The sequence below is a fragment of the Enterococcus silesiacus genome, assembly GCF_001886225.1.
Classification (GTDB): domain Bacteria; phylum Bacillota; class Bacilli; order Lactobacillales; family Enterococcaceae; genus Enterococcus_L; species Enterococcus_L silesiacus.
Window position 1 is genome coordinate 115343 of record NZ_JXLC01000004.1, and the last position, 57671, is coordinate 173013.

Here is a 57671-nt window from a genome sequence, read left to right on the forward strand (position 1 = left end):
CTCAAATGAGTTAACGCAGAAGGGAGGAATTTAAATGAAAAGCTCACACAAAACAATCAAAGATCGACGAGATAAATTGCTTGAACTATTAAAGAGTGAAACGAGTTTATTAGTAAAAGAGATCAGTCATGAACTAACGGTTTCAGAAATAACCGTCCGACGTGATCTGGTCGCATTAGAAAAAATGGGTTTAGTTCAACGAACGCATGGAAAAGCGCAAATCGTCCAAAAAATTGGAACAGAAGATTACAATGAAGAGATTGAAGTTTTGAAAAATGCGATTGCTAAAAAGGCCGCAGAATTTGTCAAAGATGGAAATACGTTATTTATTAACACTGGTTCAACAGCCCTATCTTCTTTAAAAAACTTAGAAGATAAGCGTGTTACGATCGTTACTAATAATGTAAAAGTTGCCAATCTTGATCATAATCCTAATTCTACGGTTATTTTATCTGGCGGTGAAATTCGTTTTCCAAAAGAAGCTTTAGTTGGTGATATTGCAATTGATTCATTCTCAAAAATGTCTTCGGATATTTCTATTATCGGTTGCTCTGGTCTAAGCATTGAAAATGGTATTACAACACCTGTCTTACATGAATCTAAAATCAATTCACTGATCATCGAACGAACCAATGGTTTAGTGATCGTCGTCGCAGATTACCGTAAAATCGGTTTTTCATCTAATTTTACAAGCGGAAATATTAAAGATATCAATTACTTGATTACTGATACATTCGCTTCACCAGAAGTGATTCGAGAAATCGAAAAACAAGGCGTACAGGTAATCCAAGTCGAAATCTAATCGTTGTATCTCAATAATTCGACGATAGAATTTAAGTCTCAAAAAAACGTTACTTCTTAACTAAAAAATTTAGAGTATACTATGGAGAACAATCCACGTTTTCCATAGTATTTTTATTTAAGCAAAAAAAAGATATGTGCTATACTTCAGTTAGAAATAATTGACTAACGTTAAAAAGATACATTAAGCATGAGGTAATAAAGGCTTCACCACTAATTTCCCTATTTTTCTGTTGAGACTAAGCGAGCCTTTTGCTCTTTTACTTTGAAGCCCTATGAATGAAATGAACAAACGTTGCTACCATATCTTATCTAGCTTCACGGGCTAATCTCTCGGAAAAAAGATGAAAATTAAATGTGATAAAGAACATCACAGTTAATTTCCCCTATTTTTCTGTCGAGACTAAGCGAGCCCGTTACGCTTTTAATAGTAAGGAGGATTTTATTATGCAGATCAAACAGCTGGATTATATCGTAAAAATTGTTGAATTTGGTTCTATCAATGTTGCAGCAAAACATCTTTTTATTACTCAGCCAAGTCTCTCAAATGCAGTTAAAGAACTCGAGCAAGAAATGGGTATTAAGATTTTTCGGCGAACTCAAAAAGGCATGGTTTTAACGACTGAAGGGACGGAATTTTTATCCTATGCCCGCCAGATTTTAGAGCAGGTCGATTTAATGGCTGAAAAATACAAAGGCGTCCAAACTCGTCGGAGGTTGTTTTCTGTTTCTGCACAGCATTATGCTTTTGCGGTCCATGCCTTTGTTCAATTGATTAAATCTTACGAACAAAATGAATATGAATTTACCTTTCGTGAAACCCAAACAAACAATATTATTGAAGATGTCAGTACATTTCAAAGTGAGTTAGGAATTTTATATTTGAACACATTTAATGAAAAAGTAATTCGTAAATTACTAAAAGAAAAACAACTCGTTTTCCACCCCTTATTTACAGCGCAACCACATGTTTTTGTCAGTAAAAAAAACCCTTTAGTTGGGAAAACATCCGTAACACTAGCAGATTTAGAAAACTTTCCTTATCTATCATTTGAACAAGGTCAATTTAATTCCTTTCACTTTTCAGAAGAGATATTAAGTACTCTATATCATAAAAAAAGTATTCGTGTCAGTGATCGAGCAACGTTATTCAATTTTTTGATCGGTCTTGACGGTTATACGATCAGTTCTGGCGTTTTAAGTCGTGAACTGAATGACGAGAACATTGTAGCTTTACCTTTAGAGGTGGATGAAACTATGGAGCTAGGCTGGATTCATCCTAGTCAAATGTCTCTATCTCCGATGGGTGAAGAGTACTTACGTTATTTAAAGGAACATATCGTTGATTATGGATTTACGATTTATACAGAATAACAACTGGAAAAGAAGAACAGTGAATGAAATGACTCCTAAAATTTAGACCTCTTCGAAGAGGTTAGGGAAGAAGTATTTAACTCCAAGAACTAAGTAGGTACTATTCTACATCAGTTCGTACCTAGCTGTGTTTCACACCAATTTCAGCTTACTTCCGAATCCTTCAACTCTTAGTACTTTAGCACTTAGAATTTGAAGTGATCTAAGCGCAAGTGTAGTTGTTATTTCTGCTCCCACCGTTTATTCAGATTCATTGAGACTTAGATGTGACTCATAGAGTTGTATCTAAGCTTTTTTTGTTCTAAAAAGCAAAGCAACGAAGTAACTTTTTTGCTATTGTCTCTTCTTTCAACCTGATTAAATGGCCAAAGACACTAAAAATTCCTTACTATATGCATTATATTTACTGATATCCAGGACTTATTTTCTATCCTTCTGTTACAATTTCAAAAAAGCATTGCAATAATTCAGACTTTTTGATACATTTATACAAAAGATTAAACTAAATTCATCAAATTATCACTTAATACAAATCTAATAACAATCTAAATCACATCGTTTTTAAGGAGCGTGCTGGAAAAATGCGTAAAATAACAAACTATTTCCCATGGATAACGTTGGTAATTTTGTGTATATATGGTGTTGGGATCAATTCCTTAAGAAATTCTTTTCAATTTTTTTTACCATACCTAGCTAAAGATTTTAATGGAACTGTCACTTCTATTGCTCTATCTTCTGGTATTTTTATGGTATCTTCTGGAATTGGTGGCGTAATCTCCGGATGGTTGATTGACCGAATCAGTATACGAAAATCACTACTTTTAGGCAACATCATTATATTGCTTGCTGCAATTACTTTATTCCAATTGGTTACAGCTCCATCTTTTGTAATTGTTTATGGATTAATTGGTGGATTGGGCTATGGAATGTCTTGGGGGGTCCCCACACAGTACTATATTTCTCAATGGTTTGAAAAAAGTAAAGGATTAGCTTTAGCACTTTTAAATAACTGTAACTCTTTAGGCTTAGCGGTTTTAGCTCCTATTTGGTCCCGTCTATCAAAAAATCAGCCTTGGCAAACAACTTACAGAAGTCTTGCCATCTGCTTACTTATTATTATCCCTATTGTGTTAATTACATTGAGAAATCCCAATCAACAAAAAACTGCAAAAACTAATAACACTCCTAGTACTTGGAAGACAACTATAAAAACTGCCTATTACAGTAAATCAATTAAATATGCTTTTAGTGCCGTATTTGTTTGTGGATTCTCAATGGGCATCATTGACACTCAACTAGTTTCAATGATGATAAATAATCAAATAAGTACTGATAAAACAGGGATTTTGATGTCTTTATTTGGGATTATTGTTATTATTGGAGGCTTATTTTCAGGAATTATTTCTGATAAACAAAAAAAAAGAATAGCTGTTTTACAGTGGCTATTCCTTGGCCGCACAATTAGCTTTTTACTCTTATTATTACCAGTTATATCAATTATAAAATATTCACTATTTGTGTTACTTTTCGGTCTCACATACTCTGGTGTTGTCATGCTGGCTGTCTTGCTAATTGTAGAAAGTAAAACGGCTGTGACTGGAAAATTATTATCCATAAATATGTTAATCCATCAGTTTAGTGGCTTGCTTGGCGTATATTTGAGTAGTAAACTACTTGATATTTTTGCAAACTACTTTGCAATATCCTTGATTGCTCTAAGCTTATCTTTGTTTGTATTACTATATGGTATAAAAATAAATGATTTCAAATCAAAAGGAGAAGTTTTATGACAGAAACGAATGAATTTAACTATGTATCTTACTCTACCCCACGATTAACCTCTGATATTCAGCCACTAATAGACAGCACTTTTACCTGGCAACCAATTAAAGCAGAAGTTATATCTGAATTTGATTTTAGCACCTGGTCGTCTCAGCAAAGAGAACAACATCATTTTTTAGATTTCCCATTTCCAAAAGATACGGCAGAATTAGCCAAAACTATTTTTGATATCCTAAATTTAGACATTTATCGAAATGGTCCAAATGACAACTTGAAAGAAAACATAAATGAAATACTTGATACGATTGAACAAAATATCATTGCCAATAAAGCAATTCCGATTATCTTACCAGCATATCCTGGTAGAGCATTAAATTTGTTACAACGAACAAGACCAGAACCTGACTTGGGTGAAGTGGCTTCCTTTACTAGATTTGCTCTCCTTACTGAACATGTCGAGAAATACTATGATAACGGATTAAAGTTCATCATTATTCTTGATGGTAGGGCGTACTCTCCATTCTATGGATATACCCCTGAATCTGTTCGCCTGTATCCAAGAGATTTAAAAAAAATCGCAAAAAAATTAGATATGGAAACAAAAATCGAATTTGTCGATATTCAAGATTTAGTAGACGAACGCATAGATGAATACAATTTAATCTATTCAGAAGCCGAAAAAGAAATTGAATCTAAATGGAACGATCCAACTTATACGTTTAAAGAAGAACTTATTCACTCAATGAAAATGGGAAGCAATGTTGCCCCTATCAATGCAGCTGCAATGAAATTCACAAAATACTATAATAGCGATGATGATACCCTCGCTCAAGTTGATCAAATGAGACAAGCTGTTACTGCACGCTCAGAGTATACTGCTTTCAAATACATGGTATTTCTAGTGACTATTACAAAAATGACTCTCCTTAAATCAAAATTTTCTAATGCAATCAGAGGTACCGTTCATCCTAAAAAAGGCCAATATTCGCCTCATTTAGTCAATCAATTTACTAGCATTGTGCCATGGCATGGTATTGCTGTTTTACGAAATAACGGTCGAGTAGACTCAATCTATGAAAGTTTTATACTGGAACAGCCACATAAGTACACTGCTGTTTATCTTGAAAATGAGTATACACCATTCTATTATAGAGAGAATGACTAATTTTATGAATAACAACGAGCTTTTATTTAAAAATATTTTTGATACTGAAGATATATATAATCCTAGAGTCTCTTTTGATGACTATGGATACTTACCAAAAGATACTCAAATTTTCGACATCATCACTGGTAGAGAGTTTGCTATAATGCCTAACCTGCCTATAATTTGTAGTAAAAATGTCAATCAAAAAGATGCTCTTGAGCTCTTACAATCTACTGGACTTTCAATTCCCAAAAAAATCTATAGATATAACAACAAAAAAGATTACCATCGCTTATTAAATAAATGTGCTTCAATGAAAAAAACGATCATAATGCAGTATCCTCATAAACAAGAACGGTTAAACTCACTCTCATACAATGTTCCTCCCAACGTTACACTTGATCTATCAAACAAAGCGACTATAACTAAATTAGTTAATAGTAGCAATGTTGTTCCTAGAACAATTATTGATTATAATACTTTAAAATCAATGTCTTTTAAAAATCCTATCGTTATAAAAAATGGTGATGGATCGCCTACGGCTGGGGGATACGGCGTTTATATTTGCATGAATGAAGAGGATTTATCCAAAGCAATTCCTTTTTTTGCCGAATCACATCAAGTCATCCTTGAAACATATATTCATCCTGAAGAAAATCTATGTATCCAATTCTCTTGTAATAAGTCAGGTCACATACGCTTTTTAGGTGCAACAAAACAACTTATTTCAGCTGGAATTCATAAAGGAAACGTTATTGGAAATAGTGTTCAAGTAGATTCTGCTATAGTAACAGAAGGAACTAGTATCATGCAAAAAGCCCATAAACAAGGCTTCTATGGAATTGCTGGTTTTGACGTGATCATCGCTAAAGATCAGTTCTACTTTATTGATCTCAATTTTAGACTAAATGCGTCAACTGCACCATTACTCTTGATGCCTTTTCTTTCTAAAAAATACTCAAAAGAAAATGGTCAATTAGGAACTTTTTGTTTTGAGTTCACTTATGAAAAAATGCTAGATTCCCTTTATAAACTAATGCATGCTAATGTTTTTTTTCCGTTAAGTATTTGGAATCCTAAAGATTATTGTATAAAAACTCCCCCTTCAGTAATAGGTCTCACCTTTTTTAATACCGACTCAGAATTGTTGACAAATTTAACTGAAATGTCTCGATTGGGTTTTAAAAAACTATAACACCTTTCAATTCAAAATGCCCTTTTGAAGAAATAAATTATACTTACGATTCACTAAAGATGCTGAAAAAACTCTGTCTCGAAGTGGTAAATCAAATAGATTTAAAAGGAGAGTCAAAGCGAATGTTTCGCCTTGGCTCTCCTACCCTGTTCTTATTCTCTAGCGTGTTTTCTCAGCTTTTTTGATTTGCTTACTTCTCAATTGTCCACAAGCTGCATCGATATCTGTGCCGTATTCTTTTCTAATCACACAGTTAACACCATTTTTTTTCAAAATATCATAAAATTTCAATACATCTGCTTTTTCGCTACGACTATACTGATCATGCTCACTAACTGGATTGTAAGGAATCAAGTTGACAAAGGTTAATTTCTTCTTGTCTTTCAATAAATCCGCCAATTGTTGGGCATGTTCAGGGCGGTCGTTCACATGACTCAACATGATATATTCAAACGTGATTCGACGATTCGTTTTTTCCAAATACTCATCGACCGCATCCATCAGCTTTTCAATTGGAAAACTGCGATTGATTCTCATGATTGAAGTCCGAACGTCATTATTTGGTGCATGTAAAGAAATCGCTAAATTGACTTGCAAACCATTGTTCGCAAATTCTTTGATTTTAGGTACTAAACCACTTGTTGAAACAGTAATATGACGTGCCCCAATAGCCAAACCTTTAGGATCGTTGATCGTATGTAGGAAATTCATTAAGTTATCGTAATTATCAAACGGTTCACCGATCCCCATCACAACAATATGACTTACTCGTTCACCTTGACCACGTTCATCAAAATAATGTTGAACAAGCATGATTTGAGCAACAATTTCTCCTGCAGTTAAATCACGTTGTTTTTTAAGTAAACCACTTGCACAGAAGGTACAGCCAATATTACAGCCAACTTGTGTTGTTACACAAACAGACATCCCATATTCTTGACGCATCAAGACCGTTTCGATCATATTCTTATCTGGCAACTCAAAAAGATATTTGACGGTACCATCTTTTGCTTCTTGAACGATCACTTGGCGCAATGGATTGATAATAAAGTTTTCTTCCAATAATTCAATGACATCTTTTGATAGATTTGTCATGTCACTAAAGGCCATGACACGTTTGATATACAGCCACTCCCAAACTTGAGTAGCACGGAACTTTCTTTCGTCATGTTCGATGAACCATGCGATCAGTTCGTCTTTTGTTAAACCGTAAATGGATGCTTTTTCCACTAGTTTTCTTCCTCATTTCTTCTAAACATTCGCTTCATACTATAACTTATTGTACACGATTTGTCCATATGTTATCTAGGTTAGTTGATAGAATTAGACATTTCTCATCGCCTTTATTTTACTTGCAACAGCTTTAACTCCTATTGTTTGTTTTCCCTTATTTTCGTTGCTATAATTAAGAGTAAGAAAAGAGGTTTTTTTTATGAAAACTGACGTATATTTTTTTGCGACGCCAATCAATGAAAATGCTAGCAATTTTAAAGGTCACGATAGTTTGATTTTTGGTTATATTCAAGATACTTTTATTGAAAATCAACTAGGCTTTGAGTTGGTAAAAGTTGATCTGGGTACAGATCAGCATCAAACAAGCCAAGACATTCATGCTTCTTTAGACAAAGCCAGTTTGGTTATTCTTGATTTGTCTAGTCATGATCCGAATATCTATTATGAATTAGGTTACGCTAAAGCTCTCAAAAAGAATATTATCCAACTTCAAAACAAAAATTTTGATTCGCTTCCCTTTGATTTAGGTCATGTAACGGTTTCATATGACACAACAACGAACGAGGGAATCGATCAGTTCAAAAAAGACGTACTGAAAGCTGTAAAATCTCCTGAAACGTTCGATACACCTTTGTCATTTTATGCTGAACATGATGTCGAAATCTCAGGACGGATCGATGATCAAGGAATCGTAGAACCTTAATGAATAAAAGAAGGACCGATACATTTTTTGTATCAGCCCTTCTTTTTATTATACTTGCACTAAACGATACACTTTTTTGAAATAAAAGACACGCGCAATCACGTAGTAAACAATTTGAATCAGGATAAACACCCCTAGCACTTGCCATCCTGCAAGTTGCATTCCTTGATTGAACATATGATACATCGCAGTCAATGCTACAGCTCCATGAATCACCGAAACAATGATTGGTGTAAAGAATAAGATTCCAACTTGTTGATAAACCATTTTCTTCAATTCTTTTTTTGCTAAACCCATTTTATAAATCATCTTAAACTTCTCAACATCGACATCCATATCACTATATAATCTGAAATATAAAAAGCTTCCAGCTGAAACAAAGAAGACGATTCCGATAAAGATTCCCACGAATAAAATTGGCGCATATTCATCTGTAATCGTTTGTTGTGAATAGCTTTTAGCCATCAAAGACATATTCTTATCTTGAAATTTACCAACAGAAACTAACTTCTCATAGCTAGCATTTTTAGGCTGCCAAACAGTTGTTGTGGTACTTTCCAAATTTTGCAAATTAGTAGCATCTGGTACAACAAAGGTTGTTCCATAAGCGGAAACAACATTGGTTTTTTCTGTTTTGGCGACTGGTAAAACAGCTTCATCTGGTAATTTCACTTCATTGATCGTTACCTCTTTCATCCCCATAATGCTACTTGGTAACAAGTGAACGGCCTGTCCTTGTGTTTGAATCGTTGGGTTTTCAACTAATTTTGCGAGACGATTGTACTCAGACTCTTTAATAAAGTTCACTTGATCGGCATTTGTATACGTCGTTAGTTCTCCTTCATCTACTTGAATGCCTTTATCTGCTAACAATTGCGTGAAGTCTTGTCTTATAGAGGCTGTTTCTTCAGCGGTTCCTGTAACTTGAAACTCATAAGGGATTTGATTCATCCCATCTAAAATCATATTTTGAAACCCATATAATGTACCAATCGCAGCAAAGGCTACGGTTGAAATGATCGATACTAAGAAAAACGAGCGAGCATTATCTTTCATTCTAAAAGCTAAATCAGAAAACACAACCATATTCGTTTTTTTCCAAAATATTGATTGTTTCCTTTTCAAACGCTCAATTACTGAAACACTTAGTTGATTAAATAAAAAACGCGTACCTACAACAACTAAGAAGATCACAGGAATCATAACCAGCGGTACTAGCATCCCTTTAACTAACAATGCAATGGCATAACCTGCCCCGATCAATACAATCGCTAAAATAGTTTTAACATAGGAACTTTTGATCGTACCTTTGCCTAGATCTCCTGCTTTCAGCAATTCCTGTAAGCTTAACTTCGGCAAACGAAACTGGATAAAAAACGAAATTGCTAAAAATAGTACTGCAAAGGAAATGACTGTTAATACAAGTGCTTGTGCTGGAAAATAAAAACCAAAATTCACGTGTATCAATTTATTGCTCAACCATAAAATCACTTGCGAAAAACCAATTCCAGCAATGCTTCCAATAATCGTAGCAAAAAAACCAATCACTAAGTTTTCAATAAAAACCATTTTTTTCAATTGCTTAGGACTCATCCCTTGAATCATCAACAATCCAAATTCTTTTTTCCTAGACTGGATAAAAACATCCATTGAATAAAGAACAAAGAAAAAAGCAAATCCATAGATAATAATGGCTGATGCCAACATACCAATTTGCGCATTTTTATTTAATCCATCCGCTAATGCTGGATGAAATGCAAACACTGTAAAAGTAAAAAATACCATGACAGAAAATAATGTACTTAAAAAATAAGCCATATAAAGATGCTTATTTCTTAAGGTATTACGAATAACAAATTGACTAAAACTCATTATCGACACCTTCAATCTCAGATAGCTTCACCATGATTTCATCGTAAAACCTCTTTTGATTTCCATTGTGATGAATCTCGTCAATCAATTCACCATCTTTGATAAATACGATTCTCTTGCAATAACTTGCAGCTAGTGGATCGTGAGTAACCATTAAGATCGTTGCTTTTTCTTCTTCGTTTAGTTGTTTTAATAATTGCATGACATCTTTCGATGATTTTGTATCTAAGTTTCCTGTCGGTTCGTCCGCCAATAATAGTTGGGGTTGATGGATCATCGCACGAGCTACTGCTACACGTTGAGCTTGGCCACCAGAAATTTCTGCAATCCGTTTTTTTAGCAAACTAGCAATTCCTAAACGATCAGCTAGAGTGTTCAATTGTTTTTTCATCACAGAAATTTTTTCACCGTCTAAGGTTAAAGGTAAAACAATATTCTCTTCTACGGTTAAGGTTGGCATCAAATTGAAACTTTGAAAAATAAAACCTAGTTCTCTTCTTCTAAATTTTGCGATTTCTTCTTGATTTAACTGATTCGGGTCTGTTCCATTCATTAAGATGTGTCCAGATGTTGGTTGATCAATCGTTGCTATAAGATTTAAAAAAGTACTTTTTCCACTTCCAGAAGGCCCCATGATACCAATAAATTCACTATCATCAACCGTTAAGTTTAAACCTTTTAATGCTTCATATTTAATTTCTTCTCCATATATTTTAGATACATTTTCGACTTGTAACATTCATATCGCTCCTTTTCTCTACTTTCTTAGTCTAAACCAATAACAGCTAACCCACCATAGAAAAAAATAACAGATTGCTTACACTTTTGTAAGCAACCTGTTATTTTTTTTAAGCTTCGTATTCAATGACATAGGGGTAAAGAGCTGTATTGTAAATTGCTTCTGAAAACTCAACGATTTTTCCAGAAAGACCCATTGATTTGCGAATTCTTTTTAGCCCATTTTTTTCTGAAGTAGCTAGGATTTCTTGTTGTTCAGAGGTTAGTTCAATCGTTTGGAAACTATCTTCAAACTTCACGATTTCGATGCCATGTTGATCCATTATGCGATATAAAGATTCCTGTTCGAAATCTTCTAATGGAACACCCACCAAAGTAGTTGGTAGATAATAATTAAAATAGATATAAGGCTGTTCATCTAACGTGTACAGGCGTGATACTTTGACCGCTGTTGCTCCAAGACATGAATAAATAGGAGAATCAGGCATTAGCGTAACTGTTTCTAACTTTAAAATCTTCTTTGCAACTTTTTGTCCTGAATCGTTCAAATATTCTGTAAAGGTACCTGCTTTGGACAATTTATTGTAAGGTCGGTTACTTAGAACCGTAGTTCCTTTACCACTTTTTTTCTCCACTAATTCTTCTGAAGATAATAGCTCGATTGCCCGGCGGACAGTAATTTTACTGACTTCAAACAATCGTTCCAGTTCTGCTTCTGTTGGTAATAATGAACCCACAGGATATGTACCATTCATGATATCTGCTTTGATTTGTTCTGCAACATCTAGATATAATACGCTTTTTCTTCTCATATTATCCATCCTTATATTTTTAATTTAGTTTATCATTTCATTTCAATTTATTCGTTATCGGTTTAGATTACTCTAATTCTAATCGTATTTATGATTTAATTCAACTTTTCATCTATCTATTCAATAGTATTTCATACATTATACCAAATTTTCCATTTGTGGAAAACCTCTTTAGGTAAGTCGTATCAACAAAATTTACTTTTATATAAATGAAAATTTGCCAAATCGATAATAAAAAATGGAGCCAGCACTCAAGCTAACTCCATTATATTTCTTACTCAAGCCCATGATCCATTGGTTCAGATTCTGTTGCAGGTTCAAGAAATACTTTTCTTGGTTTACTGCCTTCTGATGGCCCAATCACACCATGAGCTTCTAATTCATCAACCAAACGGGCCGCTCGGTTATAACCGATTCTAAACCGTCTTTGCAGTAAGGATATACTTGCTGTCTGCATTTCTACAACCAAAGCTTTGGCTTCTTCATACAGTTCATCTTGGGAAGCTTCACTACCACCACCAGCTGTTTCTTCTTCTGTTGGCATCATACTTTCCTGATAATCTGCTTCTTGTTGTTCCGTTACAAAAGCAACGATTCGTTCAACCTCATGGTCAGAAATAAACGCACCTTGCACACGGATCGGTTTGTTCTCACCCATTGGCAAGAACAACATGTCGCCACGTCCTAAAAGTTTCTCCGCTCCATTACTGTCAATAATCGTTCGTGAATCAGTTCCGCTTGAAACAGCAAAAGCCATTCTTGAAGGTACGTTTGCTTTGATGATCCCTGTAATAACATCCACACTAGGACGTTGTGTCGCTAAAATCATATGGATACCAGCTGCTCGAGCCATTTGTGCCAAGCGGATGATTGCATCCTCTACTTCGTTACTAGCAACCATCATCAAGTCGGCTAACTCGTCAACGATCACCACAATAAACGGCAAGATTGGACGGTTTTCGCCATCTTCCAGGTTCTTTTGAATCACTAATTCATTGTAGCCAGAAATATTCCGAACCCCAGTAGCTGCAAATTTTTCATAACGAAATTCCATTTCCTGCACCACTTTTTGCAAAGCTTGTGCGGCTTTCCTTGGATTGGTCACGACTGGTGTCAACAGATGGGGAATCCCATTATAGACATTTAGTTCGACCATTTTTGGATCAATCATCATCAGTTTTACTTCATGAGGTTTTGCTCTCATTAAGAGACTTGAGATAATGCCATTGATTGCAACAGACTTCCCACTACCAGTTGATCCGGCAATCAGTAAATGAGGCATTTTGGCTAAATCAGCGGATTGAACCATCCCTGAAATATCTCGTCCAAGCGGTACTTCCAATAATTTATCTGGATGACTTGGTTGTGCCTCAATAATGTCTCTAAATGAGACGGTACTTACAGTGCTGTTTGGTACTTCGATCCCAATCAGTGATTTCCCTGGGATCGGCGCTTCCATCCGTACGTCTTTAGCAGCAAGTGCTAAGGCGATATCATCAGTCAAGCTAACGATTTTACTCACTTTAACACCCACAGCTGGTTGAATTTCAAACTTCGTTACAGCAGGTCCGAGACTTGCTTTTACAACTTTTGCATCGACACCAAAGCTTTTGAACGTTTGCTCCAGCACACCAATATTTTTTTCGATTTTTTGGTATTCTCCACTTTGATCAGCCGATGGAATCGAGTCTAATAAGGTTGAAGGTGGCAGCTCATAATCACGATCTTCCGCTTCTTCTGAAATCTCAAAATCCAATTCGCCGCCTTCATCCATTTCTGGTTCGGCAACTACTTTTTGCTGTACAGCAGGTTGCGCTTCAGCTTGGCTTTGGAAACTATCGATTGGAACCAGTGTTAACTGTTCTGGTTCCTGCATGTCTTTCTCTTCTTGTTCTCGTGCTTCTTGAGCTAATTTTTCACCGGGTGTTAATTCCCGTACATCATTTTTCAGACGTTCTTGAGCCATTTGTTCCATTTTGGCTTGTTTAGCTGCACGTTTTTCTGCTCGCTTAGCTTCTTTTTCGGCCTGACGTTCTTCACTTTTAGCCGTTAAACCACTAAGTTTTTCCCGAATGAGTTGTAAGCCATTTATCACTTGCTGAAAATCAAGCATACTGATTAAAAATACACCGATTGCAACTAGCAATCCAGCAATCAAATAGCTACCAAATTGAGCGACTAAAAAGAATGTCAAACTGTATAGTGCGGCACCAATCATTCCACCGCCGACATTTTGCACGACAGTACTTGCCTTTAGATCCATTCTAAGAAATTCCCACGTAGTTCCAAGGATATCTGGTGTTTGCGTGCCAACATTGCGAAACATGTACGCTTGCAAAAATAGCAACACACCTAAGTAAACGAAGACGCCGCCAATGATCGGTCGACTCTTTTTAATAGGAAATTCTTTTCCGAAAATAACTAAAGAAAGGCCATAAAGCATCAATAAAATTGCTGCTACTGAAAATGTATTTCCTATCACTACACGTAACCCATTGGCAATTAAAGTGCCAAGAAATCCTAATTTTAATAGTCCAAATAATCCAAAGAAGATAAAAAAGATACCGAGAAAAATGAAATTAAGATGTTCTTGCTGCTGTTGTTGTTTTTTTGTTTTTTTCTTTTTTGCACTTTTCCGTTTTTGTGCCATGTAACATCCCTCTTTTCAATCAGTATCCATTATACCTAAAAATCGAGCCGAACAAAAGTACCCCCATTGTTTCTCTTAAAATTTTAATGATTTTAAATAGAATTCTCTATTTTAATTGTTTATTTCACTGGATGATTGTCTGTTGATACCAATGCCAGTTATTCCTGAAAGGATCGATAATATCGGACACAATAGGATAAAGAAACTAAAGGGTGCATACTCCAAGGTAGAAACTTGTAAGGTGCTCGCCATAAACACACCACTCACCCCCCATGGAATCAATGAATTTAAAACAGTTCCAGAATCTTCCAAAGCTCTTGAAAGGACTTCTGGCGCAAGGTCTGCTTGATCATAGCTTTCTTTAAATGCTCGACCTGGAAGAATGATTGATAGATACTGCTCACCAATCATCACATTGGCCAGAGCTCCACTAAACACCGTTGCTGCAACCAAACTACCAGTTGACTTCAATTTATGAGCAAGGGGGGCCATTAATACTGTGATTACATCCATTTTCATTAACAGTCCGCCTAGTGACAATGTCAGTAGAATCAATGAAACTGACCACATCATACTTTGAATACCACCTCTAGTCAACAAAGCATCGATTTGCTCCATTCCAGTTTCTGAAACAAAACCATTTTCTAAAATTGTGCTTAATTGTTTCAAATCAACGTTTTTTGTTTGAAACATGTACATAACACTAGAAACCAAAATTGTTACTAACAATGAAGCGATCGCCGGCACCCGTTTGATTGAACATACCACAAGTAATAAAATCGGTAAGACCGCCCACCAGCTAATGGCAAAATTAGCTTGCAACACTTCTAAAAACTGTTTTGTTTCTAAATCAGTCTGTCCAATTTTCGTTTGAAATCCAAGTATTGCGTATAAAATAAACGAAATAACAAAAGCTGGGACCGTCGTCCACATCATATTTTTAATGTGTTTAAATAAATCTGCTCCAGCAACAGCCGAAGCTAAATTCGTCGTATCAGAAAGTGGCGACATTTTATCGCCAAAAACAGCACCTGAAATAATTGCTCCGGCTAGTATAGCAGAGTTAAAGCCCATTGAAATACCCATCCCCATCAAAGCCAAACCAATTGTTGAAACGGTGGTAAAGGCACTTCCAATCGAAATCCCGACAACTGCACAACTAACAAAGGCAGAAGGTAAGAAGATTTTGGTACTGATAACTGAAAAACCGGCATACATCATTGTTGGAATGACACCACTTGCAATCCAGACTGCAATCAAAGCACCAATCAAAATAAAGATGACCATCGGCACGATCCCTGTTTTGACCCCTTCGACGATTCCTTCATGGATTTTATCCCAAGAAGCCCCACGCCACTTACTCCAGGCAATCAACAATCCTAATGCACATAGAACTGGAAAAATCGGACTCATCCCGACGCCAATCACACAAATACTGATAATTAATAATAATGACAAAAATACAAGTAATGCTTCTTTAACACTTAATTTTTTTTTCATTTACGTTCCTCATTCTTCTTATAAATTTAATTGTTGCATAAAAAAATCCCTGACAATCTGAAAAAGACTGTCAGGGACGAATAAATGTTGGAAACAAAAAAATAGTTTGTCTCGTACGCACAAATACACGCGGTACCACCCATAGTTGAAATTAAAAATAATCTCCACTCAAAAGACGCTAACGGATCTTACCCGAATAAACTATTTCGCTCCAGATTTGTAATTCAAGTTGTTATTTTGGTCAACTTCCATCTGCCGTTGACTTTCTGTCATTTCAAAACAACACTCTACTGTGAATCTTTCATAGCTCTTACTTGTATTTATATTTTTTAACGATAAAAATCAAAGCGACCTTTAGCCAACATTTCTTTGATTCCACCTGTTTCAAATAACGAACGATCCATAATCGCCTTTTTGATCACAGAAGCTGGATAGCCCTTAACTTCGATTTTTCCGACTTCACCAAAGGCATGGCTATTGCCGATTGAAGCAACAGAACCTAATGATTTAAAGGTAAATTCTTTAGTAGCCTCACCTTTTAATTGCGCTTTGATATTTTTACCTGCATGCTCACCCATTTTAAGTGAAATTTGTGCAGTTGTTGGATAAGGACGATTTGATTCTTTATCCATTACAGCAGAACAGTCACCAATAATATAAACGTTGTTGTGATCTGCATCTGTTAAATCAGGGTTAACCATCACACGCCCACGTTTCGCTGCAAAACCAGAATCACCAACAACATGACTTCCGCTAACACCAGTTGTCCAGATGATTGTTTTAGCTTGCAACTCATTTAATTCATTTGTTTCTGCATTGTCCAAATAAACAACAGTATCTTGTTTAATTTCTTTAATTGGTTTTCCAACTAAGAAATTAACACCCCATTTTTTCAAATGATCGATGCCGTAACCACCAAGCTTTTCACTAAACATTGGCAATAAACGAGTTACCGCTTCAACACAGTATAATTGGATTTTTTCAGGTTCAACACCAGCGATTTCAGCTAGTTTTTTCTTACCTTCATGTAATGAACCTAATAATTCGATTCCGGTAAAACCAGCACCACAGACAACGATTTTCAGACAATTTTCGTCTTTGGTTTCTTTATAAGCTTTCATTTGTTCTGTTAGATGTTGATACACTTTTTCTGATGTCGGAATGTCGACCATTTTTAATGAAAATTCTTCAACACCAGGTATGCCGAATGATTCTGATTCGTATCCTAATGCTACGATCAAATAATCATAAGAAATCGCTTCTTGATCTTTCAAATGAACCAGTTGGTTTTCACTATCGATTTTTTCCACTCTACCTTGTACAAACGTTGTACATGCTGATTTTACAACATCTTTGATTGGATATGTGATTCTTTCCGATGTTTGAATCCCCGCTGCAACTTCATGGATATCTGTTGCTTCAAAGTGATAATCATTTTGATCGACCAATGTGATTTTCAATTCACTGTTGCCTTTTTGTAACTCATGGAGCGCTCTTAAACCGGCATAGCCAGCGCCCAAAATAACGACGTGCTTACTCATTTAAATCCCCTCTTAACCTTTTTATTTTATTATTTAAGCCACAATCCTATGGCAAAAAATACAACTTGTGCAAGTGCTCCGACTGCTAAAATTCTTATGGCGCAAATAAATGTCTTTGTTTTGACCTGTTCGTTTAGAAATAGCTTTGTTTGTTTCCAAATAAATGGCAGAACAAGCAATGTCAATAACATCGTAATCGGCGTTAAACCTAAAACAACACTCAACACGATCGATGCAAATGCAATCACGATCAATCCGACAAACAGACCAATCGATACTTTCTTCCCTAAATAATGAACTAAGGTAAACCGATGATTCATTTCGTCTTCTTCTAAATCACAAATATTATTGGCCAACATTAAATTAGCGATCAAACAGGTATTAGGCAATGACACCAAAAAGATACTGCCGATATTACTCACTGTCCACTGAAAAGAATCAAATGTATTGATATAGACACAAATCAACATGATCATAAAGCCCATCGTAAATCCTGAAAAGAATTCACCTAAAGGCAAGCTTGATAATGGTTTAGGTCCAGAAGAATAAAAGATTCCAATCAAGTAGCAATAAAGTCCTAGCCATAACAACGGCCAACCGACAATCATCGACAGACCAATACCCATCAATGCGGAAATGGCCACCATCCAAATGATCCAGCGGCGAATCATCGACAAGGATAGATTTTCCCGTCCAATAATATTCGTCTTCTCTTTATAATCATGCCCTTCTTTGGCATGATGGTAATCATTATAGTTATCTAAAATATCAACAGCCATATTGAAAATAAACATCGCAATAAAATAAATAAGAACATACCCTAAATGTAAACTTCCATAATGGTACCAACTAAAACAAATGCCTAAAAGAAAAGGTAAAACACTGGCTGTTTTTGCTTTTAGTTCAACTAATTCAAAAAAAACTTCTCTATTCAAATTATACTCTTCTCTCCTTATAATATTTAGTTTTATGCTCACAGAATAATTTGCTTGTATTTCTTTACCAACATCGTATACAATCAATAGTATTGAATTACTGAAAGGAATATTGGTTATGAATGATTTTTGGAAAGAATTTCCTATTATCCAACAACAATTAAATGAAACTTGTGAACTGATCAAACATCAAGTTAAAATACGAAACAAAGAAATTGAAGCAGCTTTGATCGAACTAACCTATTCAGGCGGAAAATTACTGCGCCCTGCTTTCTTTTTTTTATTTGCTCAAATCGGCGATGAGCAAAAACAAGATCATAAACAATTGATCAAAATCGCTGCTTCGATCGAAATTCTGCATATGGCGACATTAATTCACGATGATATCATCGATGACTCACCACTGCGTAGAGGAGCCGTTACGCTTCAATCCCGCTATGGTAAAGATATTGCTGTTTACACAGGAGATTTATTGTTTACTGAATTTTTTGAATTACTTGCTGAAACGATGAATGGCTCTGATTTTCTACATACAAACGCTTCTGCGATGAAACGATTACTACTTGGTGAATTAGATCAAATGCATACACGCTACAAAAAAGACATGACTATTTCCGACTACTTACGCAGCATCAATGGAAAAACAGCTGAATTATTCTCTTTAAGCTGTCTGGAAGGCGCTCATTTTGGCCATGCTTGTGCAGAAGTACAGCGCTTAGCAAAGCGAATTGGTCGCCATATCGGCATTGCTTTTCAAGTCTATGATGACATCTTAGACTATACAGCAGATGTAAAAACCTTGAAAAAACCTGTTTTAGAAGATTTAGCACAAGGAGTCTACACGTTGCCTTTGATTTTTGCCATGCAAAAAGCGCCAGAACGCTTCGCTGTTTATTTAGAAAAAGGTGCTACTATCACAGACGTACAAGCCGCTGAAACAGCCAAACTCGTTCACGAGCTAGACGGAGTCAACGACGCCAAAACATTTGCAAAACGTGTCACTGAAAAAGCATTGGACGATATCAAAAAATTACCTGAGTGTTTAGGAAAAGAACAACTAACTTTACTGACAGAAATGTTACTACAGCGTTCATACTAATTCATTACTCAGCTTTTAAAAGCTTGAGGCAAAGCTCATAGAGTTTTGCCTCATCTTTTTTATGTTAAAAAACTTTCGTCAACCAATCAATTCTTGTTCATGCCTCGATCGATTGCATACAATTGTTGATAATGAAGATTCGTCGCTAACAATTCTTGCGGTGAACCACTCATTTCTAGTTGACCATCTTCAATGAAGATCACTCGATCCATCATATGAACACCTTGAAGATGATGGGTGATCCAAATAATCGTTTTATCCTTTAACGTATCAAAAAATGTATCTAATAATTGTTGTTCTGTAATTGGATCCAGACCAGTCGTTGGTTCATCTAATAATACAACGGGTGTGTCTTGAAGTAAAATACGAGCCAATGCCAACCGATGACGTTCACCACCAGAAAAACGCAAACCTGCTTCGTCCACCATTGTCAGTAATCCTTCAGGCAATCCTTCGATCATTTCCTTTAACCCAACCTTATCCAACACTTGCCAAACGTCTTCTTCTGAAGCTTCTTCTCGCCCAATTCGGACGTTATTCAAGATTGTTGTTCTGAAAAGATAAGGCGCTTGGTGAATCACACCAATTGATTTCGTGATTTGATCACCAAACTCAGCCGTTTTAATTCCACCTAAAGTAATCGTTCCTTTATCAGGCTCTAAATCGCCACGGATCAACGTTGCCAAGGTACTTTTTCCTGAACCACTACGTCCCAAAATCGCTAATTTCTCTTTTGAGTGAATCGTCAAATTCAGGTCTGCTAAAACTCGTTTAGATGTTCCTTCATAAGAAAATGATACATCACTGATTTTGATTTCTGTATCTGTGATCGTCACATCTTGTGGCACAACATTTACTTCTTCTGGTTCAGGTAAATCGTTCAAGCGTTTGATCGAATCTTTATAGATATTTGTTTCTTGCGCTGCATCAGGCAGCGGGGCAAAAGCATCAATCAATGGGAATACCGTCAATGTAAATGCTGCGATCCAGTTAGCTGCTCCACCATGATTGCCAGGAAAACGAACACTCGTCCAAGCTAAAATTGCGACAGTAATGACACCAAAGGCAACCTGCAACACAAAATCACGAAAACGATTAAAACGTTTGATTTTTTCATCTAACTGACGTAACTTCGCTTCATCTTTTTCATAGGAGTGAACAAATTCCTGTCCACGCTGACTAAATACCCAATCAGAAACACCTAAGATATTATCTGTCAGTGTTTTGTATAATTCATTTTTAGACACTTTTTGTTTTTCCTGTCTAGCGCCATTCACTAAAACTGAAATCAAAGGTAGTAGAAAAATCACCACACCTAACATCAATAACATGCATAACCCAAACCACCATGAAAACAAACCTAGTCCAATAATGATGAAGATATATAACAACCAAGCGATCACTGTTGGGAAAATCGTACGCAAATATAAATTCTGCAAGTGATTGATATCTTCTGATAACAAACCTAAAATATCACCCGTTTGGTATTTTGATTTAAAGAAAATTGCATCTTTCTCTAAAACCAGGTAAAGCTTCAAACGCAAGTCAGACGTCATTTTCAACACCCAGTTATGACTGACTAAACGCTCGATATAACGAAAAACTGGACGACTGATCCCAAAGGCACGTGTTAATACGATTGGAATATAAATCATCAAAATATTTTCTGGAAGTGACGCTGCTCGGCTAATTAAATAACCCGAGTTAAACATCAAAGCACCTGCACTAAAAAAGGTTAAAAAGCCTAAAATCAAGGCTAGATACAACAAGCCTTTATACTTTTTCAAGAAAGGCTTGACCCATTGATCTTTTTCGTATAATTCTTTATTTGTTGGGGTATTTTTCATTATTCTGTCCCCCTCATTTGGTTGACTAATTTAACATAGTAACCATTTTTCTCAGTCAATTCAGCCAATGTTCCGGCTTCAACCAATTGCCCTTTGTCCATCACTAAAATATAATCCATTTCCGCCATCCAATGTAATCTGTGCGTGGCAAAAAAGACAAGATGCTCCTCCATCAATGGCAACATTCTTTCTTTTAATTCCACTTCTGTTTCAATATCTAAGTGAGCAGTTGGCTCATCAAATAATAGAATTCGACGCGTTTTGTCTAAAAAGGCTCTAGCAAGCGCCACACGCTGTGCTTGTCCGCCACTTAACATTCTCCCGCTCTCACCGATCACAGTGTTTAAACCGTCTGCAAGCTCTATTACAAGCGGTTCTAATCCCACTAACTGAATTGCTGCTAATACTTGCTCATCTGTCGCATCTGGCGTGTAAAAACGGACATTGTTCGCTAAGGTATCTTGGAAAATATAAGGCGATTGCGGAATATAAAGTACTTGCTTCTGCCATTCTTTTTGCAAAAAATGTGGAATCGTTTGTCCATCTACTTCGATTTTTGTCGTTTCAGCATTTGGCTCTAAAAATCCGCTCAACACGTTGATCAAGGTTGATTTACCAGAACCGCTAGCGCCGATGATCCCGATTTTTTGATACCCTTTTGCTGCAAAATCTAAGCCTTTTAACGCCGGTTGCGTTGCTTCTTCATATTGGAACGTCAATTGTTCAGCTGATAATTCACTCAAGGCTGTCCAATCCCCTAAAGTAAGACGATCCGTTTCAGACATTTCCGGTAAATCCAAGACAGCTTGAATAGCTTGGAATGAATTTTTCCCATCTAAGGTCGCATGATAGTCACTGGCAAAATCACGAACAGGTAAGAAGAACTCTGGCGCTAGAATCAATGTCGTCAACGCTGGAAATAGTAAAATTCCACCTTCTAATAAACTCAACCCTAAAAATACCGCCACAACAGCTACAGATAATGTGGTGAAAAAGTCCAAAGCAAACGTTGATAGAATCGCGATCTTCAGTGTACTCATCGTCGCTTCTCTAAACCGTTCACTCGTATTATAAATACTACCTGCATATTTTTTACTCAAGCCAAACAACTTCAACGTATCTAATCCTCGTAATGAATCTATAAAGTGATTAGACAAGATCTGAAAAGCTTTGTATTGTTTATCCGCTTTACTTTGCGCTGCATAGCCTAAAATGATCATAAAAATAATGATCATAGGAAACACAACTAGTAGAACGATACCTGAACGAATATCTAAGGTAAATACAAAAATCAAAATGATCCACGGAATGATCATCATATTCATGATTTTCATCAAGATCAAATGCAGATAATTTTCCGCCTGACTGATTCCTTCAAGCGCCATTGTGATCATATTTCCCGTACCATTTTTTTGAACCACAGTTGGTCCAAGTCGAAATACTTTTTGTAACAAGGCTTCTCTTAATTCACGAGAACGATCATAACTAAAGGTATCCAACATTTTCTCACGAAGATACGTCACCACATGTCTGCCAGAATAAAACAAAAAGAACACCAAAATATTCAACAGCTGGTCGTTTAATTGACCACCTTCCCATAACCCAACAACGGCTTTAGATAAATAAAATGCTTGTCCTATAATAAATACTGCTTGCAGGAAAGAAAAACCTGCAAGCAAGATCATAATATTTTTGATTTTCGGCATTTTTAAGATGGCTTTATCAATCATCCTTCATACCCCACAGCAGCAATTGCTGGGTGTTTGATACGTTTTCTAAAGACATAATAAGACCAACCTGTATATGCTAATACAAATGGTAAAATCGTTAATGATAACCATGTCATTGTTTTCAATGTGTAAGGAGAACTTGAAGCATCTTTGATCAAGATATCATAGTAACCCTCACTACCGATCATCACGCGTGGGAATAAACCACTAAACAATAAAGCAACTAAAAGAATCAAGGTTAAGCCGCTGGCAAGAAACGCCAACATTTCTTTTTTCTTAAAGACACTTACATTAGCAACCACTGTCAGGACTACAATTCCTAAAACTAATAATAACGTTACAACGAAATGATTATCAAAGAAATCTGTTTTGAAGTACAACAATGCTGCAAACACAACTAAGCCAACATATAAAACCCAATAGAAGAATGACGCGTAATTACGTGCACGCTCTCTGACTGGCCCTTCTGTTTTAAGCGTAATATAGTTCAAACCGTGTAAGTAGCACAATAACGACAACGCCACACCACCTACTACAGAAAATACATTAATGTAATCTGTAAACGAAGCCATCATATTACCATCTTTATCAAGCGGCATTCCTTGTACCATGCTGATAAATAACACACCAAAGAAAAATGGAACGATAAAACTACCGATCGATAATGTCCAGTTCCACATTCTGCGTCGTTTACCATCCGGCATACGGTGACGGAATTCAAATGACACTCCACGAATGATCAAACCAACTAAAATAATAAACAAAATCAAGTAAAATCCGCTAAATAATGAAGCATACCAGTATGGAAAAGAAGCAAACATTGCCCCACCTGCTGTTAATAACCATACCTCATTACCATCCCAAACCGGTCCAATTGTTTGGATGATTTGTTCTTTTTCCTCTTCGTCGTGCGCTAATGTTTGAACTGACATCCCCACACCAAAGTCAAAGCCTTCTAGGAAGAAGAAGCCTGAGAATAAAATACCAATTAGGACAAACCAAAGTAATTGCAACGTACTCATTCGCCAAAGACCTCCTTATCAAATGGATCTACATCAGTAGAGTTTGCCTCTGCTAATTTCTTTTCTTCATAATCTGGGCCTTTTTTAAGTTCTACAGTAATCAAGTAAACCATGACTGAACCTAGACCTGCAAAAAGAATAAAGTAAATAATGTTTGAAGTTAATAGTGAAGCCACTGATACATTTGGTGAAACACTATCTTCGATCGTAAATAAGCCATAAACGGTCCAAGGATAACGACCAAGCTCAGTGATCAACCAACCTGTTGTATTTGCTAAGAATGGTGCGAATGTGCATAGTGCCACGATCCAAACCATCCAGCGCTTTTCATAAAGTGAAGGTTTTTTCTTCCGACTAAGGAATAATCCTAACGCTGAAACTAAAAGCATTAATGCACCAAATCCAGCCATGATTCTAAAGCTCCAGAATAATGTGTTGACTGGTGGATAATAATTTTTATCGTCACCATATTGTTCTTTCAAACGCTCATTGACAGTTTCCATTCCATCAACAGAGCCCGATAAACTATTATAAGAAAGAATACTTAGCATATAAGGAATTTGAATCCCAAATACTTGTTTATGCTGCGCTTCATCGGCCCAAGCAATCAATGTCCAAGCAGCTGGATCACCAGAATCTTCATAATCGCCTTCCATTGCCGCAAATTTCATTGGTTGATCATTAATCAAAGCTTTCATTTGCAAGTCACCTGTGAATAAAACAGATAGTGAACCAAACAAAGCGATCCATAAACCAATACGCATAGATGTTTTGTGGAAATTAAGATCACGTTTTTTCAAAATTTGGAACGCTGCTAACCCTGCAACGATCATTCCACCCATTACAATCGCACCAGATAGAACGTGTGTAAATTCATACCACACTTTGGGATTGCCAATTACGGCCCCAAAATCAATTAATTCAGCACGACCATTGTTTAAAGTATAGCCCACTGGATGTTGCATAAAGCTGTTTGCAGCTAAAATCCAAAAAGCTGACATCATTGACCCAAATACAACCAACCAAATAAATGTTAAATGTAGTTTAGGACTTACTTTATCCCAAGTAAAAATCCATAAACCTAAGAATGTTGATTCTAAAAAGAATGCAAGTAACGCTTCAATTGCTAGTGGAGCCCCAAAAATATCTCCAACAAAGCGTGAATAATCTGACCAGTTCATCCCGAACTGGAATTCTTGAATAATTCCTGTTACAACTCCTACTGCAAAACTTAATAGAAAAATGTTGCCCCAAAACTTCGCCATTTTGCGATAACGCTCATCTTTTTTCACAACATACATCGTTTCCATGACTGCAACTACAAGTGCTAATCCTATTGAAAACGGTACGAAGAAGTAATGAAAGACGGTCGTCATACCAAATTGGAATCTTGCCAATGTTACAATATCAAACATCAATAATCCCCCTTGTTTTTATTGTCTCCACAAAAAGAATAAGCTGATTTCATTCAAAATAATTATTCATTTGCACAGTTGGTTGGCGCTGTCAAAATGAATCAAAACCTAGAATAAAATAAACCTAAAAACAATATGTGTGTGGAAACTCTTTTTATTAAATTTAGAATGATTCCAATTTAGAGTATACTCCTTTTATTGTAAATTACAAATGTTTCTGCCCTTTTTTCATTAAAATATTCCTTTATTCTGAGGGAAAAATAAGAAAAGTGGGTTTAGGGGATGAAATATGGAAAAACACTTTGAGTAACGTTCTTTTTCATATTATAGAAATTATGTTCCGGTCATAGCTAAAACAATGAATTCTTTTCAAAACTAGCTTTTGCTTTAGTCAATAATTTGCAGATAAACTCCTCGGTAAAAAATTCTAAATAACGGACCTTTCTTGCCTTATAATCAATGGAAAATAGAATGATAACTATCTCAAACTCCGGAAGTCACGATTTCCCAAGACTTCCAAAATTTATCTTTTTTCAATAGCCATATCCAACCTTTATGATTAGAGCCTGGCATAAAACCAGAATTTTGATTATCTTTTAATCCAACCTCGAAATCAGAATACAATACAATGCAGTCATTTTTATCTGTATAGTTTAGCTTCTGATCCTCTTCATTATTTCTAAAATAATTCTCGAGTTCCTTATTCGACCTTTCTTCATCATAATAAAGTTTGGTCATCTCACAATTAGTAAACCCTTTAAATTCTTTCTTTACTTTGTCAATCGCTGAGTTAATTTCAGTATCCTTAAACTTTTGGGATTCTCCAATAATGATCACTGCATTTTCTATTTTCCCTTTTTTACCGCTTATTGAAACACTGTAACCAATCACAAGAATCAATAATACAGTAATCCACACCTTCTTTTCCAACCACGCACCCCCAACGCATTCATTGCAATATAACTTTTTTTAAGCCCTATACTTATTATCATTTTTAGCTAAAAATTTATTCTAACAGCCCTTTTTTCACAGAATAATCCATATATTTATAAACTTTCTCAATCTTATCCTGCTTTACTTGGTCTATTTTTGCTTGAGTAAAGCTCTCTATAATTCCTTGCTTCTGCAATTCTTCCATCATCGCAGTCAATTGATAAAATTCTGTCAGTATTTGTTCTTCATTCGTTTCATCTGCTCTGGATGGATGATGATCGTCAAAACCAAATCTGATTGCTTTTGACAATGCTTGTTGGATTTCTGCACACTCCTCCATCGCCACTAGGGTTAGATATTCATTTTTTCTCATGTACATGTTCCTTCCTCTTCTTATCGTTTTATCGTTATTTTTGAAAATAACCGACATAAACCGGCACTGCTTCTTCTTTTAACACACCTTTAGCAACTTCTGGTCTATTCGGGCTTTTGGCAAAAATTTCTTCACTACCAATCATTATATTAAATCCTGCAATCCCAGCTAATTCATCATGCCCTAAACTATAGACCATTCTACCTAAACTGCTCCAAACCATTGCTCCTGCACACATACAACACGGTTCACAACTTGTATAAAGTGTATATTCAGATAAATCTGTTATTTTTTGGCTTGAACAAAAATCGCGAATAATACCTAGCTCGGCATGATACGTTGGGTCACTTTTAGTGTGAATTTGATTTTCTCCAACCAAAATTACTTTATTGTCTTTTACAAGTAATGCGCCAAAAGGTTCGTTTCCATGTTTTGCCGCTTTTTTGGCAAGTTCTAGTGCTTGCTGCATAAATTTTATATCTAATTTTTCTTGTTCAGTATTAATAACCATTCTCTTTTCACTCTTCTCTGATTAGTATTTTGTCTAAATTATAACATGAACTCAAACGGTTTCATGATTGCTACTAAATTAAAAACACCAATCACCAAATTTCTTGATGATTAGTGTTTTCAAATTTAAAATCAATCTTGCTTCATTGCCGCTTTCAGCGCTTGTGCCAACGCACTTTCTTCCGGTTCTTCTTTTTGAGAATACTTCTTCATTAAGTTACGTTCTTCATGTTTCGTAAGCTTCTTGCTACGTTCTTTTTTATCCTGCATTTTTTCAGTGATTGAACAGTATTTACATTTGAAATAAGCCCCATTTTTTCCATCAATGATTTCCATTTTACGATGGCATTGTGAACAACGGTGATTGGAAATTTTAGGATCTTTTCTACGACGATAGCTACAATCTTGGTTGGAACAGATATAGATTTTGCCATCTTTGGTATTCTTCTCACGCAAGTTTGAGCCACATTCTGGGCATTTCTTTTGAGTGATTGAAAAATCTTGGTATTTGCTTTCGCTTTGTTTGATCTCGTTGACAAGTTTTTTAGTATCTTGTTCGATTTCTTTTAAGAAAACCGTGCTGCTTTGCTTTCCTTTAGCGATTGCTTCTAGCGTTTTTTCCCATTTTTCGGTTAGCTCTGGCGTAACTAAAGATGGATTGACTAATTCAAGTAGCTGCTTCCCTTTTGGTGACACATTTAATCCGTTGGTATTGCGTTCCATCAACTCTGATTTGATCAATTTTTCAATGATTTCTGCACGCGTTGCCGGAGTACCTAAGCTGTGTTTTTCCATTAAACCTAAAAGGGTTCCTTCCGTCAATGGTTTTGGTGGTGCGGTTAGTTCTTTATTGATGGTGAAATTCGGCGGAATCACCATCCCTAATTTCCAGTCGACAGATGGAATAACGTCTTCTTTTTCTTGTTTCCAGCCGGCAATTTCGACTTTACTTTGACGGAAGATAAATTGTTCTTTGTCAAAACTTACGGTTACTTTTGTTTGTTTTGTACGATGTGAGTCAGCAAACATTCCTAAGAATCGCGTGACGATCATGTTATAGATTTTTTGTTCATCGCCACTTAACTTTTCATAACGCGGGCGTTGTTCAGTCGGAATCAACGCATGGTGATCTGTGACTTTTTCATTTTGGAATACTTTTGTCAGTTTGACTTGACCGCCATCTTTGATGTAGGTTTTAACTTCTGGTGCAAAGTCGCTGACTGCTTGCAAACGTTCTTTCATCGTCGCTTTCATATCGGTGGTTAAATATTTACTGTCCGTTCTTGGATAGGTCACTATTTTATGGAATTCATAGAGACTTTGAACAAGCGACAGTGTTTTCTTTGCTGAGAATTGATAACGCTGGTTGGCTTCTCTTTGAATCTCAGTTAAATCATATGGTAAAGGTGCTTGTTCTGTTTTCGTTTTTTCTTGGATATCCGTTACTTTACCTTTTCCTTCGCTTAGTTTTTTCACAAAAGCTTCTACATCATTCCGTTCTTTAAAAGCGTACGGATTACTTTGAACAAGTTTTGCTTTTTCTTTTTGAACTTGTAGCTCTACTGAGAAATAGGTTTGTGGTCTAAAGCTTTCGATTTTCTTTTCTTGCTGACGGACTAAAGATAACGTTGGTGTCTGTACTCGTCCAGCTGATAAGCTATCTTGATATTTCACCGTTAATGCTCTAGTCACGTTCAACCCGACTAACCAGTCTGCTTTGGCACGCGCTAAGGCTGAATAATATAGATTGTCGTATTCTTTGGCTGGTCTTAATTTTTTGAAGCCGTCTTTGATCGCTTTATCTGTTTGAGAAGAAATCCATAGACGCTTGACTGGCTTATTGAAATTTACATATTCCAAAATCCAGCGGGCAACAAGTTCGCCTTCACGTCCTGCATCGGTTGCAATAACTGCTTCTGTGACATCTTTTCTGTTTGCTAATTGTTTGATAGCTTTTAATTGGTGCCCTGTTTTTGGTAATGGTTTGATCCCTAGATTTTTTGGTACCATCGGTAGAGTCTCCATTTGCCAAGATTGCCATTCTTTGTTGATATCTTCCGGCATTTTTAAGCCTAATAGATGTCCTAACGCCCATGTCACAATCACATTTGAGCCTTCATAATAGCTTTTATTTTTCTGATTTGCCCCTAGTACTTTACTTAAATCTTTGGCGACACTAGGTTTTTCGGCAATGATTAGTTGTTTGTTTGCCATTTGTTTCACTCGCTTTCTGTATTCCATATGTAAATTGAATTCATCGCTAAAATGTCAATATGTTGATTTTACCACACTCGGCTTGTTCTTTTCGCCTCTTATTTAAGCTTTTTAATTGAAATGTAAATAGAAGAACTATATACTTACTAATTGTAAGTGTTTAAAATAATGATTATCAAGGAGATACCATGATTACAATTGAATTTTTTCACGACGTTATTTGCAGCTTTTGTTTTCCCATGTCGTATAGAATGAGACAAGTCCAAGAAGAAATGCCTGAAATAAAAATTACTCACCGCTCTTTTGCCTTGGCTAGAGAGGAAGAAGATCATGAGCGGATGTTTGGTTCTAGAGAGAATGCTAAAAATGAAATCCTGTCTCACTGGGTTCATGCCAATCAAAACGATGACCTTCATCGATTTAATATCGAAGGAATGAGAGAGGCTGACTTCCTTTTTCCAACTTCTATGAATGGCTTATTAGCGGCCAAAGCGGCAGGAGTCATGGGCGGAGAAGTTGCATATTGGGATATCTTTGATGCTTTACAGAAAGGATTATTCGTCGATAGTCAAAATATTGATGACCCTTCCGTAATTGAATCAATCGTTAAAGATAGCTCGATTGATTTTGAAAAATGGCAGCAAGCTTTTACTAACCCAGAAACGTTATCATTAGTCGAAGACGATTTTCGTATAGCAAATGCCTACCAACTTACAGGTGTACCTGCCTTGATCGTTAATGGAAAATATCTGATCAACGGGGCTCAGCCAATGGATCAAATCATTCAAGCGATTCAAACGATCAAGGAAAAAGAGACACCGATCATTGAAATCATCGAAAATGGCAACTCGGAGAACGGCTCTTGTGACATGGTAGATGGAAAATGGGTTTGTAAGGATTGAATTTCAACTCTACTTATTTCGTTAGATAATTTAAAAGGTCAAGGAAACAATGCACGTATTCGTGAACTTGTTCCCTTGACCTCTTATCTTATTCACCTAAACCAAACTCGATTTACAACATTTCGGCTTCGCACAATCATTATGGCGTTCATGAAAATCGTCGCCACTTTCAAACGTCACTGCTTGCAAATCTTTTAATAAAGCTAGTCCTTTATATTGCTGCAGATCCTCATCACATTCCTCACACCAGCGTTCATCACCAGCATCCCAGAAGGCTGCTAAATAATTAACTTTTGTATTTATGTATTCATATGTTGAAGAAAGTTCTTGCCATTTTTTTATGTAGTAACGTTCTGCATCTTCTAAAGAGTCAAATGTTTTATTTTCTTCGATATCTTCTTGCCAGTCTTCAAAAAACCACCAAGGCTCATTATCGCCGTACATAGTAACAACTTGGTACATTGATCGATCACTCCAATTCTTTCTACAAGAGCTATTCTAGTCACTTAGTATAAAACTTTCAACTTAAGTGCTTGTGAAATAGTTTTTTGTTTAAACGTTCATTAATTTAATTTTACCACAAATTGGAATTGACGTAGGAATAAACTTGTTTTTCTCTTTCTATCATTGCGAATGGAAGGACCATTTGCTAAAATATGGAAAGAATAGAAAGGAACGTTTCTCATTATGAAAAAACCTGTATTTTGGAACTCGATTGCTATTTATTTACTATTATATAATAATATTTTGCTCATCATATCATTGATCATGGCTTTAAAAGCTGTGGTCGATGGACACGGAAGCTTTGGTTCAGATGTTTGGTATCAGATTTTTGTTTTTCTTATTTATATCATTGTGATTGCTGGATTAATGACAGGTGGAAAAAAAGGGTACATAGTTTCCATATTCTTTATCCCATTTATTTTTCTAATGTATTTTTACCCACCGATGATGGTCAGTATGTTTCCTAAAATGATCATGTTGGCCTTTCGTGTAGTTGAACTTGTTTCAATAGTTTATTTAGTTGTTTCACCTGAATCTAGAGCTTATCTACGTGACTGTGATAAAAAAAACGAGTAGGAATTTTCCCTACTCGTTTTTTGATTAGATATATTGTAATACTTTTTCTTCTTGATACGCTTGATCGATCAAGCCTCCACCAAGACATTCCATTCCGTCATAAAAGACAACTGCTTGTCCTGGAGTGATTGCTCGAACTGGTTCTGAGAAAATCACCTTAGCTTTTGTACCATCATCAGTCAACACAACTTTGACTGGTATATCCTCTTGACGATAGCGGAATTTCGCTGTACATTCAAATTCTCTTGGCATTTCCGTATCGACTGTAAAATGGATTTCGCTTGCATCTAAATGTGTTGCATATAATTGTTCATGATGAAACCCTTGACCAACATATAATGTATTCGTTGCTAAATCTTTCCCCACTACAAACCACGGTTCTTGTGAACCTTTGCCCCCACCGATGCCTAAGCCTTGACGTTGGCCGATCGTATAATACATCAAGCCATCGTGTTGGCCTTTGATTTCACCATCTAAAGTCACCATATTTCCTTTATTAGCAGGTAAATAGGTACTTAAAAATTGTTTAAAGTTCTTTTCTCCAATAAAACAAATTCCTGTCGAATCTTTTTTCTTTGCTGTTGCTAAATCAGCACGTTCAGCGATTGCTCGAACCTCTGATTTTTCCATGCCGCCTAAAGGGAACATGGTTTTAGCCAATTGAGCTTGAGATAATTGACTCAAGAAATAGGTTTGATCTTTATTATTATCCACACCGCGTAACATCCGCACAGTGCCGTCTTCTTTTCGTTCAACTTGGGCATAATGTCCAGTTGCTACATAATCTGCACCTAATTGCATTGCGTATTCCAAAAAGGCTTTGAATTTGATTTCTTTATTACACATCACATCAGGATTTGGTGTCCGTCCCAAGCGATATTCTTTAAGAAAATACTCAAATACGCGATCCCAATATTCCTTTTCAAAATTTACCGAATAATAAGGAATACCGATTTGATCGGCAACTTTCGCTACATCTTTGTAATCTTCGGTGGCTGTACACACACCATTTTCATCCGTGTCATCCCAATTTTTCATAAAGATGCCCACGACATCATAGCCTTGCTCTTTTAAAAGCAACGCCGTAACAGATGAATCTACACCTCCGCTCATGCCCACAACGACACGAGTTTTGCTGTTATCTGTCATTTGATCACCATCATTTCAATTTAGATTCTGAATGCATCTACGATTTGAAGGTCGTAACTTTTCAGTGATACTTATTATACTAGTATTTTTCCAGAAGTAAAGCTCTTAGAAATAGGAAGCATTAATTCTTACTAAATAGTAATTGATATTTATCTCCAAATTTTTTCAATAACAGCTCTTCCAATTCTTGATACTCTAATGCTTGAGTATGATCAATAGAAAATTGATAGAATAATCTTTGCTTTTTACTGCCATCTTCAAAAACTATATTTAAAAAGTGGACATTATTTTTTTTACTGTCATCACTGCTAGCACTCATTGCTAAACGAATGATTTCTTGATTTTTATAATGAACGTTATTGATACTGACCGATTCCTTATTTATAGATAGTTTCTGTAAAGGAATTCTTTTTTTAAAACTGATGTTTCGAAGCCCTACAAAGAAAAATACCGCTAAAACAACGACTATCTGCCATTTTGTTTCCAGAAGTCTGACTGGAACAAGCTTATATAACAAGAAAGTAATCACCGCTCCTATGACTAGAGCCATCAAATTATCCAACCAAGGCTTTGAATAACGATCCAGCCCTGTTGGGACAAAGGAACATCCTTCTATATTTTTTACTGGACATTGATCGTCTAGTTCGTCCATTTTTAAATAAGAAACGATTTCCTGATAATATTTGTTCGAACTTTTTACCTTTATTTCAAAAATTTGCACTGACTCTTTATTTACTACATTTAATTGATGCCAATATTCTGTATTTCCAGATTCGTCACCATATCCTGGACTATAACTTTCTTTAGCACCTACGCCTACAATCTTATATCCAGACTTTGCAAATATTTTCTTGGTAAATAGTGTAGCATAGATGAAATCATTTTCCGTAATAACTAATCTGTTACAACTAACAACCAGTTGAAACAAAAAAGCCCCTGATAAACCGATTAGAATAATCTCCTTCTGACTATTAATGAAAGAATGCAAACTATAGAGAATTGTATCATCTTTGGAATAATGATTAATAAACACTATAAAAAGCAGTAGTAATGCTATGATAATCACAAATTTCAAATTATTTTTATTTACCCAAAATACCTTTTTTTTCATTTTCCCCACTCCTTTTAAGCATATCAAAAAAAGTGTATCAATAATACCTAGACATGACAAGAGCATTTTCTATGCTCGTTCACTAAAAATCTCGCATTTGCTAAAAAAGATGAGGTTGGAACACAACTCTACGAGTCACACCCCAACCTCATCTTTAATTTCCAATTAATTGATCAAGCTTTCTCAAATACCCCACGACTGATCATGCCATCCATCAAGAAGTAGAACTTTTCTTGACTCATTGCATGAGAGTCGCTTTTAAAAATATTCATTGATTTCAAACCATTTGCAGTCGTCACTGACATTTTCAGTGTTTTCAAATCTTCAGCGATCGTGATTTTTAATTTAAACCCTTCTTTACTTTGGGGTGTCCCATCTAATGGACGGATCAGCTGAAAGTTACCAGAATTGGTTTCAGTGAAGCCATTATCTTTCAATGTGTATTTTTTTGCTTGTTCATTTACTTTATAGAATACCGTACAGCCTTCTACTGTTGCTTTTTCTTTAAACGCCATTTTTCCACCTCTTTATTTATTGTCTCTTTTATTATAGTTGGTACGCTTTCTTTTTACTAGTTCTAATCTAACTTTTCTTCAATTACTGCTTTATTTTTTGGATTATATCGATCAATATAGCTACTAATCGTTGAATTTGAGCATCATCATTCCCTAATCCAAAACTGATTCGGACAGATTCTTTGATTGCTGGGGCATTTTTTCCATGCATCGCCTGTAGAACATGAGAAGGATCGACTGTTCCTGCAGTACAAGCTGAACCGGTTGATATCGCCACCCCTTGTAAATCTAAGTGCATTAATAACAAGTCACTTGCTACGCCTTTAAATTGTATGTTTAAAATATGAGCTAGCTTATTTTCAGGATTACCATTGATCTGATAATCAATCTGAGCTTTATCTAGTTCAGTCAAAATAATCCGCTCAAATTCAACATATTTTTCATGCCGTTTTTCTTTTTCAACATCGGTTAAAAGTGCAACCGCTTTGCCCATGCCAGCAATACCAGCTAAATTTTCTGTTCCTGCTCGCCGTTTCTCTTCTTGCTCCCCACCATGTAAAAATGAAGGTAACGAAATGGCATCGTTTTTAAATAAGAAACCAACACCTTTTGGTCCATTGATTTTATGAGCAGAAATACTCAATAAATCAACGCCCATTTCATGAGGTAAAATTCGTTCAGAACCATATGCTTGGACAGCATCTGTATGAAAAATCGCGGGATGCTCTTTTAGCAATTCCCCAATTTCTTTGATTGGCATTAAATTACCGATTTCATTATTGCCATACATCACGGAAACCAAAATTGTATCATCCCGTAAAGCTGCTTCAAAATCTGCGATAGCCAGATTGCCGTTGACGTCAACAGGTAAGTAAGTCACTTCAAATCCCAACTCTTCCAAATACTTCATTGTTTCTAAAACAGCTGGATGCTCGATCGCGGTTGTAATCAGATGCATTCCTTGATCTTTTCTAGACAATGCCGTTTCAATGATTGCCGTGTTATCCCCTTCTGTACCACCACTATTAAAGATAATTTCGTGTGGTTTCACTTCAAGACTTGCTGCAATCACTTGACGGATATCTTCTAACTTACGATGAGCTTGTCGGCCAAATGTATGAATGCTAGACGGATTGCCAAATGTATTGGCCATTTCACTGGCCATTATCTCAATAACTGCCGGATGTGTCGGCGTTGTTGCTGCATGATCTAAATAAATGGGTTCCACTGAACTCGTCCTTTCTGACTCCTTGATAATGGGATTATTTTAACATAAGTGACAATGTACCTCAAAGAATGATTCTTTTTCTACTTACTTGGAAAAGCGTTTTTCCTTCTGATAGGTATAAATATTGCCATACGTAAAAACAGCTATCCCCGCCCAAATAAAACCAAATGCGATAAATTGCTCTGCTGAATAGGGCTCATGATATAAAAATAGTGCGGATAGCAACATTAAGGTTGGACCTACATATTGAATAAAGCCTAAAATAATATAAGAAATTTGTTTTGCTGCCTGTGCAAAAAGCAATAAAGGAATCGCCGTCACTACACCTGCTCCCATCAGCAATAGATTAGTAGATAATTCATAATTCATAAACCCTTGACGCGAGAAGAATAGTAAATAAACCAAAGCAATAGGTAAAATAACAAAGGTTTCAATCGTTAAACCAGTGTAAGAACTCACCGATACACCTTTTTTGATTAGTCCATAAAAACTAAAAGTCACTGCCATAACAAGTGGTGCTAACGGAATTTCACCTGTTTGAATCGTTAATAACAGGACACCCAACAAGGCTAAGCCACATGCAATCATTCCTGAACGACTTAATTTTTCTTTCAAAATCAAGGTTGCCAACAAGACATTCACTAACGGATTCATATAATACCCCAGACTCGCTTGCGTAACGTGTCCTTGGCTGACTGTATAAATAAAAGTGAACCAATTTACTGAAATCAAAATAGCTGCACAAATGATAGCAAATAATTTTTTCTTGTCTTGTATGACCGATTTGACCTCCGTCAGAAATAACGACCATCTTTTAGTAACTAAAATATAAATAATCATAAATAAAAAGGACCAGACAATGCGATAACACAAGATATCCAATGGAGCAACGGTTGGCAACAACTTCCAATAAATCGGAATGATCCCCCAAAATACATACGCAATAAAGCCTAATAAAACACCCTTTTTCTGTTCTTTCACTCGTGTTGCTCCTTCCTATTACTTGTATCAATTTTCGTTAGTCCTTTTATTCGACCAAGATAAAGACTAAAAAGAAGTCCAGTCTAAAGCAATAGCTGAACTTCTTTCTTGATTTAAACAAATTGTTGTTATTATTTTTCTTCTAAACGAAACAGTGGACTCATTGGTGTGTTTTCATGAATTCGTTTGACTGCCTCACCCATCAGTTCAGCACACGAAACAATGTTCAGAGCTTCTGGCTTGCGGTCTTCAGAAATAAAGACAGAGTCAGTCACACAAATTTGTTCGATTGGTGAAGCATCTAACGTCTCTTTAGCACCTTTTGATAGTAAACCGTGAGAAGCACAGGCATAAATACATTTCGCCCCATTTTCTTTTAGAATCTTAGCAGCAGTTGCCATCGTACTGCCAGAGTTTAAAATATCATCGACTAAAATACACGTCTTGCCTTTGACCTCTCCAATCACATATCCTGAACGGACACCGTCCACTTCGTCTTGGTCAATGATCGCAAGTGTTGCATCTAAATACTCAGATAAACTTCTGGCACGTTGGACACCACTGTTTTTAGGAGAAACAACAACAATATCTTCTCCCGTTAACTGTTGCTGACGATAATTATGAGCAAATAGCGGCATCGTAAACAGATTGTCTACTGGAATATCAAAGAATCCTTGCACTTGAACGGTGTGCAGATCTAGTGTCAATACGCGTGTTGCGCCTGCTTCTTCTAATAAGTTCGCAACTAATTTTGCTGTGATTGGTTCTCTTGGTTTAGCCGTTCGATCTTGTCTAGCGTATCCATAGTATGGTAACACCACATTAATTGTTTTAGCACTTGCTCGTTTCAATGCATCAATCATGATCAACAATTCCATTAAATTATCGTTAACAGGAAGGTTGGTCGACTGAACAAGAAAGACATGGTCCCCGCGAATACTCTCTTCAATATTGATTTGAATTTCTCCATCACTAAATTGGCGCACCGTACTTTTTCCGAGCTCAGTACCGACAACTTCAGCAATTTTCTCTGCTAAAGGGCGATTGGCATTCAAACTAAAGATTCGTAATGTTTTATCCTGGTATTTTTGGGTCATGATTTCCTCCGTGATCTAGATATTTTTCTATTCTGATAATTGAAAACTTCACTTTACATTCTAACATTGATTGGCTAAAAAATCATGGATCTTTTTCTTTATTGTGACGAATAATTGAATTTTCAACGACTTTTAACCGAAGAAAATTAGTACTTACAAAACTGTTCGGCAAATCTCATACAATCAACTTGTATTTATCCATCGTATGAGTAAAATTACTGTAACCGGAGGTGATTGACACTCATGCACTATAAAAAAAATCATAAAAAAAAGAAGCCTTTTATACCAGCACTCATTGTTTTAATTTTGATTATTTTGGTTGGGGTGGAAATCTATCTTTTATTTTTCCAAAATCAGCCTAAATCAGTTTCTCAAACAAGCACAAGCGAAAGGACGACAGAAACGACACAGTCTTCCACATCTTTAACACAAGCTAAAGATTTTAATAAGGAAGTTCAGCCTACTTCTGATTTTGCTGAAGAACTAAATCAAAAATTGAAGGATATCCAGTTTATCGGCACCGCTTTAATTATTCACAAAGGAAAAATCATTTTACAAAAAGGATTCGGCTATGCTAATTTTGCTGAAAGTAGGCCAAATACCTCTCAATCAACATTTCAAATCGGCTCAATACAAAAAGCGTTTACGGCTTCTCTTATTTTGCAACAAGTTCAAGCTCAGAAGCTTTCATTAGATGATACCTTGGACCGCTTTTTCCCAACTGTTCCAGATAGTCGAAAAATAACTATTCGCCAATTACTCTCAATGACTTCCGGATTACAACAAAAAATCAAACCTACGATCATGATGTCTGATAACGACTTTATTCAGTTTGCGATTTCTAATGCGACTATGGATATTTATGGTCAATATAAATATGAAGCAGTCAACTATTCTATTTTAGTGGGAATTCTAGAACAATTAACAGCTACTTCTTATCGAACTTTATTTACTCAAACATTTATTCAAGGTCTAAAATTATCTAGGACATGTTTTTATAACGACTTTATAAGATCACGTAATCGAACTTACGCCTACAAAAAAATCGCTGATAAAAATTTTGCTTCTGAAATACAAGATGATCCTTTAGGGTTTGATCAAGAAGTTGGTACTGGAAATGTGGGTATGACTGCAGGTGATCTCTATTTATTTTATTCTGATTTACTTGGAGGAAAGATTATTAATCAAAAAACCATGGATGAAGTTTGGACTCCTGAAATTGGATCAAAATATATGGGTGGTCTTTATAGTTTTCAAAATTATATTAGAGGACATGGAACTGAATCTGGTTTTGAATCGAATGCAAGGGTTTCAAAAGATAGACAAAATGCAGTAATTCTTCTTTCAAATCAAAAACCAGAGGATAAAACACTTCAAAAATTAGCAAATTCTATTTTCAACTCATTAGGACCTTATAACAGTCAATGAGTTTCCACACAAAACAATCAGTATAGAGGTATTTCACCGAACTCCCTATGATTGAGATATGACTCAAAGAGTTGTATCTTAGTCTTTTTTTATTCATTTTTAGGTTAGCCTAAAAAATGGATTGATTTTAATTTAACTTTACCTTATACTGAGTTTAAGGCAAACCTAAAAAGGAGGTTTTTTTATGTCTATAAATAATAATAATCTTACAGTAGAACATCTAACTGTTAGCTATCAAGGTCAAAAAGCCTTGTACGATATTTCTTTACACATTCCTGCTGGAAAAATCACAGGAGTGATTGGCCCTAATGGTGCAGGGAAATCGACATTTCTAAAAGGAATGCTCGGACTGATCAAAACAGATTCTAGAACCGTGCTTGCAGGTGAGCAGCCTATTGATGGCCAAAAGAAACGAATCGCATATGTCGAACAACGCAGCGCGCTAGATCTTTCATTTCCAATCAACGTTTTAGAGGTTGTCCTATTAGGAACTTATCCAAAACTAGGATTGATGAAACGTCCTAAAAAACATGAAAAGGAACAAGCCTTAGCAGCACTTAAAACTGTCCAACTGGAAGAATTTGGGAAACGTCAAATTGGTGAACTATCTGGCGGACAACTGCAACGGGTCTTTATCGCTCGAGTTCTCGCTCAAGAAGCAGATATCATTGTCTTAGATGAACCTTTTGTAGGGATTGATATGACGAGCGAAAAAGTCATCATGGACATTCTCAAACAATTAAAAGAAGCTGGAAAAACAATTTTGATCGTCCATCATGACCTCCATAAAGTCTCTCATTATTTTGATGATGTGATTATTTTGAAGAAAAAACTGATTGCTTGTGGACCCGTTTCAACTACATTTACCAACAAAAATATTCAGTTGGCCTATGGTGACACAATGGGCGATATTATTATCAAAGGAGTGGCTGATGCATGATTACAAATTTTATTGACGGATTGGTTCGTTACCAATTTCTACAAAATGCTTTGATCACCTCGATCATCGTTGGACTGGTTTCAGGAATCATTGGTTCATTTATCGTTTTACGAGGCATGTCCTTGATGGGAGATGCGATCTCTCACGCAGTTTTACCTGGGGTGGCGGCTTCTTATATGTTTGGTGTCAATTATATCTTCGGTGCCTCGGTTTTTGGTATTTTAGCGGCTTTATTGATTGGCTTTATTACTCAAAAAAGTCAATTAAAAAACGATACCGCGATCGGTGTTGTTTTCAGTTCCTTTTTCGCTTTAGGAATCATTATGATCTCTTTCGCAAAAAGCTCGACCGATCTTTATCATATTCTCTTTGGGAATGTTTTAGCGGTTCGAGATTCTGATATTTTGATTACCGCAATTGTTGGGATCATCGTGTTGATCTTTGTTGGATTATTCTATAAGGAACTACAAATTACCTCTTTTGATCCAACAATGGCACAAGCGTACGGATTAAATGTTCAGTTCTTCCACTACGCCTTGATGTTTTTATTAACCTTAGTTGCTGTTTCATCGTTACAGACAGTTGGAACGATTTTAGTGATTGCCATGTTGATCACTCCTGCTGCTACCGCATACTTGCTGACGAATCACTTACCTACAATGATCACCTTAGCTTCTCTTTTCGGAATACTAAGTTCGATCATCGGCTTATTCTTTAGCTATTCGTATAACCTAGCATCAGGCGCTACAATCGTTTTAACCGCTGCAGCATTTTTCGTTATCGCGTTTCTATTTTCACCTAAAAAAGGACTATTTTTTGTCAATAAACAGAAAACGGAGGAACCTATATTATGAGAAAAAAAATACTTTTTATCACAGCACTAGCTAGTTTATTTTTACTAGCTGCTTGTCAATCTAAGTCTACAGATACCTCAGACAAGGAAAAAATCAATGTTGTTGCGACAAACTCGATTCTTGCTGATATAGTGGATAATGTTGGAAAAGATTTGGTCAATTTACACAGTATCGTCCCAGTTGGAACAGATCCTCATGAATATGAACCACTACCTGAAGATGTTGCAAAAGCATCTGAAGCTGACGTTTTATTCTTCAATGGTTTAAACTTAGAAACTGGTGGAAACGGTTGGTTCAATAAACTGATGGAAACAGCGAAGAAAAAAGAAGATCAAGACTTTTTCTCCGTAAGTAAAAAAGTCCAACCGATGTATTTAACCAGTGCTGGGCAAGAAAACGAGCAAGATCCACATGCTTGGCTAGATATCCAAAACGGGATTGCTTATGTCGAAGCAATCAGAGACACATTAAGTGAAAAAGATCCTAAAAATAAAGAAACTTACGAAAAAAATGCCAAAGAATATATTGAAAAACTAGCAGCTTTAGACAAAGAAGCCAAAGAAAAATTTGCAGATATTCCAGAAAATAAAAAACTACTAGTTACTAGTGAAGGGGCTTTTAAATATTTCTCTAAAGCGTATGGTCTGACTGCTGCCTATATTTGGGAAATCAATACCGAAAGCCAAGGAACACCAGATCAAATGAAACAAATCATCGATCAAATCCACAAAACAAAAGTGCCTTCCTTATTTGTTGAAACCAGTGTCGACAAACGTAGTATGGAACGCGTGTCAAAAGAAACAGATCTACCGATTTACAGTACGATTTTTACCGATTCTATTGCTAAAAAAGGTGAAGATGGCGATAGCTATTATGCTATGATGAAGTGGAATTTAGATAAAATTCATGATGGCTTGATGAAATAAATAAAAACTGCTGCTGACATTTCACTCAATGTCAGCAGCAGTTTTTTATTGTATCATATCTTCGATATTGATCACACGATCCGTAATATCCGTATAAAACTCTTCTTCATGGGAAACAATGACGATCGTTCCTTGAAATTGTTGAATGGCTTGGCGTAAACTGTCTTTTGCAGCTGCATCAATATGATTCGTTGGTTCATCTAAGAAAATAATATTACTTGAATCCATCGTCAGCTCACTCAGCTTCACTTTTGTCTGCTCTCCTCCGCTTAATAAACGCAGTTGCTGATTTACTAATTTATCAGGTAATCCGCATTTGGCTAAATAGGTGCGGATTTCTTTGACTGTTTTTTTAGGGAAACGATCACTTAAATAAGCTAACGGAGTTAAGTAATCATTTTCCCAGATCAAATCTTGAGAAAAATAAGCAATTTTAGTGTTGGCTGGATATTGATATTCACCACTAATCGGTTGAATAATACCAGTCAGTGTTTTGATCAACGTTGATTTACCAATACCGTTAAACCCTTTGATTGCTACTTTTTCCCCGCTATGCACCGATAAATTAATCGGTGCTAGTAAGGGTTCGTTGTACCCGATGACTAATTCATCCGTAATCAGGGCTAAGCTAGCGACGATTGGCTGATAAGGAAACTGAATTTGTGGCTTCACTAGGCTACCTGGAGGTGCCATGCGTTCCACTCGGTCTAATTGCTTTTGACGACTTTTTGCCATCGTTGCACGGTTTCCTGCTTTGTATTTACGAATATAAGCTTCCGCTTTTTCGATTTTCGCTTGTTGGGCATGGTACTGTTTTAAGTAGCTTTCTTTGTTTTGTTCTTTTTGCGCAAAAGATTTCTCAACATTACCTGTATATCTGGTTAATTTACCAAATTCAATATCACAAATACAATTCGTTACGGCATTTAAAAAGTGATAATCGTGAGAAACTAAAATAAAGGTTCCATCAAAATCATTTAAATAATTGATCAACCACTGAATATGAGTGTCATCCAAGTAGTTTGTTGGTTCGTCTAATAATAAAACATCTGGTTCTTCTAAAAGTAGTTTCGCCAAAATAACTTTAGATCGCTGTCCACCACTTAAATTATTCATTGGTCGATCTAAGCCAATTGCTTCGATTCCAAGTCCGTTGGCAAGGTCATTGATGATCGTATCGATTTGATAAAAATCACTTTCATCTAGTTGTGTTTGCAAGTTCCCCGCTCGCTCTAATAATTTAGCTTCGCCAATCTCACCAAATTCTGTGTATAAATCATTGATTTTTCCTTCAATTTCGTATAATGGCTTGTATGCTTGGTGTAAAAATTCGTTAATCGTACTATTGCCAATCACTTCCACATATTGATCTAAGTAACCGATTTTCGTATTGTTTTGCCAAGTGATGCTACCATCATCGGCCAAAATTTCACCTGTCAGAATCTTGACCAAGGTTGATTTTCCTACCCCGTTTTGCCCTGTTAATCCCATGTGATCGCCTTTATTGACACGAAGCGACGCATCTTCATAAAGAATTTTCTCCCCAAAACGTTGGGTTAAATGTTCGATTGTTAATAAACTCATATTTTCTTCCTCTTTTCTATTCTCTTTGTTGTAAATTGTATTAAGTGCTTGCTTGTCTGTTCCGCAATTTAAATTGCTTTTGACAACGGTTCCGTACATTTTAGTTGAAAGAGCATCTTATCAAAACAAAAAACAAGCGATCAAATAGGCTCTCCTATCTTATCCCTTGTTTTATATCAGCAAAGGACAACGTACGAAACACGTTGTCCTTTAATCAGCGCTATAAAAAAATCATGATCCATCGTTAAAACAACACAAAATAAGACTAATTGCTAGTCTAAAAATTTTAGTATTCGTCTCAAACGATGAAGCGTTCATTTTATTAGGCTCCGCAACAATGCTTCATCACATTCATTTGTCGGGAGCTGATTCTTTTCACAAATTTATCTGAAAGAAAAAACATTCTTAATCACCTTTCTTTACAAAAATAGTTTAACATAATTGTTTTGAAAAGCAAGAATATTGCTAAGTTCTCTATCCTCTTTGCACAATATGTTGGATTGTTTTATTTTTATCTTTGGTCAACTCTTTTAAAAATGCTGGTCGTAAATCCGCCTGTGGAAGTTCTTCAAAAGGTACCCACTGCAACTGTTCTTGCTCGTCAAATTCGTTATAAGAATGGCATGAAATTGTGCTATTTTTAAGTTCTACGTAATAATAAAATGAGAGTTCATGATAAGTTTCTCCAGTTAAATCAGATGTAAAAAAATTTTCATGAATAAAACCTAACGTTTTTCTTTCAATTTTAGTACCAGTTTCTTCTATGACCTCTCTTTCAATAGCATCATCTAATGTTTCATGCATTTTTACTCGGCCACCAACTGAATAATAATAAGGTTCTTTTGCATTTGATGCCACTAACAAGCCTAAATCACTCATAATAATCGCACCTACACGATAATTAAACCTGCCTTCTTTAGTTTTGAACGTACAATCCATTTTACCAGCTCCTTATCTTTAGGTTTTTCTTAAATTATAATTGACCTTTCCCCTTTTACCAAGGGCCAAAAAAAGTCTAAAAATTGAAGTCTGTTCCCCTTCAATCCTTAGACTTTTATAAATGTTTAGGTAATTGAATTCAAATACGTTAGTGCATAACGCACATGAAATTCTGTTGCTAACGCCAATCCTGCTTCATCGATATCAAATTTTTCATGATGATGACCATATTGTGTATCCGGATTATCTAAATTACGAGTTCCCACTCGACCATAAACACCTGGTGCTTTAAGTAAAAAGTCAGCAAAATCATCTGCACCTAAACTCTTAGTCTGGTCAGTGACGACATTTTCACTTCCAACAATTTCAGCTGCTACTTTTTGTGCCAATTCAGCGGACTCATCATCATTGATCAACGGTCCTGCCGCATCATAGATTTGGAAAGACGAAATCTTGGTTCGATGAGCTTCAGCAATTTGATTGGCTATTGCTTCCACGCGTTTTAAAACAAACGCTCGTGTTTCATGACTGAATGCTCGCACTGTACCTTCGATTATAGCATGATTTGCAACAATATTATATCTAGTTCCAGCATCAAGTACACCGATTCCAACAACAACAGGATCTAACGGGCTAACTTCTCGTGCTGCAATTTTCTGTAATTCCACAACGATACTTGCTGCGGCCAACACAGCATCCCGACCAACATTAGGCTGAGCTACATGACTACTCAACCCTTCAACTTCAATTTTAAAAATATCGCAAGAGGCATTAGTCGCACCTTTAGTCACGACTAATTTTCCTACAGGAACACTTGAATCTAAATGGATTCCAAAAACCTGATCGATATTTTCAACAAAACCGCCCTCGACAAACTGACAAGCGCCAGCGCCAATTTCTTCTGCAGGTTGAAATGCTAATTTGATCGTTCCAGCAAAATCGCCCTCATGATTTTTTAAGACTTTGGCAGCACCTAGCAAAGCTGCCGCATGACCATCATGACCACAAGCATGATTTAACCCTGGATTTTTAGATTGGTACTCTTTTCCTGTTGCATCTTCTAATTCTAACGCATCAATATCTGCTCTTAGAATGATAGTTTTACCAGGTTTCTCTCCTTCGATTGTTCCAAGTACCCCTGTTTCTCCGACTTCTTCAAAGGAAATATCCAACTTATTCAGTTCTTCTTTGATTCGTTTGATTGTTTCAAATTCTTTTAAACTGGCTTCTGGATATTGATGAAAATGCCGTCTTAGTGCAATCACTTCATCTTTGTTTTGTTGAATTTCCTCTTGAATCGATTGTTTTATTACTGTTGTCATATAATCATCCTCTTCTTATTTTCTGCCAAATGTTTCCCACGCTGGAACGCTAGAACCTTTTGATGTTTCTTCAATGACTTTTTTCGTTTCTTCTTGTTGATAAGTATCGACGACTTTATTGTAGGTTTTATTGTCTTTATCCGATCCACGAGCAACGATGATATTCACATAAGGTTTTGATGTTTCGTCCACAGGTTCTAAGAAAATCGCATCTTTTGCTGGGACAAAACCAGCATCGACAGCCATCCCACTATTGATTACAGAAGCATCGATATCTTGCAATGCTCTAGCCGTTTGTGATGCATCTAATTCTGTTATTTTTAAAGCTAATTTATTTTCTGTAACATCACTTACAGTTGGTGTTTGCTTCTTCGCAGGATCTACTTTGATCAATCTAGCACTTTGTAACAACAATAACGCGCGTCCGCCATTTGTTGCATCATTTGGAATCGCGATTTCAGCACCATTTTTTAACTCTTTAACATCTTTGATTTTAGAAGAATAAATGCCTAATGGGGCACTGACCGTATTACCGATCGATACAAGATCTGTTTTATGCTCGTCATTATAGTTATCTAAGAAAATCTGATGCTGGAATGAATTCAAATCAATTTCTTTTTCTGCTAAGGCAGCATTTGGTTGCGTATAATCAGAAAATTCAACAAGCTGTAAATCGATTCCATCAACTTTCAACCGTTCTTTCACTGATTCTAAAACTTCGTTATTGGCGCCAACAACACCTAATTTTACGACCTCATTCTTTTCACTTTTAGCACTTCCAGCAGAACATCCTGCTAATACAACCCCTATTGTTAAAGCTAATCCGATAATTTTAATTGTTTTTTTCATTTAAATTTCCTCTTTTCGCGTATTTTTTAATGTGATGTTCTCTTGATCAAGGTGTTACTTATAAACTGACTAGCAAAAACTAAAACTAAGATGATCAACGTTGCGACAACTGTCACATCCGTTTGGAACCGATTATAGCCTCTAGTGATCGCTAAGTTTCCTAAACCGCCAGCGCCGATAGCACCAGCCATTGCTGTCAAACCAATCAAATTGATGATCGTAACGGATGAAACTCGAATGATACTTGGTAAGCCTTCAATTAAATAGACTCTAAAAATAATTCCCAAAGGACTAGTTCCCATTGATTCCGCCGCTTCAATCACACCTGGATCGACTTCTAATAAGGCATTTTCGATCTGACGGGCAAAAAATGGAATCACCCCTATCACCAGTGGCACTAAAGCAGCCGTTGTCCCAATCGTTGTTCCTGTTAAAAAACGAGTGATCGGCTGAATCAATGCCAGCATGATGATAAAAGGAATGGATCTACAAACGTTGATAATTTTTTCTAAAATATTATAGAGAACACTATTCTTTAGAATCCCTTCTGGTCCTGTCGCAACTAACACCACACCTAGTAATGTTCCCAAAATCCCGGCGATGATCGCTGTCCAAAAGACCATATACAACGTTTCAATCGTACTATCGATAAACTCTTGTTTTAGTTGTAAGACATTTGGAAAATATTGTTGTAATAATGGCTGCATCTATATCACTCTTTCTTATTTAGTTTAGATAACATGTAAGGGGATAACACTTTCTTTTGGTTCACTTTTTTTTAAAATCTTGATTTTCACGCCTTGTGTTTGTAGAAACTCTAAAGCCTTTTCTCGTTGGTTTTCTTCTCCCGAAAGAATCACGATCAAATTGCCGATTGGAACTTGCTGCAAAATTTCTACATTTCCATATAAAATATTCGTTACCACATGATATTTACTGTAAAGCTGAGCAATCAGTGGTTCACTCGTTTGCTCACCTACATAAGAGAATTCTACCAACACTTCATTTCCACTCAAATTCGTCAAACTTGGATGCTGAATAATTGTTTCCAACGCTTGATCGATATGCGTTGCTGTTCTGATAAAGTCCTTCGTCAAGGCTTTTTTTGGCTGACTGAAAATCGACACAATATCATTTTCTTCAATCACCTGTCCATCTTCCATCACAGCGACTTTGTTACAAATTTCTTTCACCACTTGCATTTCATGAGTGATCAAAACGATCGTTAAACCTAATTCTTTATTTAATTTCTTTAATAAATCTAAAATCTGGATCGTTGTTTTAGGATCTAATGCGCTGGTAGCTTCATCGCATAATAATATTTCTGGATCATTGGCTAAGGCTCTAGCGATGGCTACCCTTTGTTTCTGTCCGCCCGATAATTGGCTAGGATAAGCCTCTTTTTTCTCTGAAAGTCCTACTAGCTCGAGCAGTCGTTCGATTTTTTCTTTCCGTTGCTCTTTTGAAAGTCCAGAATATTTTAAGGAAAAATCAACATTGGCAAAAATCGTTCGCTCTTTCATCAAATTAAAATGCTGGAAAATCATGCCGATTTTTTTACGCTGTGCTCTTAATTCTTTCGGTGAAAAATTAAGAATATTTTTGTTGTGGATAATAACCTCGCCAGCTGTTGGTCGTTGCAGTAAATTGACCACTCGGACTAACGTACTTTTTCCAGCTCCTGAATAACCCACAATGCCAAATACATCTTCTTTTTCAATTCTTAAGGAAACATTTTTAACTGCATCGATTTGCTGTTTCTTCTGATAAAAGGTGACGTCTATATTTTTTAATTCGATCATTTTTGTTCCTCCTGTCATTCTTTTGGTATAAACCAGTAATTTCCTTGGTTGTGTTCTTTTAAATAGTTTTTGAACGCGTCTGAATGATAGGCTTTCACCACAGCTTGTGCCCAATCGCTCTCTGCATTCTTTTCATCAACCGTTGCGACTAGTTCATAGTCTTTTAACACATCTTCTGCAAGTAAACTGTCTTTTGGATCAAGCTTCGCGCTGTAAACAATACTTCCCGGAATCACTGCATATTCTAAGTCAGCTAAACTTCTAGGAATTTGGGCCGATGACATTTGGACTAGATCTAAATTTTTAGGATTATCCACAATATCTGCCTTTGTTGCTTTGACTGGATCAATTCCTGCTTTCAACTTGATCCAACCCGCTTTTTGTAAAAGATTAAAGGCTCTTGCCGTATTTGAGGCATCATCGGGAAGACCAATCTTATCGCCTTCTTTGACTTCAGTCAGTGTCCTTCTTTTTCCTGGAAACAGCCCAGCTGGAACAGTGGGAATCGGTGTGATCCCAACTAAATGAGTCCCTTTATTCTCGTTGAAATTATTCAGATAAGCGGTATGTTGGTCGACATTCAAATCAATAGCCCCTTCCGCCAACGCGACATCTGCTTGAATTAATTCTGTAAATTCCGTTTCTTTGATTTGATAGCCTTCTTTTTCCAAAATAGGTTTGACTGCGTCTAAAAACAATTCACTATATGGCCCTGGTGATGTCCCAACTCGAATGATTGCCGCTTCTTTTGTTGTCTCTGATGTAGCTTTATCATTTTTACCACAGGCAGCAATAACAATAATCCCCGTTAAAATCAACACAATATTTAACAACTTTTTCTTCATGAATCGTCCCTCCATTTTTATTATTTATAAAAAGAAAAAAGCATCCTCAAATGTATAAACCTATACATTTGAGGACGCTTTTGCGTGCTACCACCTCTATTTGATACCTATTCACATAGATATCCTCATCAAGTACGGCGATCGTTGATCGCTTATACTCTAGTACTATAACGGGTACATCCGTCGCTGTCTTATGAATGATTCACTCGAAGCGCTGCTCAATGGCCATTTTCCAGATTTCGTTTATCGCTTGTTTTCAGCTACCCAAGCTCTCTGTTAGATATCGTTTCATCTGTACTTTCCATCTCATTGCTTTGTTTATTTAGTTTTTTGAAGGATCAACACTTCCTTCGTCAGTCCTGAACATAAAAATAGCCCTCTACCAGCCTATGCTAGTAAAGGGCGAATAATCGCGGTACCACCTTTGTTTTAAAGTAATTCATGATTACTTTTCTTAGACCAAGTCTTATAACTTGTCGCTTTGATAACGGATGCTTTCCCGAAGCTGCTTACCTATCAACAGCTTGTCCTCATGAGACCATCTTCAACTCTTATGCGCTTATCTCTTTTCACCCACCGAGACTCTCTTGTAAAGCACGTCCAAATTTACTCTTCTCTTCAACGGACTATTATTCATTTGTTGTTACGTTGTATTCTACTGGAAAATAAATCCTCTGTCAAATCTTTTTTTCATTTTTTTATTCAGCGATTGTTTCTACGGTACTAACTAAGTATTGCGCTAAAACATCCTTAGATAATTCTTTTCCATATCCACAAATAGGACACAGCAAGTAATGACTGGATGATGTTGTAAAAAGTGGAATCCAAAATAACGTGAATTTCCGTCCGATTTGTTTTCCTTGCATGATCACTTCGTTGTTACAGTGACTGCAGTCACATTGAATTACTGTATCACCTAAATCTTTTTCAAATCCTGTACTACCCCAAACAATAAACATATTTATTTTCTCCCCTTTGATTCAGTTTAACAATATACACTAGCTTGTGTCAATAACATAGTTGAATACCCAATCAAATTGATCATTCATTATATAACACTTTTAAACTTTTTTTGATCTTGCATAGTGAACAGAAATTGATTGACAAAGCTGAGTTTCTACGGTAATCTGTTATTTGTATTATTAATAGTGCCGCCTTAGCTCAGCTGGTAGAGCACCACCATGGTAAGGTGGGGGTCGACGGTTCGAATCCGTCAGGTGGCTTATCGAAAGAGGATGGGACAGAAGTGTTTAACTCCGAGAAATAAGAAGGAATTCACGAAAATTGTTTTTCAAATTTTTGTGAATTTCAGCTTATTTCCGAAGGAGTTGCTTCTGCTCCCACCGTTTATTCGGATTCCTTGAGGCTGGGATGTAACTCATAGAGTTATAGCCCAGCCTCTTTTTGTTCTATTTTAGCAAAAAACAGATATAATAAAAGAAAATATACTTTTTAAGAGGTGAAACAGGTTGTCTAATTATGCAAATTTAAGCTTCGAATTCTATCAAAAAAATGACCAACATCTTTATTCTATTCTCACTAAAGATATTCGCGTGATGCGTTATATCACTGAAAAAGCAGAGTCTGAAGTTGAAGCTGCTGAAAATTTTGAAAAGATTTTAGCTTACAATACGACTCACACTGATCAAACTGGCTACTATAAAATCTTTGATCAAGATACCTATATTGGCTTTGGTAAATTATCTTGGGATGAAGAAAATAAAATCGAGATCGGTTACATGCTCTTACCCGAACAATGGGGACAAGGTTATGCTACACAAATAATAGCTCGTTTATTAAACCTGATAAAACAATCAGAACGACTCTCTCAAGCCACCACTTACGCCATAATCGATCCTAAAAATGGTGCATCAAAACATCTATTAGAAAAGAATCACTTTGTCTCTGTCTGGCAAGGTATCGAAGCTGGCTTACTTTCTGAGCATTTGATTTGGCAACCTTGATCTATTATTCCCAAAAACGTCTAACCCTTTGAGCAACCCTCAAGAGTTAGACGCTTTTTTTCAATCATCATATCGTTTTCGTTTAGACGAAGCTGGTATTCCCAATGCCTCCCGATATTTTGTAACGGTACGACGGGAAATTTCAATTTCTTGTTCTTTTAACAAATCTACTAGTTTCTGATCGGAGAGTGGTTTGGCTTTATTTTCGTTATCTACTAATGCTTGTAATTGTTTTTTGATACTGCTAGTTGAAGTTTCTTCTCCTGTATTATCATTCGATAAACCATGAGAGAAAAATGAACGTAGCTCAAAAACACCAAATTCCGTTTCTAAATATTTACCATTCACTGTTCGACTAACTGTAGATTCATGAATATTCAGCGTTTCCGCAATTTCTTTTAACGTCATTGGTTTTAACGGACGATCTTCTTTGAAAAAAAATTCTTGCTGACGTTGGACAATTTCTGTACCGACTCTTAAAATCGTATCGCCACGTTGAATAATCGTTTTTTCCAGCCATTCGAACTCATTTTTCTTTTCCTTGATGTAGTCCTGCACTTCTTTGTCATCCGTTGCTTCCATCCGTTCAAAATAAGCTTGTTGGAACTGAATAGTCGGGGTGCCAGTTTTATTGGAACGAACCGTTAGCTGCTTGTCTTTGATGCGTAGTGTTAAATCTGGGCGGATATATAACCCAGAAGTGGATTCAAAAATACTACCTGGCGCTGGTGTTAACGTTTGAATGTAATCAAAAATCGTTTGGATCTCCGATAATGCGACATCAAACTTTTTAGCGATCATTCCCCATTTACGATTAGCTAAATGATCGAATTCTTCTTCTATGACAATATAAGCTAACTCTGGTGCTGTTTCATCTCGCTCAATTTGCAGCAATAAACACTCATGCAAGTCTCTTGCCCCAACTCCTGCTGGATCTAATTGCTGAATCAACGTCAAAGCATCGAGCATTTCGATTGCTGTTGCTCCAGTTTTTAGCGTTGCCTCCTCTAAGTCGATCATCAAGTAGCCGTTTAAATCAATATATTCAACCAAAAATAATACTAGAGTACGCAGATAAGTATCCCGATAATTCAAATGAATTTGATCGATCAAATATTCAAAAAGCGAAGTATGCTCATCAGGAATTTGATTCAAATAATTATTTTCTTCATTCGTATATGTTCGACTACCGGAACTTGGAAAATCACCATAGTTTGTTTCTGTGTGAATATCGATCAATGGATTTTCTAGCGATTTAGCTTCTATGTATGCGAAAAGTTCTTCTGAATTGTACTGTAAAATCTGAATCGACTGCTGTAATTGCTGGGTCATTGCAAGTTTTTGGACTTGTTTTTGTTGTTGTGATAAATGTTGTTCAAATTTCATTATTTTGGTCCTCCCCCTTGTAATTTATCGAAATATCAGCTAAACTAGTAAACGTGCTTGCGCCCTTAGTGTAGTGGATATCACGTAAGATTCCGGTTCTTGAGACGGGGGTTCGATTCCCTCAGGGCGCGTTTTATAATTAGTACCCCCTTAACACTAAAGAGGGTATTTTTTTTATTCAAATTAAAACTTTTTTCCTCCCCTATTGTATCATAAAAAATGCCCTTATGTTTTTCAATTTCCAGCTGCTGATTATTTATCAGTCAATTAGTTCTTGCTCTTATGCATTCTTGATCATTTTTTAAAAAAGAAAAAGTCTAGGTTTTTATCCCTAGACTAATCTTCTAATTTATAATTAAATTTCTTATTAAAACTTTAAATCTAGTCAAAACATGTAAAAACTACTCAATTGCTTCTAAAAGTATGATCGGTGTGTTGTACATCACAACTCTAGAGTCTTCCGTATATATCTTTTTTATGACCCCTCTTTCCTCCATAACGATATCATAACAAACAGACAGACTTTCTATTGTAAATAACAGATTGCCTTTTTCTTGTATACTATTTATTTTTACCTCATCATTTATGGCTATTTTTCCTACTAAATTGGAGAGAATTAGTCTATGTCCATATAAAAACAACCTAACATAGCTAATTGCAAATTCATTTTCTTTATTTATTCGTTGTTCAACTTCATTTTTAATATTCTTGAAAAAATATTCTTTTTTCATTTTTACTCCTTTGTATCACTCTAAAAAATTGAATTGCTCTACTAAACTTTCCTCTAGGAAATACTGGTTGAATTTCTCTTGTCTTAGGTTTATCTTGCTTAACAGAACAATTGTTTTGAAGTGTGAATAAAATGAAATAAGAGCCAATATACATAACTAGTTGACTAAAATAAAAAAATTTATGCTCTCTAGACAATATATTCTATCTATTTTAATTCAGTTTATAATCTCTTTTAGTTTTAAAAATTGCAAGAACATAAAAGAGAACAATTAATAGACCAATATAAACCGTATTTGGGATTACTGTTGATAAGTCCTTCCCTATTTCGATATCTTTGAATAACAATATAAATCTCTTTTGAGGCATAACCTGAATTATTTTTTCTAACCAAAGATTACCTCCTTCGAATGAAAAGAAACTACCTGACAACATAGTTGTAATAATAATGAGTAGTGATCCAAACATGTTGGCTTTGTCACCCTCTTTGAAAATAGCTGCAATCAACAAAGAAAAACTTGTAGCAAATAGACAAACAAATAGTAACAGTAGGCTTAATTGCCAATAAGACATCCCAAACTCTTTTTGAAAGACTACATTCACACCAAAGATAAAGCACAATGTAGGGAGAAAAATTAAAAGAAAAGCAAATAATGAATGACCTATAAGTATTCGAACAAAGGAAATTGGCGCAGTAACAATACGCTCCAATAGATGTTTTTCTTTTTCTTCACTAAATAACATCATATTTGTTAAGCTAGCCATCATTAAAAACATCAGTAAGTAGCTGAGAAGTGTGACACCTAAACTATCTTTTGTATTACTTGATAGATCAGTTGAATTTATTGAATCTTCTAGCACATCAGTAAGTTGGGACTTGAAATTTTCACCTTTGATGGTCTCAATAGTATATCCTTTTAGCCCATCAGTAGAAACAATTGCATCATAACTACCTTTTACAAGTTCAGATTTCAATGGCTTTTGATCTACGTAAATTATATTTAACTGTTTTGATTGAATTGTCACTTCATTTTTTTCACCAACAACCGCAACTGTTGCTACAACTGCTGTCCGATTTGATAAAACAAAAGAAAGGATAATAACAGCTAGAATAAGCACAAACATAATTCCGATCCTAGCTATACTATTTTTAGTACGTAACCAGTCATTTTTAATTATACTTATCATAAATAATCCTCCCCTTTGAATAAGTAACCACAAAAAATAATACTAATTAGAGATAGTATCACTAGAATAATCAAACTAGGCAGAAATGCTTTCGTATGATCATCATAAATCAGTTGAAAAATTGTATCGGTTACTCTGGTCAGTGGAAGTATCTCACTAAATTTTTGGATTTGTTTGCTAATACTGGATAAAGGGAAAAACAAGCCTGAAGCAATGGCAATCAACGCACTAATCAAACTGATTAGTTGGTTTGCTACTCCTTCATCCTTAAAAATACAGCATACGAGCACCCCTAAACAGCAACAAAAGAAGTTCAACACTAAAAATAAAACCCATACTTGAATAGCTGCTACACCCATACCATAATTTGCGCCAAACAAAATAGAGAGAATCACTCCAGTTAGAGTGTAACAAACAGTAGTAAAAATAAAAGTTCCCATAATTTTGGCCAATGGAATAAATAATGATGGTACTGGCGAATAAATAATTCGCATATTTGGATTTTTAACACGTTCCTCTAAAAAGCAATTTGCAGAAAATGTTGCAGAATTCAATACACTGAAAATCATCATTGTTACGCCATAATAATCATAACTACTAAATTCCCCACCATACATTCCTTCAGTTAACAATCCTAAAATAACAGTAAGAGAAAATGGAAATGCAAATCCCATAATAAGCCATGATGGATTAATAAATAAACTAATTGTATCTTGTTGGAGTATTTTGAAAAAACGATACATTTGCTCCCCTCCTTATTCTCTTAAATAACGCCCAGTTAAATCAAGAAATACACTTTCCAAATTCCCAGTTTGTAACGAAATATTCATAATTATTTGATTTTGTTTTGTCAGACAAGTAATTATTTTATCCAAAATTTCTGCATCTCGCTTAACAAATATTTCCATGCGGTTATCATTTAAAATAACATTATCAACGCCGTCAATATCATAAAATAATTCTAATGAAAGTTCTCCGACTTTGTCTAAATCGATCATAATTTTTTTATTACCAGACAGCCGTTTCAGCTCTTCATTTGTCCCTGTAGCGATAATCTCACCATGGTCCATTATAATAATTCGAGTAGATATTTCTTCAACCTCCTCCATATAATGGGTTGTATAAAGAATAGTCATTCCATTCTCTCTCATTTTCCTTATTGACTCTAAAATATGATTTCTAGATTGCGGGTCAATTCCTACTGTTGGCTCATCCATGATTAATAGGTTAGGACGATGAGCAATTGCACAAGCAATATTTAATCTTCTTTTCATTCCTCCTGAAAAAGTATGTACTTTTTCTTTTCTTTTACTCACTAACCCAACAGACTCTAAGGAAAAATCAATACCTGCTTGCAGGCTATCACCTTTTAATCCATATAAAGACGCGAAAAACTTTACATTTTGTTCTGCAGTTAGATCTTCGTACAAAGCTAGATCTTGAGGAACAACTCCTAACTGTTTTTTGAAATTTTTTAAATCTTTGTAGATAGATTCGCCTTTATAAAGAATTTCACCTTTATCTAAATTAAGTGTACCGCAAATAATATTAATGGTTGTACTTTTGGCAGCACCATTCGGACCTAAGAAACATAAAATTTCCTGTTTATCGATTTCAAAAGATATACCCTGAACAACTTTTTTATCCCCATAACTTTTCTCTAAACCTTTCACACATAACAGTGTCTCCATTTAATCAATTCCTTTCCAACTATACTTATTTCCTCAATTCAATTTTATTAAAGCCCTTAAATAGATAAATTATGAAAGTTCAGACTCACTAAATGATTCATTCATCTCTGCTTCGACTGCCTGATCTCTAATAACATCTGCATTCTTACTTAGCAAGTTTATTTTAGAACTTTTAGAGAAATATACTCCTGTGCAACTTAATAAGATACCGGTGATGAAAAATAAGAACCCGATCCCTCTACTATTCCCTACCCCAAATATTTTTCCAAGAGATGGTGCTAAAATTCCGTTTGTAGCAAATATTGGTATAAATAAATAATCAGCAAGAGGGCCCGAAATAGCATAAGAAATTACAAAACCAAATTGAGAAACTAAACCAGTTATCCCCCAAACTCTGCCTTGAAAGGCTTCATCCACATTACTTCGTAATAATACATCAGCACTCATGTTGATAAATGGAAGAAAGGAGAAAAAACAAAATGCTGCCAACCCCAAGAAAACGATTGGAAAGTTCACTCCTAACAAGGAGATAGCTAAACCGGAAAATAGCAATGCCTTTCCCAGAGTCTGTTGCAACTGCCATTTACGTTTAGTTAGTCCGATAGCCAAACTACTAACCAACATTCCAACTGCCGCAAACGATTCAAATGTCCCTACTTGAGCAACATTAAGGCTAGAAAGTAGCAGCGGTTTGATCAAAGTTTGAAGAAATCCCATACTAAACGAGACAATTGTCATCGCTAAAATCAACGCTATAATCCCCTGTTTCTTCATCATGTAATCCCAGCCATTTTTTAAAGATAACAAGAACGGTTCTTCATGCTGTTCTTTCTTTTCTGTTGTCTTTTTGGCACGCATAACATATAAAATACTAGCAACTGTTACAAAAAAGGTACTGATATCAATCAATAAAATTTTCTCAATAGACATAAATTGTAATAGAATTCCCGCAAGTAAGGGAGCAAATAAAAACTTTGCTGCTCCAGCTAGTTGAACCAATCCACTAGCTTTTGAAAACTCATCTGGTGTCAAAATTTCAGTAATCGTCGCTCGATAAGCTGGTTCAAGTAGAGAAGAAAAAATAGAACTGATCGTTACACCAATGACAATAATCGTAAAACTGCTTGTCCCATTTTGTATGTGAAAATAAATAAATATTAAACCAACGGCTGAAAGAGAATCTCCAATCAACATTAATACTCGGCGATTAAATCGGTCAGCTAAGCCACCAGCTATCGGTGTAAGTAATACACTTGGCAAAAAAGAAAACAGTGTTAGTAGCGACAAATGAGTTGCTTCTCCAGTTTGCTGGTATACATAAATACTTAGAGCAAAGGAACTTAGACCATTACCAACTAACGAAACTAGTTCTCCGATCCAAAGAGCCATAAAATAGTTGAAATTACTTTTTTGTTTCATTTTCTCACTCTCCTTCAACACATTAATTTACGATTAAAAACCATTTTGCTTCAGCCATTGATTCATTTGTTCTTCCCGTTTCGTTAATTGTTCATTAGAATCAATTGCTTCTTTGTTAAATTTACCAAGCTGTTTTTCAGCTCTAATTTCTCCATCTATCATAAATAAAACTCTTTGTGAACGAGCAGCTACTCTGATATCGTGTGTTACTAGAACAATTGTTGTCCCTTCGCTGTTGATGTCCAACAAAATATTCAAAATTTCCTCTGTTGCTTTTGAATTTAAAGCACCTGTTGGCTCATCTCCGAAAATAATT

At 35.8% G+C, this 57671-nt stretch carries 53 protein-coding genes, 2 tRNA genes and 2 other annotated features (2 of these 57 running past the window's edge); of the genes, 17 read left to right on the forward strand and 38 right to left on the reverse strand.

The annotated features are described in order from the left end of the window. The 6 genes from RV15_RS04140 to RV15_RS04165 all read left to right on the forward strand — a co-directional run. On the forward strand, positions 1 to 14 hold the final stretch of the coding sequence (locus RV15_RS04140) for a hypothetical protein (protein WP_245791235.1). Its footprint begins 721 nt before the window's first position; the window shows 14 of its 735 coding nt (coding positions 722-735); its start codon lies off the left edge, out of view; it ends in the stop codon at positions 12 to 14. A gap of 20 nt (positions 15 to 34) precedes the next feature. Beyond that, a complete protein-coding gene (locus tag RV15_RS04145; protein WP_071876790.1) occupies positions 35 to 802 on the forward strand; it encodes a DeoR/GlpR family DNA-binding transcription regulator in 768 nt (255 codons plus the stop codon). Between the two features lie 446 nt (positions 803 to 1248). Further along, complete coding sequence (locus RV15_RS04150; protein ID WP_071876791.1) at positions 1249 to 2175, forward strand: LysR family transcriptional regulator; 927 nt, start codon at positions 1249 to 1251, stop codon at positions 2173 to 2175. Between the two features lie 581 nt (positions 2176 to 2756). Continuing rightward, positions 2757 to 3965 (forward strand): MFS transporter, encoded by a 1209-nt coding sequence (locus RV15_RS04155; protein WP_071876792.1) that lies wholly within the window; start codon positions 2757 to 2759, stop codon positions 3963 to 3965. After that, entirely contained in the window at positions 3962 to 5122 is a 1161-nt protein-coding gene (locus RV15_RS04160) for an L-tyrosine/L-tryptophan isonitrile synthase family protein (protein ID WP_071876793.1), read from the forward strand. The genes RV15_RS04155 and RV15_RS04160 overlap by 4 nt, the downstream gene beginning before the upstream one ends. 4 nt (positions 5123 to 5126) lie before the next feature. Further along, on the forward strand, positions 5127 to 6299 hold the full coding sequence (locus RV15_RS04165; RefSeq protein ID WP_071876794.1) for an ATP-grasp domain-containing protein: 1173 nt from the start codon (positions 5127 to 5129) through the stop codon (positions 6297 to 6299). Between the two features lie 159 nt (positions 6300 to 6458). Here the strand turns inward: RV15_RS04165 and rlmN are convergent, their stop codons facing one another. Then, positions 6459 to 7529 (reverse strand): dual-specificity RNA methyltransferase RlmN, encoded by a 1071-nt coding sequence (rlmN, locus tag RV15_RS04170; RefSeq protein ID WP_071876795.1) that lies wholly within the window; start codon positions 7527 to 7529, stop codon positions 6459 to 6461. Between the two features lie 202 nt (positions 7530 to 7731). Between rlmN and RV15_RS04175 the strand changes: the two genes are divergently transcribed. Next, the gene (locus RV15_RS04175; protein WP_071876796.1) at positions 7732 to 8235 is read left to right on the forward strand and encodes a hypothetical protein; all 504 of its coding nucleotides are present in this window, start codon (positions 7732 to 7734) and stop codon (positions 8233 to 8235) included. 48 nt (positions 8236 to 8283) lie between these two features. On the opposite strand, the gene RV15_RS04180 is transcribed toward RV15_RS04175, so the two are convergent. From RV15_RS04180 to RV15_RS04210, 7 genes are all read right to left on the reverse strand, one after another. Beyond that, positions 8284 to 10107 carry an ABC transporter permease gene (locus tag RV15_RS04180; protein WP_071876797.1) on the reverse strand — a complete coding sequence of 608 codons (1824 nt, stop codon included), beginning with the start codon at positions 10105 to 10107 and terminating at the stop codon, positions 8284 to 8286. Then, the gene (locus RV15_RS04185; RefSeq protein ID WP_071876798.1) at positions 10097 to 10846 is read right to left on the reverse strand and encodes an ABC transporter ATP-binding protein; all 750 of its coding nucleotides are present in this window, start codon (positions 10844 to 10846) and stop codon (positions 10097 to 10099) included. The genes RV15_RS04180 and RV15_RS04185 overlap by 11 nt, the downstream gene beginning before the upstream one ends. 109 nt (positions 10847 to 10955) lie before the next feature. Beyond that, positions 10956 to 11657 carry a GntR family transcriptional regulator gene (locus RV15_RS04190; protein ID WP_071876799.1) on the reverse strand — a complete coding sequence of 234 codons (702 nt, stop codon included), beginning with the start codon at positions 11655 to 11657 and terminating at the stop codon, positions 10956 to 10958. A gap of 274 nt (positions 11658 to 11931) precedes the next feature. Then, positions 11932 to 14307, reverse strand: coding sequence for a DNA translocase FtsK (locus RV15_RS04195; RefSeq protein ID WP_071876800.1), 2376 nt, complete (start codon positions 14305 to 14307; stop codon positions 11932 to 11934). A 111-nt stretch (positions 14308 to 14418) separates the two neighbouring features. Then, positions 14419 to 15807: a Na+/H+ antiporter NhaC gene (gene nhaC, locus RV15_RS04200; RefSeq protein WP_071876801.1), complete on the reverse strand. Its 1389-nt coding sequence runs from the start codon at positions 15805 to 15807 to the stop codon at positions 14419 to 14421. Between the two features lie 329 nt (positions 15808 to 16136). Next, positions 16137 to 17348 (reverse strand): NAD(P)/FAD-dependent oxidoreductase, encoded by a 1212-nt coding sequence (locus RV15_RS04205; protein ID WP_071876802.1) that lies wholly within the window; start codon positions 17346 to 17348, stop codon positions 16137 to 16139. A 29-nt stretch (positions 17349 to 17377) separates the two neighbouring features. Beyond that, a complete protein-coding gene (locus tag RV15_RS04210) occupies positions 17378 to 18283 on the reverse strand; it encodes a prenyltransferase (protein ID WP_071876803.1) in 906 nt (301 codons plus the stop codon). A 118-nt stretch (positions 18284 to 18401) separates the two neighbouring features. Here RV15_RS04210 and RV15_RS04215 point away from each other — a divergent pair, with 118 nt between their 5' ends. Further along, on the forward strand, positions 18402 to 19382 hold the full coding sequence (locus tag RV15_RS04215; RefSeq protein ID WP_071876804.1) for a polyprenyl synthetase family protein: 981 nt from the start codon (positions 18402 to 18404) through the stop codon (positions 19380 to 19382). An 86-nt stretch (positions 19383 to 19468) separates the two neighbouring features. Here RV15_RS04215 and cydC read toward each other — a convergent pair whose 3' ends face one another. From cydC to RV15_RS04255, 8 genes are all read right to left on the reverse strand, one after another. After that, positions 19469 to 21229, reverse strand: coding sequence for a thiol reductant ABC exporter subunit CydC (gene cydC / locus RV15_RS04220; RefSeq protein ID WP_071876805.1), 1761 nt, complete (start codon positions 21227 to 21229; stop codon positions 19469 to 19471). Then, positions 21229 to 22959 carry a thiol reductant ABC exporter subunit CydD gene (gene cydD / locus RV15_RS04225; RefSeq protein ID WP_071876806.1) on the reverse strand — a complete coding sequence of 577 codons (1731 nt, stop codon included), beginning with the start codon at positions 22957 to 22959 and terminating at the stop codon, positions 21229 to 21231. Before cydD ends, cydC begins: the two co-directional genes overlap by 1 nt. Next, positions 22956 to 23981: a cytochrome d ubiquinol oxidase subunit II gene (gene cydB, locus RV15_RS04230; protein WP_071876807.1), complete on the reverse strand. Its 1026-nt coding sequence runs from the start codon at positions 23979 to 23981 to the stop codon at positions 22956 to 22958. The genes cydD and cydB overlap by 4 nt, the downstream gene beginning before the upstream one ends. Beyond that, positions 23978 to 25396, reverse strand: a complete 1419-nt coding sequence (locus RV15_RS04235; RefSeq protein WP_071876808.1) for a cytochrome ubiquinol oxidase subunit I — start codon at positions 25394 to 25396, stop codon at positions 23978 to 23980. The genes cydB and RV15_RS04235 overlap by 4 nt, the downstream gene beginning before the upstream one ends. A gap of 483 nt (positions 25397 to 25879) precedes the next feature. Further along, positions 25880 to 26326 carry a hypothetical protein gene (locus RV15_RS04240; RefSeq protein WP_071876809.1) on the reverse strand — a complete coding sequence of 149 codons (447 nt, stop codon included), beginning with the start codon at positions 26324 to 26326 and terminating at the stop codon, positions 25880 to 25882. A gap of 76 nt (positions 26327 to 26402) precedes the next feature. Further along, positions 26403 to 26702 (reverse strand): hypothetical protein, encoded by a 300-nt coding sequence (locus RV15_RS04245; protein ID WP_071876871.1) that lies wholly within the window; start codon positions 26700 to 26702, stop codon positions 26403 to 26405. A gap of 34 nt (positions 26703 to 26736) precedes the next feature. Further along, entirely contained in the window at positions 26737 to 27213 is a 477-nt protein-coding gene (locus RV15_RS04250; RefSeq protein WP_071876810.1) for a nucleoside deaminase, read from the reverse strand. A 131-nt stretch (positions 27214 to 27344) separates the two neighbouring features. Next, complete coding sequence (locus RV15_RS04255) at positions 27345 to 29426, reverse strand: DNA topoisomerase III (protein WP_071876811.1); 2082 nt, start codon at positions 29424 to 29426, stop codon at positions 27345 to 27347. 188 nt (positions 29427 to 29614) lie between these two features. Here RV15_RS04255 and RV15_RS04260 point away from each other — a divergent pair, with 188 nt between their 5' ends. Continuing rightward, on the forward strand, positions 29615 to 30328 hold the full coding sequence (locus tag RV15_RS04260; RefSeq protein ID WP_083429096.1) for a DsbA family oxidoreductase: 714 nt from the start codon (positions 29615 to 29617) through the stop codon (positions 30326 to 30328). 96 nt (positions 30329 to 30424) lie between these two features. Here RV15_RS04260 and RV15_RS04265 read toward each other — a convergent pair whose 3' ends face one another. Continuing rightward, the gene (locus RV15_RS04265; RefSeq protein ID WP_071876812.1) at positions 30425 to 30790 is read right to left on the reverse strand and encodes a DUF1033 family protein; all 366 of its coding nucleotides are present in this window, start codon (positions 30788 to 30790) and stop codon (positions 30425 to 30427) included. Positions 30791 to 31015: 225 nt separating this feature from the next. Between RV15_RS04265 and RV15_RS04270 the strand changes: the two genes are divergently transcribed. Continuing rightward, positions 31016 to 31408, forward strand: coding sequence for a hypothetical protein (locus tag RV15_RS04270; RefSeq protein ID WP_071876813.1), 393 nt, complete (start codon positions 31016 to 31018; stop codon positions 31406 to 31408). A gap of 24 nt (positions 31409 to 31432) precedes the next feature. Here RV15_RS04270 and mnmA read toward each other — a convergent pair whose 3' ends face one another. From mnmA to RV15_RS04300, 6 genes are all read right to left on the reverse strand, one after another. Further along, positions 31433 to 32557, reverse strand: coding sequence for a tRNA 2-thiouridine(34) synthase MnmA (gene mnmA / locus RV15_RS04275; protein ID WP_071876814.1), 1125 nt, complete (start codon positions 32555 to 32557; stop codon positions 31433 to 31435). Positions 32558 to 32678: 121 nt separating this feature from the next. Next, positions 32679 to 33668, reverse strand: coding sequence for a hypothetical protein (locus tag RV15_RS04280; protein WP_071876815.1), 990 nt, complete (start codon positions 33666 to 33668; stop codon positions 32679 to 32681). A 173-nt stretch (positions 33669 to 33841) separates the two neighbouring features. Then, positions 33842 to 34183, reverse strand: coding sequence for a DUF1831 domain-containing protein (locus RV15_RS04285; protein ID WP_025872194.1), 342 nt, complete (start codon positions 34181 to 34183; stop codon positions 33842 to 33844). Between the two features lie 82 nt (positions 34184 to 34265). Then, positions 34266 to 35411: a cysteine desulfurase family protein gene (locus RV15_RS04290; protein ID WP_071876816.1), complete on the reverse strand. Its 1146-nt coding sequence runs from the start codon at positions 35409 to 35411 to the stop codon at positions 34266 to 34268. Between the two features lie 84 nt (positions 35412 to 35495). Next, complete coding sequence (gene rarD / locus RV15_RS04295; protein WP_071876817.1) at positions 35496 to 36392, reverse strand: EamA family transporter RarD; 897 nt, start codon at positions 36390 to 36392, stop codon at positions 35496 to 35498. A 131-nt stretch (positions 36393 to 36523) separates the two neighbouring features. Continuing rightward, complete coding sequence (locus RV15_RS04300; protein WP_071876818.1) at positions 36524 to 37489, reverse strand: ribose-phosphate diphosphokinase; 966 nt, start codon at positions 37487 to 37489, stop codon at positions 36524 to 36526. A gap of 243 nt (positions 37490 to 37732) precedes the next feature. On the opposite strand from RV15_RS04300, the gene RV15_RS04305 reads away from it, so the two are divergent. The 4 genes from RV15_RS04305 (at position 37733) to efaA (ending at position 41637) form a co-directional block, all read left to right on the forward strand. Further along, positions 37733 to 38917 carry a serine hydrolase domain-containing protein gene (locus tag RV15_RS04305; RefSeq protein WP_071876819.1) on the forward strand — a complete coding sequence of 395 codons (1185 nt, stop codon included), beginning with the start codon at positions 37733 to 37735 and terminating at the stop codon, positions 38915 to 38917. Positions 38918 to 39101: 184 nt separating this feature from the next. Beyond that, complete coding sequence (locus RV15_RS04310; protein ID WP_071876820.1) at positions 39102 to 39857, forward strand: metal ABC transporter ATP-binding protein; 756 nt, start codon at positions 39102 to 39104, stop codon at positions 39855 to 39857. Then, positions 39854 to 40711, forward strand: coding sequence for a metal ABC transporter permease (locus tag RV15_RS04315; protein WP_071876821.1), 858 nt, complete (start codon positions 39854 to 39856; stop codon positions 40709 to 40711). The genes RV15_RS04310 and RV15_RS04315 overlap by 4 nt, the downstream gene beginning before the upstream one ends. Further along, entirely contained in the window at positions 40708 to 41637 is a 930-nt protein-coding gene (gene efaA, locus RV15_RS04320; RefSeq protein ID WP_071876822.1) for an Mn/Fe ABC transporter substrate-binding lipoprotein EfaA, read from the forward strand. The genes RV15_RS04315 and efaA overlap by 4 nt, the downstream gene beginning before the upstream one ends. A 45-nt stretch (positions 41638 to 41682) precedes the next feature. On the opposite strand, the gene RV15_RS04325 is transcribed toward efaA, so the two are convergent. From RV15_RS04325 to RV15_RS04360, 8 genes are all read right to left on the reverse strand, one after another. Further along, positions 41683 to 43221: an ABC-F family ATP-binding cassette domain-containing protein gene (locus RV15_RS04325; RefSeq protein WP_071876873.1), complete on the reverse strand. Its 1539-nt coding sequence runs from the start codon at positions 43219 to 43221 to the stop codon at positions 41683 to 41685. A gap of 474 nt (positions 43222 to 43695) precedes the next feature. Further along, on the reverse strand, positions 43696 to 44160 hold the full coding sequence (locus RV15_RS04330) for an NUDIX hydrolase (RefSeq protein WP_071876823.1): 465 nt from the start codon (positions 44158 to 44160) through the stop codon (positions 43696 to 43698). A 125-nt stretch (positions 44161 to 44285) separates the two neighbouring features. Then, the gene (locus RV15_RS04335; RefSeq protein WP_071876824.1) at positions 44286 to 45482 is read right to left on the reverse strand and encodes an amidohydrolase; all 1197 of its coding nucleotides are present in this window, start codon (positions 45480 to 45482) and stop codon (positions 44286 to 44288) included. Positions 45483 to 45497: 15 nt separating this feature from the next. After that, positions 45498 to 46331 carry a MetQ/NlpA family ABC transporter substrate-binding protein gene (locus RV15_RS04340; RefSeq protein ID WP_071876825.1) on the reverse strand — a complete coding sequence of 278 codons (834 nt, stop codon included), beginning with the start codon at positions 46329 to 46331 and terminating at the stop codon, positions 45498 to 45500. A gap of 26 nt (positions 46332 to 46357) precedes the next feature. Further along, positions 46358 to 47038, reverse strand: coding sequence for a methionine ABC transporter permease (locus RV15_RS04345; RefSeq protein WP_071876826.1), 681 nt, complete (start codon positions 47036 to 47038; stop codon positions 46358 to 46360). Between the two features lie 24 nt (positions 47039 to 47062). Continuing rightward, positions 47063 to 48133 carry a methionine ABC transporter ATP-binding protein gene (locus RV15_RS04350; RefSeq protein WP_071876827.1) on the reverse strand — a complete coding sequence of 357 codons (1071 nt, stop codon included), beginning with the start codon at positions 48131 to 48133 and terminating at the stop codon, positions 47063 to 47065. Positions 48134 to 48147: 14 nt separating this feature from the next. Further along, entirely contained in the window at positions 48148 to 48978 is an 831-nt protein-coding gene (locus RV15_RS04355) for a MetQ/NlpA family ABC transporter substrate-binding protein (protein WP_071876828.1), read from the reverse strand. Positions 48979 to 49045: 67 nt separating this feature from the next. Further along, positions 49046 to 49297: a binding site (T-box leader), on the reverse strand. Positions 49298 to 49373: 76 nt separating this feature from the next. Beyond that, positions 49374 to 49609: a binding site (T-box leader), on the reverse strand. A gap of 67 nt (positions 49610 to 49676) precedes the next feature. Next, positions 49677 to 49937, reverse strand: a complete 261-nt coding sequence (locus RV15_RS04360; protein ID WP_071876829.1) for a zinc-ribbon domain-containing protein — start codon at positions 49935 to 49937, stop codon at positions 49677 to 49679. A 191-nt stretch (positions 49938 to 50128) separates the two neighbouring features. Between RV15_RS04360 and RV15_RS04365 the strand changes: the two genes are divergently transcribed. Both RV15_RS04365 and RV15_RS04375 read left to right on the forward strand, forming a co-directional pair. Then, positions 50129 to 50201: transfer RNA gene (locus RV15_RS04365), tRNA-Thr, on the forward strand. Positions 50202 to 50447: 246 nt separating this feature from the next. After that, entirely contained in the window at positions 50448 to 50942 is a 495-nt protein-coding gene (locus RV15_RS04375; RefSeq protein ID WP_071876831.1) for a GNAT family N-acetyltransferase, read from the forward strand. 60 nt (positions 50943 to 51002) lie between these two features. Here the strand turns inward: RV15_RS04375 and rpoN are convergent, their stop codons facing one another. Beyond that, positions 51003 to 52328 (reverse strand): RNA polymerase factor sigma-54, encoded by a 1326-nt coding sequence (rpoN, locus tag RV15_RS04380; protein WP_071876832.1) that lies wholly within the window; start codon positions 52326 to 52328, stop codon positions 51003 to 51005. Between the two features lie 59 nt (positions 52329 to 52387). On the opposite strand from rpoN, the gene RV15_RS04385 reads away from it, so the two are divergent. Beyond that, a tRNA-Arg gene (locus RV15_RS04385) sits at positions 52388 to 52459 on the forward strand. 270 nt (positions 52460 to 52729) lie between these two features. Here the strand turns inward: RV15_RS04385 and RV15_RS04390 are convergent. From RV15_RS04390 to RV15_RS04415, 6 genes are all read right to left on the reverse strand, one after another. Then, positions 52730 to 53059: a hypothetical protein gene (locus RV15_RS04390; protein ID WP_071876833.1), complete on the reverse strand. Its 330-nt coding sequence runs from the start codon at positions 53057 to 53059 to the stop codon at positions 52730 to 52732. A 211-nt stretch (positions 53060 to 53270) separates the two neighbouring features. Then, on the reverse strand, positions 53271 to 54245 hold the full coding sequence (locus tag RV15_RS04395; RefSeq protein ID WP_071876834.1) for an ABC transporter permease: 975 nt from the start codon (positions 54243 to 54245) through the stop codon (positions 53271 to 53273). Continuing rightward, complete coding sequence (locus RV15_RS04400) at positions 54242 to 54988, reverse strand: ABC transporter permease (RefSeq protein WP_071876835.1); 747 nt, start codon at positions 54986 to 54988, stop codon at positions 54242 to 54244. The genes RV15_RS04395 and RV15_RS04400 overlap by 4 nt, the downstream gene beginning before the upstream one ends. A 12-nt stretch (positions 54989 to 55000) precedes the next feature. After that, the gene (locus tag RV15_RS04405) at positions 55001 to 55936 is read right to left on the reverse strand and encodes an ABC transporter ATP-binding protein (protein WP_071876836.1); all 936 of its coding nucleotides are present in this window, start codon (positions 55934 to 55936) and stop codon (positions 55001 to 55003) included. A 69-nt stretch (positions 55937 to 56005) separates the two neighbouring features. Then, a complete protein-coding gene (locus tag RV15_RS04410; RefSeq protein WP_071876837.1) occupies positions 56006 to 57355 on the reverse strand; it encodes an MFS transporter in 1350 nt (449 codons plus the stop codon). A 33-nt stretch (positions 57356 to 57388) separates the two neighbouring features. Then, a protein-coding gene (locus RV15_RS04415) for an ABC transporter ATP-binding protein (RefSeq protein ID WP_071876838.1) crosses the window boundary here: on the reverse strand, positions 57389 to 57671 show its end. 500 nt of this gene lie beyond the right edge of the window; only the last 283 of its 783 coding nucleotides appear in the window; its start codon lies beyond the right edge, outside the window — the gene reads right to left on this strand; it ends in the stop codon at positions 57389 to 57391.

Excerpts from the sequence above, each read along its gene's own strand:
- RV15_RS04145 (WP_071876790.1), top strand. The coding sequence starts at position 35 with ATGAAAAGCTCACACAAAACAATCAAAGATCGACGAGATAAATTGCTT.
- RV15_RS04150 (WP_071876791.1), top strand. The coding sequence starts at position 1,249 with ATGCAGATCAAACAGCTGGATTATATCGTAAAAATTGTTGAATTTGGT.
- RV15_RS04155 (WP_071876792.1), top strand. The coding sequence starts at position 2,757 with ATGCGTAAAATAACAAACTATTTCCCATGGATAACGTTGGTAATTTTG.
- RV15_RS04160 (WP_071876793.1), top strand. The coding sequence starts at position 3,962 with ATGACAGAAACGAATGAATTTAACTATGTATCTTACTCTACCCCACGA.
- RV15_RS04165 (WP_071876794.1), top strand. The coding sequence starts at position 5,127 with ATGAATAACAACGAGCTTTTATTTAAAAATATTTTTGATACTGAAGAT.
- RV15_RS04175 (WP_071876796.1), top strand. The coding sequence starts at position 7,732 with ATGAAAACTGACGTATATTTTTTTGCGACGCCAATCAATGAAAATGCT.
- RV15_RS04180 (WP_071876797.1), bottom strand. The coding sequence starts at position 10,107 with ATGAGTTTTAGTCAATTTGTTATTCGTAATACCTTAAGAAATAAGCAT.
- RV15_RS04185 (WP_071876798.1), bottom strand. The coding sequence starts at position 10,846 with ATGTTACAAGTCGAAAATGTATCTAAAATATATGGAGAAGAAATTAAA.
- RV15_RS04190 (WP_071876799.1), bottom strand. The coding sequence starts at position 11,657 with ATGAGAAGAAAAAGCGTATTATATCTAGATGTTGCAGAACAAATCAAA.
- RV15_RS04195 (WP_071876800.1), bottom strand. The coding sequence starts at position 14,307 with ATGGCACAAAAACGGAAAAGTGCAAAAAAGAAAAAAACAAAAAAACAA.
- nhaC (WP_071876801.1), bottom strand. The coding sequence starts at position 15,807 with ATGAAAAAAAAATTAAGTGTTAAAGAAGCATTACTTGTATTTTTGTCA.
- RV15_RS04205 (WP_071876802.1), bottom strand. The coding sequence starts at position 17,348 with ATGAGTAAGCACGTCGTTATTTTGGGCGCTGGCTATGCCGGTTTAAGA.
- RV15_RS04215 (WP_071876804.1), top strand. The coding sequence starts at position 18,402 with ATGAATGATTTTTGGAAAGAATTTCCTATTATCCAACAACAATTAAAT.
- cydC (WP_071876805.1), bottom strand. The coding sequence starts at position 21,229 with ATGAAAAATACCCCAACAAATAAAGAATTATACGAAAAAGATCAATGG.
- cydD (WP_071876806.1), bottom strand. The coding sequence starts at position 22,959 with ATGATTGATAAAGCCATCTTAAAAATGCCGAAAATCAAAAATATTATG.
- cydB (WP_071876807.1), bottom strand. The coding sequence starts at position 23,981 with ATGAGTACGTTGCAATTACTTTGGTTTGTCCTAATTGGTATTTTATTC.
- RV15_RS04235 (WP_071876808.1), bottom strand. The coding sequence starts at position 25,396 with ATGTTTGATATTGTAACATTGGCAAGATTCCAATTTGGTATGACGACC.
- RV15_RS04245 (WP_071876871.1), bottom strand. The coding sequence starts at position 26,702 with ATGAGAAAAAATGAATATCTAACCCTAGTGGCGATGGAGGAGTGTGCA.
- RV15_RS04250 (WP_071876810.1), bottom strand. The coding sequence starts at position 27,213 with ATGGTTATTAATACTGAACAAGAAAAATTAGATATAAAATTTATGCAG.
- RV15_RS04255 (WP_071876811.1), bottom strand. The coding sequence starts at position 29,426 with ATGGCAAACAAACAACTAATCATTGCCGAAAAACCTAGTGTCGCCAAA.
- RV15_RS04260 (WP_083429096.1), top strand. The coding sequence starts at position 29,615 with ATGATTACAATTGAATTTTTTCACGACGTTATTTGCAGCTTTTGTTTT.
- RV15_RS04265 (WP_071876812.1), bottom strand. The coding sequence starts at position 30,790 with ATGTACCAAGTTGTTACTATGTACGGCGATAATGAGCCTTGGTGGTTT.
- RV15_RS04270 (WP_071876813.1), top strand. The coding sequence starts at position 31,016 with ATGAAAAAACCTGTATTTTGGAACTCGATTGCTATTTATTTACTATTA.
- mnmA (WP_071876814.1), bottom strand. The coding sequence starts at position 32,557 with ATGACAGATAACAGCAAAACTCGTGTCGTTGTGGGCATGAGCGGAGGT.
- RV15_RS04280 (WP_071876815.1), bottom strand. The coding sequence starts at position 33,668 with ATGAAAAAAAAGGTATTTTGGGTAAATAAAAATAATTTGAAATTTGTG.
- RV15_RS04285 (WP_025872194.1), bottom strand. The coding sequence starts at position 34,183 with ATGGCGTTTAAAGAAAAAGCAACAGTAGAAGGCTGTACGGTATTCTAT.
- RV15_RS04300 (WP_071876818.1), bottom strand. The coding sequence starts at position 37,489 with ATGACCCAAAAATACCAGGATAAAACATTACGAATCTTTAGTTTGAAT.
- RV15_RS04305 (WP_071876819.1), top strand. The coding sequence starts at position 37,733 with ATGCACTATAAAAAAAATCATAAAAAAAAGAAGCCTTTTATACCAGCA.
- RV15_RS04310 (WP_071876820.1), top strand. The coding sequence starts at position 39,102 with ATGTCTATAAATAATAATAATCTTACAGTAGAACATCTAACTGTTAGC.
- RV15_RS04315 (WP_071876821.1), top strand. The coding sequence starts at position 39,854 with ATGATTACAAATTTTATTGACGGATTGGTTCGTTACCAATTTCTACAA.
- efaA (WP_071876822.1), top strand. The coding sequence starts at position 40,708 with ATGAGAAAAAAAATACTTTTTATCACAGCACTAGCTAGTTTATTTTTA.
- RV15_RS04325 (WP_071876873.1), bottom strand. The coding sequence starts at position 43,221 with ATGAGTTTATTAACAATCGAACATTTAACCCAACGTTTTGGGGAGAAA.
- RV15_RS04330 (WP_071876823.1), bottom strand. The coding sequence starts at position 44,160 with ATGGATTGTACGTTCAAAACTAAAGAAGGCAGGTTTAATTATCGTGTA.
- RV15_RS04335 (WP_071876824.1), bottom strand. The coding sequence starts at position 45,482 with ATGACAACAGTAATAAAACAATCGATTCAAGAGGAAATTCAACAAAAC.
- RV15_RS04340 (WP_071876825.1), bottom strand. The coding sequence starts at position 46,331 with ATGAAAAAAACAATTAAAATTATCGGATTAGCTTTAACAATAGGGGTT.
- RV15_RS04345 (WP_071876826.1), bottom strand. The coding sequence starts at position 47,038 with ATGCAGCCATTATTACAACAATATTTTCCAAATGTCTTACAACTAAAA.
- RV15_RS04350 (WP_071876827.1), bottom strand. The coding sequence starts at position 48,133 with ATGATCGAATTAAAAAATATAGACGTCACCTTTTATCAGAAGAAACAG.
- RV15_RS04355 (WP_071876828.1), bottom strand. The coding sequence starts at position 48,978 with ATGAAGAAAAAGTTGTTAAATATTGTGTTGATTTTAACGGGGATTATT.
- RV15_RS04360 (WP_071876829.1), bottom strand. The coding sequence starts at position 49,937 with ATGTTTATTGTTTGGGGTAGTACAGGATTTGAAAAAGATTTAGGTGAT.
- rpoN (WP_071876832.1), bottom strand. The coding sequence starts at position 52,328 with ATGAAATTTGAACAACATTTATCACAACAACAAAAACAAGTCCAAAAA.
- RV15_RS04390 (WP_071876833.1), bottom strand. The coding sequence starts at position 53,059 with ATGAAAAAAGAATATTTTTTCAAGAATATTAAAAATGAAGTTGAACAA.
- RV15_RS04395 (WP_071876834.1), bottom strand. The coding sequence starts at position 54,245 with ATGATAAGTATAATTAAAAATGACTGGTTACGTACTAAAAATAGTATA.
- RV15_RS04400 (WP_071876835.1), bottom strand. The coding sequence starts at position 54,988 with ATGTATCGTTTTTTCAAAATACTCCAACAAGATACAATTAGTTTATTT.
- RV15_RS04405 (WP_071876836.1), bottom strand. The coding sequence starts at position 55,936 with ATGGAGACACTGTTATGTGTGAAAGGTTTAGAGAAAAGTTATGGGGAT.
- RV15_RS04410 (WP_071876837.1), bottom strand. The coding sequence starts at position 57,355 with ATGAAACAAAAAAGTAATTTCAACTATTTTATGGCTCTTTGGATCGGA.